Consider the following 57,057-nt stretch of genomic DNA (forward strand, 5'->3'; position numbering starts at 1 on the left):
TCGGTGATCTTGTCCGCGTACATGTGCACCTCGCCCGACACGTTCCGGGCCGCGCGACCGATCGTCTGGATCAGCGACGTGCCACTGCGGAGGAAGCCCTCCTTGTCCGCGTCGAGGATCGCGACCAGCGACACCTCGGGCAGGTCGAGACCCTCACGGAGCAGGTTGATGCCGACCAGCACGTCGTAATCGCCCGCGCGCAGCTGCCGCAGCAACTCGACCCGGCGCAGCGTGTCCACCTCGGAATGCAGGTAGCGCACCCGGATGCCCAGCTCCAGCAGGTAGTCGGTGAGATCCTCGGCCATCTTCTTCGTGAGCGTGGTGACCAGGACACGCTCGTCCTTCTCGGCCCGCTCGCGGATCTCGTGCACCAAGTCGTCGATCTGACCCTCGGTGGGCTTCACGACCACCTTCGGGTCAACCAGGCCGGTCGGGCGGATGACCTGCTCGACGAACTCGCCGCCCGCCTGCCCCATCTCGTACGGCCCCGGCGTCGCCGAGAGGTAGACCGTCTGGCCGATCCTGTCGGTGAACTCCTCCCAGGTCAGCGGCCGGTTGTCGACCGCGCTGGGCAGCCGGAACCCGAAGTCGACCAGGTTCCGCTTCCGCGACATGTCGCCTTCGAACATGCCGCCGATCTGCGGGACAGTCTGGTGCGACTCGTCGATGACCAGCAGGAAGTCTTCCGGGAAGTAGTCGATGAGGGTCGCGGGCGCGGTGCCTGCGCCGCGGCCGTCGATATGCCGCGAGTAGTTCTCGATGCCGGAGCAGAACCCGACCTGGCGCATCATCTCGATGTCGTACGCGGTGCGCATCCGCAGTCGCTGGGCCTCGAGCAGTTTGCCCTGCTTTTCCAGCTCGGCCAGCCGCTCCTCGAGCTCGGCCTCGATGCCGCCGATGGCCTTCTCCATCCGCTCCGGGCCCGCCACGTAGTGCGTGGCCGGGAAGATGCGGACCTCGTCGACCTCTTTGACGATGTCTCCGGTGAGCGGGTGCAGGTAGTACAGCTTCTCGATCTCGTCGCCGAAGAACTCGACGCGGACAGCCAGCTCCTCGTACGCCGGGATGATCTCGACCGTGTCGCCACGGGCGCGGAAAGTGCCGCGCGCGAAGGCGATGTCGTTGCGGGTGTACTGCACGTCCACCAGGGCGCGGAGGAAGACGTCCCGGTCGAGCTGCTCGCCGACCTTCAGCTTCGTCGACCGGTCGAGGTACGACTGCGGCGTGCCGAGACCGTAGATGCACGAGACACTCGCGACCACGATGACGTCACGCCGGGACAGCAGGTTCATCGTCGCCGAGTGCCGCAGCCGCTCGACGTCGTCGTTGATCGACGAGTCCTTCTCGATGTAGGTGTCCGTCTGCGCGATGTACGCCTCGGGCTGGTAGTAGTCGTAGTAACTGACGAAGTATTCGACCGCGTTGTGCGGGAACAGCTCCCTCAGCTCGTTCGCCAGCTGCGCGGCGAGCGTCTTGTTCGGCGCCATCACCAGCGTCGGACGCTGGACGCGCTCGATCAGCCAGGCCGTCGTCGCCGACTTACCGGTACCCGTGGCGCCGAGCAGGACGACGTCCTTCTCGCCCGCCTTGATCCTGCGTTCGAGCTCGTCGATGGCCGCCGGCTGGTCACCGGCGGGTTTGTACTCGCTGACCACCTCGAACCGGCCGCCGGTCCGGGGGATGTCCGTGACGGGGCGGAAGTCCGACTGGGCGAGCACGGGATGTTCGGTTGCGAAAGCCACGGGAACCAGAGTAGGCGCTGGGTCCGACAGTTTCCGTTTCGCCTGGTCGGATCAGCAGGAACAGTCACAACAGTTACAGCAGTCACAACCGTCACAGTTGTTGCACCATGCCTCGTGCGGCTTCCCGCTCCACGCCCCGGGGAACGGGTCCCGGCAGCAGAACTGGCACGAACAGCACATGTAGGTGGCCACCGCGCAACCGAGGAAGAACCCCCTCGGCTGGGCGGGCACCCGGAACTTCGGCGTCCAGCAGCACCCACCCTGACCGTCGGTCGGCGGGCCGCCGTGCTTCCGCTTCTTCTTCGGCGGCTCCTGCGGCGGACCCCCGCCACCGGGAGCGCCCGGCGGAGGAGGCGGCGCCTGGTAGCCGCCCTGCGGGTACTGCTGGGGCGGATAAGGCTGGTGGGGATGCTGCGGTGGCTGGAGGCCGGGCCCGATCCAGCCCGGCGGCGGCTGCGGGCCATGGCCGTGCCCGGTGAGGTTGTGCCCGAAAGCGCGCCGCACCGCCTGCCGCAGTTCGTGGACCAGGAGGGCGTGCACCAGCTTGGGCTGATCGAACTTCACCTCGCGAAGGGCGAGTTCGACGCCGAGCACGGCGTCGTCGCACAGCCGCCGAGCCTCGGCGAGCCCGGTCCCGGTGGCCGTCAGCGGGTTCCACGCACCGGCGGCCTCGTCCTCCGCGAGGTCCTCGACGGCGTCGAGCAGATGCGCGGCCCTGCCGAACAGGCGGCCGGCCTCGGCCAGCGGCGCCGCGTTCCCGGGGCGGCCGGCCAGGACCGCGGTGTGCGCGAACGCGGCCGCCGTCGCCAGTTCCGCGGGTTCGGTGGCGAGTACGGCCGAATCACCGAGGCGGACGGCGTTTTCGATCTCGGCCTGCCGGTCGACGGCCTCGGTCAGGACCGCGGTGTCGAAGCCGACCCGGATCCCCGTGCGGCTTCCCTGATCCGCCCAGCGCGTCGCCACCCGCCTCGCGGCGAGAGCGACAGAACGCCGCGCGAAGGCACCATCACGGTCTTCGACGTGGTCGCTGATCTTGGCCGACGCCAGCACGAGGGAGACCGCCGCCGCGAGCTGGGCGCCGCCGCCCTTCGCGACCGAAGTCCCCTTCATCGCCCGAAGCGGGCAAGGGCCGGCGTCGCGACGTCCTTCCGCACGTGATGACTGGGCTTCGACGAGCGCCGAGATGATCAGCCCGTCATAGTTCGTCACCATTCGGGCGAGATGTCCGTGTTCGTCCCGCAACGCCAGGCAAAGACCGCAGAGATGGGCGAGCCAGTCCGCGTGCAGACCCGCGGAAAGCCGGTGGCGGCACGGCCTGATGATCCCGAACATGCGTCGACTCCCCACTCACCCCTCTGGCGGAACCAGCGCACCTTATCCGGCCAGACGGCGCTACTCTCCCGGAACCCGCAAACCGTGATCGTCCACCCGGTTGGGCGGTGTTCGCGGGCGGCGCCGCCTTCCAAGATGGGCGGATGACCGCGCTGCATCCGCCCAAGGTCGAGTACTTCGACCCGGCCGCGAAGACCAACACGGACCCCAAGGGCATCGTGAGGGACGTCGAGGAATACCGCGAAGAACCCTTCGGCCTCTACATGGCGCGGCCGACGCCGGGGCGGGCCCAGTTCCACTACATCGAGTCCTGGCTGCTGCCGGATCTCGGCCTGCGGATCACCGACTTCTGGTTCACCCCCGGCCACGAACGCGATCAGGACTTCTACCTCGACGTCGTCGACATCCGCCGTGAGGACGGCGTCTGGGTGGCCACCGATCTCTATCTCGACCTCGTTCTGCGGGACAAGAAATCCGTCCAGGTGATCGACACCGACGAACTCCTCGCCGCGGTCACCGCCGGGTTGCTCTCCCCCGCCGACGGCGAACGCGCGCTCGGCGTCAGCCACGCGACGGTGGACGGGTTGGCCTCTCACGGCCACGACCTGCGCGGCTGGCTGTCCACAAAGGACATCACACTCGACTGGCGACGGCACTGACCTCTCGGCATCCATCGATCGGTTGATCCTGGCTCATCCCTTGGGTGAGCCGATCCTGACCGGCCGATGGATCCCCGGCGGGGCGGCGGTGCGGGACTCTCGATCAAGGGCGTAACCGATCGAGAGGGGGCGGATACCCGTGGTCATGGAGGCCGAGGGACTCCGGGAACGGTCCGATGGGCGAGAACCCGCGGGGGTCGCGTCGTTCGCCAGGGCACCGGTGCTGATGATCGCCGGGGCGATGGGGGCGGTCCTCGCGGCGACGGCCGATCGCTACGGCTACTTCGGCGACGAGTTGTACTTCCTGGCGGCCGGTCGGCATCTGGACTGGGGGTATGCCGACCAGCCGCCGCTGTTGCCACTGCTGGCCCGCCTGATGGACGCGTTCGGCGCCGATTCGCCGTTCGTCCTGCGCATCCCGGCGATGCTGGCGATGGTGGCCGGCGTGGTGCTGACGGCGCTCATCGCCAGGGAGCTGGGCGGCGGCCGCAAAGCGCAGACGATCGCGGCGGCGACGTTCGCGGTGTCCATCCAGATGCTCGGCGGCGGGCACTACCTGGCGACCAGCACGATCGACCCGTTCCTGTGGGCGCTGCTGATCTGGCTGCTCGTCCGCTGGGTGCGGACCCGGACGGACAGACTCCTGGTCTGGGCCGGTGTGGTGACCGGGTTCGCCCTGAACACGAAGTTCCTCGTCGGAGGCTTCTGGGTCGTCGTACTCGCCGCCACGGTGGCGTTCGGACCCCGTGACCTCGTCCGCCGCCCGGCGCTGTGGATCGGCGCGCTGATCGCCGCCGCGATGATCGCGCCCACCCTCGTCTGGCAGGCGGCGAACGGATGGCCGCAGCTGACCATGGGCGCGGCGATCTCCCAAGAGGTCTCGGCAGGCTGGGGCGGGCGGGTCACCTTCGTCCCGACGCTGGTGCTGAGCGCCGGACTACCGGTGGGGGCGATCCTGGTCTGCTATGGACTGTGGCGCCTGCTGCGGTCCGAACGCCTGCGGCCGTACCGGTTCCTCGGCTGGACCGCGCTCGGCGTCCTCGCCGTGTTCCTGCTGGCGAACGGGCGCTACTACTACGCGGCCGGGATGTTCGCCCCCCTGTTCGCCGCGGCGGCGGTGGAGATCGAGGCGGGCCAGGCGTCGAAGTACTGGCGCTGGATCGCCACCTGGCCGGTGTACCTCGTGGCCATGGTGATCGCGATCCCGCAGGCACTTCCGGTCCTCCCGCGTGCGCAGCTGGCGAGCGCTCCGGTGTGGGCGCGGCCGGTCTTCGCCGTCGAAGAGGTCGGCTGGCGGGAGATCACGGAGTCGGTGGGGCGGGTGTACCGGACCGTTCCCGATCCGTCCCGGACCGGTGTCGTCACGGCGAAGTACTGGCAGGCCGGCGCCATCGACCACTATGGACCGGAGTTCGGGCTTCCGTCGCCGTCGAGCCCCAACCGCGGCTACGTGACGCTGCCGAGGCCGCCGGAATCGGCACAGGACATCCTGTTCGTCGGGAACGACCCTTCGGGACTTGTGCCGTACTTCACGCAGGTGCGTGAGGTCGGCGCGCTCGACAACGGGGCCGGAATCCAGAACGTGAGTCAGGGCATGAAGATCTGGCTGGCCACCGGCCGGAACGGGAGTTGGGACACGGTGTGGCCGAAACTCACGGACTGGGGCTTCTGAGCCCTCACCGGCCCTCTCACGACCGACGCGCCACGCCGGTGGCACGTAAGGTGCGAGAGGACCGGCACCCGAGGGATCTGCGAGGAATGGATGGAAGCCGCCCGCGCGGCCGAAACACCGACGGTGTCCAGTGCGGCGTTCGCCCGGCTCCAGGTGGGGCTCCTCGCCGCCGCGGCCGCGGCGGTCCTGATGGCGACGGCGTGGCGGTACGGCTACTTCGGCGACGAACTGTACTTCCTCTCCGCGGGCAAGCGGCTCGCCTGGGGTTACGCGGACCAGCCGCCGGTGCTCCCGGTCCTGGCGCTGGCGATGGACACGCTCGCGCCCGGCAACGTCTTCGTCTTCCGCTTCCCCGCCGTCCTCGCGACGGCCGCCGGTGTCGTGTTCACCGGACTCATCGCCTACGAGATGGGCGGTGACCGCCGGGCGCAGACCCGCGCCGCCGCCGCGTACGCGATCTGCGGGCAGTTCCTCGGCAGCGGGCACTACCTGGCCACCTCGACGATCGACCCGGCGCTGTGGACGCTCATCGCGTGGCTGGTCGTGCGCTGGATGCGGACCCGCGACGACAATCTGCTGCTGTGGCTGGGCGTGGCGACCGCCGTCGCGCTGAACGTCAAGCTCCTGATCGCGACGTTCTGGGTCGCCGCCGGGGTCGCGATCCTGGTCTTCGGGCCCCGGGATCTCTTGCGCAGGCCCAAACTCTGGCTCGGCGCGGGGATCGCCGCGCTGTCGCTCGTCCCCACCCTCTGGTGGCAGGCCGCGAACGGCTGGCCGCAACTGGAGATGGGCGACGTCATCGCGCACGAGACCACCGGCGGCTGGAGCGGCCGCACCGGATTCCTGCCCGCCCTGCTGACCGGCGCCGGGCTCGGCATCGGTGTAGTCGGTGTCCTTTATGGACTCGTGGTCCTGCTGTTCTCGGCCAAACTGCGCGAATACCGTTTCCTCGGCTGGACCGCGGTCGGCGTGATCACCCTGTTCATCCTGTCGAACGGCCGGTACTACTACGCGGCGGGCATGTTCGGCGTGCTGTGGGCGGGCGCCGCCGTCCACTTCGGACAGTTGAGGCCGTCCTGGTGGTTCCGCTGGATCCCGACCTGGCCGGTGTTCCTGCTTTCCGCGCTGTACACGCTCCCGTACGCGCTGCCGGTGTGGCCGTCCGCCTGGCTCGCGGAAGGCCGGGACGTCCCCCGCCCGGCGTACACGCTGGAGGAGATCGGCTGGCCGGATCTCGCGCGTTCCGTAGCGGACGCCTATCACCGGCTCCCGCCGGACCAACGGGCGCGCACCACGCTCGTCACGGCCGGGTACTGGCAGGCCGGAGCGTTGGACCGGTACGGCGCCGACTACGGGCTTCCCGCCGTGTACAGCCCCAGCCGGGGCTTCTGGTACTTCGGGCATCCGCCCGAGACCGCGGACAGCGTCCTGTTCGTCGGGCCGGATCCGGCACGGCTGTTGCGGTCGTTCACCGACGCCCGGATCGTCTCCCGCGTGGGCAACGCGGCCGGCGTCCGCAACGTGAGCCGGGGAATGCCGATCTGGCTGGTCACCGGCCACACCGAAACCTGGGCCACGGCATGGCCCGGCCTGCGAGAATTCCGGGTATGACCAGCTGGATCCGGTGGCAGGACTCGCTGTGGCCGTCTCCTGACGACGGCGGGTCGCTGTGGCGCCCTGGGGGCGGCCGGATCGAAAATTGTCTGCCGTACGCTCTGCTGACGCTCAGTACGGTGCTCAGTCTCGTGATCTCCGAGCACGACCCGCCGCGCACACTGGGACTGGCCGGGATCGCGGCCGTCTGGCTCCTGCACGCTGCTTTCGAAGCGCTGGGAAGGTCATCCGGTCGTGATCGCCGTGTCCTTCACCGGGCTGGTACCGATCGCGGCGGTGCTCGAAGCGCACGACACGATCTTCCTCATCTTCATGATCACCGGTGTTCTTCGACGCGATGCGCCTGCGGCCCGCCCCACTGGCGCTCGCCGGGATCTTCGCGGTCTCCGCGCTGATCAACACGGTCCCCAACGGCGGCCCGCTGCGGGCGTTCGCCGATCAGCCCGCGCTGTGGATCGTGGTCACGCTCGTGCAGACGGCCGCCGTCGCCATCGCTTTCGCGCGGGGACCGCCCGGCGGCTGAGGCCTACGGGGTCCAGCCGGTCGAGTCCGCCCAAGCGTCGGCACGGGTGAAGGCCGCGTCGACCCAGCCCTGTTTCTCGTCGGTGTACCGCTCGACCGTCCCGTCGCCTGCGTGCTTCGCGGCCATGGCGTTCTTGACCGCGGCGTAGGCGTCGCGCTCGCCCGGATTCCGCCGCAGCCATTCCGGGAACAGCAGCGCGAGCCGCCAGGCCGGCGTCTCCCGCGAGCGGACGTGCAGGTTGATCGGACGGCGAGGATCGCCACCGAAGTGGAACCGCTTGGGCCAAGTGCCCTCTTCACCGTGCGCGTCGTCGAACCACTCCCCTTCCGCTCGCGGGAACCCCGCGTCGGAGAGCGCGTCGGCCAGCTCGTCCGCCTTGTCCAAAGTGGACACGGTCAGCTGGAGGTCGAGGATGTCCTTGGCGGGCAGCCCCGGCACGGACGTCGAACCGATGTGATCGACCCGCACGGCGTTGTCACCGGCCACCACGCGGATCCGCGCGAGCGCCCGCTCGGCCTGCACGGGCCATGTCTCGTCGTACGGCGCGATCTTCGGCGACATCGGCGCGCGCGGCTTGCGGAGCCGCACGTTCGCCTCGAACGGGGTCAGCCTGTCCGCCCACAGCGCGTCGACCTCGGCGAGCACGATGTCGGGAGCTCCGCTGTTGTCGAACCAGACGTCGGCCACGGCCCGGCGCTGATCGGTCGTGGCCTGCGCCTTGATCCTGGCACGCGCGTCGTTCTCGGCCATCCCCCGCGCTTCGACCAGGCGGCGGACCCGGACCTCCTCCGGCGCGTCGACCATGACGACGAGGTGGTACATCGGCGCGAGCCCGCCTTCGACGAGCAGCGGGATGTCGTGGACGACGATCGCGTCCGGCGCCGCGGCCGCCATCAGCTCGGCCGTCCTGGCGCCGACCCTCGGATGGACGATCGAGTTCAGCCGTTTGCGGGATTCTTCGCCGGCGAACGCCTTGGCGGCGAGCGCGGCCCGGTCCAGCGCGCCGTCTGCGGCGAGGATGTCTTCCCCGAACGCCTCGACGAGTTCGGCGAGCCCCGGTGTCCCCGGCTCGACGACCTCCCTGGCGATCTTGTCGGAGTCGATGAGGACGGCGCCGTGCTCGGAAAGCCGGTTCGCCACCGTCGATTTTCCGGCGCCGATCCCGCCGGTCAGGCCCACACGCAGCATGACGATCAGCCTAGTGGCGTGACCTGGGCCGACCGCGCAGGGTCACAAGATGTGCACTTCCGGCACAGAAGGGTGCAAAAGGCAAGTTCATAGTGACGCGTTACACGACCTTTATGGGTGACACGCCGGGCGGTTACCGGGCTTCGGCGGCTTGATTGCGTACCGTGCGCGGCGAAGGTAGCCCACACGGAGGAAAGATGGCAGACGGTAAGCACGTCGGAAGGCACCGGCTCGGAACGCCGGGCCTGGTGCACTGTGTCCTCCATCGTCCCGTGGCCGACGCCCTCGCCGAATACCGGCGCACGTGGCTGAGCGCGCTCCTCGTTCCCGCCAAGCACAGCTTCGCCGGACTCCGCCGCAAGGCCCGCGCCGCGGCACTCGAACGTGTCTGGGTGCCGTCCGTCCCGTCCGTCCGGACCGCCACCTCCTGATTTCCTCTCCCCACTACCGCATTCAGTCCTCTGAATGCGGTAGTTGCGCGTGCAAGGAACGCATCCAGAGGACTGAACGCGGACAAGAAAGCGGCCCCGGTCCGTAGTGGACCGGGGCCGCTGTCAGTCAGCTACTGGCTGAGCGCCTGGATCACGCGCCGCCCGACAGCTTCTCGCGGAGAGCCGCGAGCTGCTCGTCGCTGGCGAGCGTGCCACCGCTCTTGGCCTCGGCCGGAGCGGAGGTGTAGCTCTGCTCGCCCGAGTCGCCCGAGGTGACACCGGTCGCGGCGTCCGCGGCGGCTTCGGCGTCGGCCTCGGCTGCCTTCTGGACCTGCTTCATGTGAGCCTCGTAGCGCGTGTGAGCCTCGGCGTACTGACGCTCCCACTCCTCACGCTGCTTGTCGAAGCCTTCCTGCCACTCCTGGGTGTCCGGGTCGAAGCCTTCGGGGTAGATGTAGTTGCCCTCGGCGTCGTACTCGGCGGCCATGCCGTACTGGGTGGGGTCGAACTCGGTCTCCGGCGTGACGCCCTCGTTCGCCTGCTTCAGCGACAGCGAGATGCGACGACGCTCGAGGTCGATGTCGATGACCTTGACCATCACGTCGCCGTTGACCTGGACGACCTGCTCCGGGATCTCCACGTGGCGCTCGGCCAGCTCGGAGATGTGCACCAGGCCCTCGATGCCCTCCTCGACGCGCACGAACGCACCGAACGGGACGAGCTTGGTGACCTTGCCCGGCACGATCTGGCCGATCGCGTGGGTGCGGGCGAACTGACGCCACGGGTCTTCCTGGGTCGCCTTCAGCGACAGCGAGACGCGCTCGCGGTCCATGTCGACGTCCAGAACCTCGACCGTGACCTCCTGGCCGACCTCGACGACCTCGGACGGGTGGTCGATGTGCTTCCAGGACAGCTCGGAGACGTGCACCAGGCCGTCGACGCCACCCAGGTCCACGAAGGCACCGAAGTTGACGATGGACGACACGACACCCTTGCGGACCTGGCCCTTGGCGAGCGCGTTGAGGAACTCGCTGCGCACCTCGGACTGGGTCTGCTCCAGGTAGGCGCGGCGGGACAGGACCACGTTGTTGCGGTTCTTGTCCAGCTCGATGATCTTCGCCTCGAGCTCGCGGCCGACGTACGGCTGCAGGTCGCGCACGCGGCGCATCTCGACCAGCGACGCCGGCAGGAAGCCGCGCAGGCCGATGTCCAGGATGAGGCCGCCCTTGACGACCTCGATGACGGTGCCCTTGACGGGCTCGTCCTTCTCCTTGAGCTCCTCGATCGTGCCCCAGGCGCGCTCGTACTGCGCACGCTTCTTGGACAGGATCAGACGGCCTTCCTTGTCCTCCTTCTGGAGGACCAGGGCTTCGACCTCATCGCCGACGGTGACAACCTCAGCCGGGTCGACATCGTGCTTGATGGAGAGCTCGCGCGAGGGGATGACACCCTCGGTCTTGTAGCCGATGTCGAGCAGGACCTCGTCACGGTCGACCTTGACGATGGTTCCTTCGACGATGTCGCCATCGTTGAAGTACTTGATCGTCTTGTCGATCGCAGCGAGGAAGTCTTCCTCCGACCCGATGTCGTTGATAGCGACTTGCTGGGGCCCGGCGGGGGCGGTCGGGGCGGTGGCGGTGTCGGTCGTCATTAGGCGGGTTGCTCCGGTGGATGGGAAGTAGTGGGTTTGCAGTTAGGGCACCATGGGCTCTTCCGACATGAGGCGACCACATAAGCAAACGTCCACAGGGAACGACCGCGAGCATCACCGCATCCGGTACGCGACCCCCTGACCCGGACGCTGAGCGAACCGGGGGAAAGAGTAGCGCGAACCCACTGCGCTAACAGATATCCTACGCGGCCCCCTGTACACGGCACAATCAGGGTCGCCCCCACGATCGCGGCGGGCGGATAGACTGTCCCGCGAAGCCCTGACCTGGGGAAAGGATATCGGTTTGAGCCAGCAGTCCGTCACCGAGCCCGAACGGCACGCAGAGGCCGAGGAGCGGCTCGGCACCGCGGGGGTCGCCTACCGGGCGGTCTCGGCGCCGGAGGCCACCGCCGCGAACCTGGCGTGGTGGGACGCCGACGCCGACGACTACCAGGCGACCCACGGCGGCTTCCTCGGCGACGCGGACTTCGTCTGGTGCCCCGAGGGCGTCCGCGAGGCCGACGTCGCGCTTCTGGGTGAAGTCGGCGGCAAGCGGATCCTCGAGGTCGGCTCCGGACAGGCGGCCTGCTCGCGCTGGCTCGCCGCGCAGGGTGCCGACGCGGTGGCGACCGATCTGTCGGCAGGCATGCTCCGGCACGCGAAAGAGGGCAACGAGCGCACCGGCACCCTCGTCCCGCTCGTGCAGGCGACGGCGGAGTCGCTGCCGTTCGCCGACGCGAGCTTCGACGCGGCCTGCTCGGCCTTCGGCGCGATCCCGTTCGTGGCCTCGGTGGACGTCGTGTTCGCCGAAGTGCACCGGGTGCTCCGGCCGGGGGCCCGCTGGGTGTTCTCGGTGACCCATCCGATGCGCTGGATCTTCCCCGACGACCCCGGCCCGCAGGGCCTCACCGTCACCCAGCCGTATTTCGACCGCACACCCTATGTCGAGGTCGACGAAGAGGGCGTCGCGACGTACGTCGAGTATCACCGGACCCTCGGCGACTACGTCCGCGCGCTCGCCGACGCCGGGTTCGCGCTGACCGACCTCATCGAGCCCGCCTGGCCGGAGGGCCACTCCCGCACGTGGGGGCAGTGGAGCCCGTTGCGCGGCAAGCTCTTCCCCGGCACGGCGATCTTCTGCACCCAGCGGGGATGATCCCGGCGGCGGAGCGGCAGCGGGCGCGGTTCGCCGCGCTCGACCCGTTGCTCCCGCCGCCGCCTCCGCTCCCGGCCGGAGAACCGGTCGAGGCGGACGGCGCCTTCGGGACGATCGCGCACGTCCGGTTCGCGGCGGGTTCCTGGCAACGACTCTGGAGCCCGGCTCAACTGCAGATCCTCTCCGCGATCCTCCCGCTCGACGCCGGCGCGGGGATGAGCGCGCTGCTCTCCGCCTGGCGCGAGCGAATCGCCCTAGCCGACGCCGAACCCGACTCGTCGTGCACGGTCACCTGGCCCAGCCGGGACGTCGCGGTGTCGCGGGCCCTGCTCGACCACGGGCTCGCGCCGCAACTGGCGCTGGCCGTCCGCGCGCCCGTGGCGGGCGAGGCGTATTCCGTACCCGGCGTGACCATCCGCGCGTCGACCCACGGCGACTTGGAAGAGATCGTCGGCCTGCGCTTCGAAGAACTTCACTACACCTCACTGGTCGGCCACGGTGTCGTCCGGCCGGGGGCCAAGGCCCTGCTCGCCGAAGAGGTCCGGCGTGGCCTGCAGTTCGGGGGCCGCGTCTGGATCGCCGAAGAGGAAGGCGTCACGGTGGGGATGGTGACCTCCGGAAAGCGCTCCCCGATCCCCGGTGACGCGCTCGCCGGGCGGCTGCCGCCGGGCGAGTGGGGCTATGTAGGAACGCTCGCGGTGACCGCGGCCGCGCGGGGGCGAGGGATCGGGCGCGCGCTGACCGCCGTCGCGCACGACGAGCTGTTCTCGCCGTCGCTGCGCGGTACCTTCGTCTCGTACAATCCGGCCAATCCGCTTTCCCCGGTGTTCTGGCACCGGCAGGGTTATCGTCCACTGTGGACGACGTGGGCCGTCTGCCCCGCCGCGGCCCTGCGGTAGCGGAGCCCGGCGCGGCCGACCCTGAGAGCCTGGTGGCGGAGCTGAGGATTTGTCCGGAAAGTGACTATACGCGTGAACCCGCCCGGCCGAAGGCCCCGCTATCGCGGTGGCAGGGCGCCTTCACCACCGTCGCGACCCGAAAGACCAACGCGCGCCCTGTCGACGTCGATCGCGGACGCGGGTTCACCTACAGACACTGGGGACGGGATGGAAATCGAGAAGACGTTGTTCGACGCGCACCGCGCCCGGTTCGCGGCGATCGACCGGCTCCTGCCCGAAGCCGCGCGGCCCCCGGCCCGCGGCGAGCGCGTGGACGCCGCCACGGCGGCGGGTGTCCAGGTCACCGGCGTGGTGCAACGTCAGCTGCACGGTCCGGACGACGTCACCCTGCTCTGGTCGGCCGCCGACGCGCGGCAGCTGTTCCCGTTCATCGGGACCACCGGCACCGAAGGCATGGACGTCCTGCTGCGCGCGTGGCGGACGCGGATGGACGCCGAAGCACCCGGCGAGGATTCGTCCTGCGTGATCAACTGGCCGAGCCGGGACGCCGAGGCGATCCGTGCCTTCCTCGACCACGGGCTGGTGCCGATGTCCGCGCTCGCCGTGCGCACCGGGAGCCGTCACGACGATCCGGGTGCCGACGGCGTGACCGTCCGCCGGGCCCGGCACGAAGACTTCGACACCCTGCTCGAGCTGGCCGTGTCGACGCACGACTACATCGGCCAGGTCGCCACCCGGTACCGCCCGAACGCGGCCGAACTGCTCGCCCCGGCGCTGGAACTCGCCCTCGAAAAGGATCGCCCGCTGCTGTGGCTGGCCGAACGGGACGCCCGCATCGCCGCGTTCGCGCACGGCGCCTGGATCACGTCATCGCCGGGGTCGGCCGAGGCCGAGCTGCTCCCCCATGGCCACTGGGGATACGTCAACAACGTCGTCACCGTGCCCGCCCTGCGCGGGAGCGGCCTCGGCCGCACACTGATGGCGGCGGTGCACGAGGAGTTCGCCGCGGGCGATGCGGACGGCACGTACCTCTACTACAACCCGACCAACCCGCTTTCCTCGGTGTTCTGGCACCGCCAGGGTTATCGTCCACTGTGGACCTCCTGGGAGATCCATCCGGCTTCGGCCCTGCGCTAACCGTCCGGTTTGCGGGGGTTTCGTCACTCTTGCGTGTGACGTAAGCCCCCCACGGTTGTATACCTCCCAGGTCAGGGCTAACTTTTGAACTGACCAGTCAGTTCAAGTTCCGCGAGTCACCGACCTGGGAGTTCTTCGTGCGGGTTCAAGCCGACAGGGTGTCCGTGACCGGACCCCACGGCACGTTGCTGTCGCCTACTTCGCTCACCGTTTCGGGCGGTGAGCTGGCGATCGTGCACGGCGAGCCGGGGGTCGGTGTCACCGCCTTCGGGCTGGCGCTGGCAGGCAGGCTGAAGCCCGCCACCGGGACGGTGACCGTCGAGGGCGGCGACCCGCACCAGGTCGTGGCGATCGTCGACTCCCCCGGCGTGAGCGAGCCGGACGGCGCGTTGTCGCTGCAGGTCGTCGTCGGGGAGGAACTCGAACTGGCGAAGCGACCGGCGAACAAGGCCGCCGTCGCGAGCTGGCTGGCCGAGCACGACGCCGCCGCCTTCGCCACCACACGCTTCGAGAATCTCGAACCGGTGATGCGCACTCGGCTGCTCACCGCGCTCGCCGCGGACCGCAAGGGGGTCGGCGTCCTCGTGCTCGACACCCCGGACCGGCACACCAGCGACGTCGGCAGCTGGGCGAAGCTCGCCCGCGAGCACGCCGAGCGCGGCCTCGCCGTCATCGTGCTGACCGCCACCACCCCGGTTTCGGCCCTGCCGGAGAAACCCGCCCTCTGCGGCGCCCTCGACCAGCCCGACCCCGTGCGCTGCGCGCCCGTCGAGCCCGAGCCCGCCGAAACCGCGGAGATCGAAAAGACTTCAGGAGACCAGGAATGAATCCCGTCCGGATCGCCGCCAACGAGCTGCGCCGGCTGAGCAGCGGCACCCTGCCGAAGCTCGCCATGGCCGCGCTCGTCCTGGTGCCGCTGCTCTACGCGTCCTTCTACCTCTACGCGAACTACGACCCGTACTCGCGTCTGGACAAGCTGCCCGCCGCCGTCTTCACCGCCGACACCGGCGCGAAGGACTCGGCCGGCGCGGAACGCAACGTCGGCCGCGAGGTCACCGACGAACTGGTCAAGTCCGGCACGTTCCAGTGGCACGAGGTGTCCCCGGAGGAGGCGGCGAAGGGCGTCCGCGACGACAAGTACTCGTTCGCCATCGGCATTCCGCGCGACTTCTCCGCCGCGCTGCTGTCCTCCGGCAACTTCCAGCCCCAGCAGGCGACGATCACGCTGACCACCAACGACGCGAACAACTATCTGTCCGGGACCATCGCGAAACAGGTGGCCGAACAGGTCCGCAAGACGATCGCGGAGAAGGTCGGCAGCGAGGCCGCGGACAAGTTCCTGGTCGGGTTCTCCACGATCTACGGCAAGATCCAGGAAGCCTCGACGGGCGCTTCCCAGCTCGCCGACGGTGCGGGCAAACTCAAGACGGGACAGCAGCAACTGGCGGACGGCGCCTCCCAGCTCGCCTCCGGCAGCTCCCAGCTGGCGACCGGGCTCGGCACCCTGAAATCCAGTACCGCCCAGCTCCCCGCGCAGACGCAGAAACTCGCCGACGGCGCCGGTCAGGTCGCCGACGGGAACCAGAAGGTCGCCGACGCCGCCTCGCTCGCGGCGACGGCCTCCGGCGACATCCAGGCCAAACTCGACGGTTACCGCACCCAGCTCGCGCAGGACCTGCGCGACGCCGGCGTCCCCGAGACGAAGGTCCAGGAGATCCTGAGCCGCCTCGACACCCTCCGTTCGCCGGTCGACCAGGCGAACACGAAGATCCAGGGCGCGAACAGCCAGCTGATCCAGCTCGCGTCCGGCGCCCGGCAGGTGTCCGACGGCGCGCACCAGCTGGCGTCCGCCACACCGCAGCTCACCGGCGGCATCGCGCAGGCGGCCGACGCCTCCGCGCAGATCCGTGACGGCGCCGCGAAACTGAACGACGGCGAGAAGTCCGCGGTCACCGGCACGAACCAGCTCGCCGACGGCGCGGTGCAGCTGCGCGACGGGCTCGCCGCCGGGCTCAAGGAGATCCCGAACCCGGACGACCCCACCCGCGCGGCGACCGCCAACACCATCGCGGACCCGGTGGCGGTCAACTCCTCCGGTGTCGCCTCGGCCGGGACCTACGGCGCGGGTCTCGCCCCGTTCTTCATCTCGCTCGCGACCTGGATCGGCGCGTTCGTGCTGTTCCTGTTGCTGCGCCCGCTCTCGACCCGCGCGCTGACCGCCGGCGCGTCGCCGTTCAAGGTCGCGCTCGGCGGCTGGCTGTCCTCCGCGCTGCTCGGGATCGCGCAGGTGATCGTGCTGTTCGGCGCGGTGACCTGGCTGGTCGGCATCGACGTCGCGCATCCGCTCGGCGCGATCGGGTTCGCGGTGCTGGTGTCGCTGACCTTCACGTCGGTGGTGCACGCGCTCAACGCGTTCTTCGGCGCCGTCGGGAAGTTCCTCGGCCTGGTCCTGCTGGTGCTCCAGCTGGTGAGCGCCGGTGGCACGTTCCCGTGGCAGACCATCCCGGACGCGTTGTACCCGTTGCACATCGTGCTGCCGATGGGTTACGCGATCGACGGGTTCCGGCACCTGCTCTACAGTGGCGCCTCGATGGAGATCCTCGGTGACATCGGTGTCCTTCTCGCCTATCTCGTCGGCGGGATCCTGGTCTCGACGCTGGCTGCGCGGAAACGGCGCACCTGGACGGTTTCGGCGCTGAAACCCGAGCTGGCGTTGTGAGTCCCCGGGGTGAGGCGACGAAGCAGAAGCTGTTCGAGGCGACGCTGCGGCTGTCGGCCAGCCGCGGCCTCGTCGGGCTGACAGTGGACGACATCGCGGCCGAGGCGAAGGTCGCGAAGGGCACCGTCTACTACAACTTCGGCAGCAAGGACGGCCTTGTCGACGCACTGCTGCGCTACGGCGTCGGCGTGCTCGCGGACCGGCTGCGCGCGGCGACCGGCGACGGCGACCCGATGGACGTGATCGAGTCGCAAGTGGACGGTGCGCTGGAGTTCATCGCCGAATACCCCGGTTTCTCGCAGATCCTGGTGAGCGAGATGTGGCGTACGCCCGGCACCTGGCACGAGACGCTGACGTTGCTGCGCGAGGAGATCATCTCGATCGTGCGCGAACAGCTCCACCGGCTGGACGCCGCCGGGCGGCTGCCCGACGGCGTCCAGATCCAGACGGCCGCGGCCGGGTTGTTCGGCACGATGCTGGTGGTCGCCCTCGACTGGCAGGTGTTCCAGCCGAAGCGGACGCGGGACGACGTGCGGGAATCAGTGATGGTGCTGATCCGGGGCCTCGGCCGCTAGACCGGATCTCGCGTGCTTGAAGCCGGATCTCGCGTGCGTTAACCCGGATCTCGCGTGCTTGAAGCCGGATCTCTCGGTGCGGAGCGTGTTCCGGCTTCAAGCACGTGTGTTCCGGCTTCAAGCACGCGAGTGCGGGCTCCGATCACGCGTCTTCGGTCTCCCGGGCCCACTTCAGCTTGACCTCGAAGTTTCCCTCCAGTCCCGTTTTCGCGATGACCGCGCCCGCCTGCGCGGTCAGCTTGACGCCGAACTTGAGCTCGACCTCGTCCGGCCCCCTGGTCATCGACCGGAAGGTGTCCAGTGCCGCCACGGCCGCGTCCTTGACGTTCGCGAGCGCCGCTTCGAAGGACCCCTTGGCGTCCTCGACCAGGTCGTCACGCCGGGAGACCCGGGAGGTGCCGGGGACCGGGTCGATCTCGACGACCACCGAACCGCCGCCTTCGAGGGGGAACCGCGCCAGGTCGTTCACCGATGCTCCTCACTGTCCACAATGGATTTTCAACCATTCGCCGGGCTGGATGCTCTCCCGGACGTCGTCGAGTTGCCTCAGCAGGATGTCCAGGCGGTCCCGGTTGCTCAGGTACTCCAGGACGGCACGGTGGAACGCGCCGGTCATCGTCGCGGGCATCAGGTCCGACGCGTCGAAGCACAGCGCGGACGCCGTGGTGATCGTGTCCGCGACCTTCCGGCTCACCTGGTCCGGATAGACGTCGAGGCCGAGCTTCCGGTTGGCGGAGAAGGCGTTCGCGCGGGGAATCGAAGGCCAGATCCGCTGCGCCTTCTCCGAAGCGAGGAATTCCATCAGCTTCCGCGCCTGGGGCGTGTCCTGGAACATCCCGGCGAGGTCGGCGGCGACCTCGGAGACGTCCCGCCCCGGAAAGGTGAGGAAGTCGAAATCGGTACCCGGCTTGGGAAACGTCCCGCCGGGCCGCGGGAAGTTCTGGTGCCGGCTCATGATGAACGACGCCTGGTGTTCGAGCGCGCAGCCCGGCGGGTCGGTGAACATCGGCTTGCCCGCGTCGCCGAAATCGGTCAGCAGCGCGGCCGCGGTACCGCCGCGGATCGCGCTGGGCTCGATCAGGGAACCCCAGTCCAGCCAGGCCTGTTTGACCTCCGGCGACCTCCATTCGAGGCCGCCGGACGCCCACTGCCGATACTTGCCGGGGCCCGCCGAGTGCAGCAGGATGTCCTCGATCCAGTCGGTTCCCGGCCAGCCCGAGGCGGGCGGGGCGCCCATCCCGACGCACCAGGGCGTACCGCCGGCGGCCGCCAGCCCGGCGGAGTACTCGCGGAGCCCGGCGAACGTCGTGGGACGGATCCCGGTCATCCGCGCGGGGTTGTACCAGATCAGGCTCTTGAGGTCGGCCTTCACGGCGACCGCGTACAACTTCTCGGTGCCGATCTGCTGCAGCGTGACCCATTGCGGGCTGAAGGATCGTGTCACGGCGGCGGAGAGGTCTTCTTCGAGCGGCAGCAGGTCACCCGACTTCTGGTACTTCGCGAGCACCCCGGCGTTGGGCAGGACGGCCACGTCCGGCGGCGTGCCACGCTGGACGTCCGAAGCGAGCACCTGGTCGACGGCCCGCGTGCCCTCGTAGAGGTAGTCGATCCCGGTGTCGGCCTTGAAAGCGTCCAGCACCTGACGGAACGCCTTCTCCTCCTCCCCGGTCCAGGACGCGAGGACGACGACCGGCCCGTCCTCCGCCGACGCCGTACAGCCGCCCGCGACGAGCGTCAGCGCCATCACCACGGCCAGCAGGCGTTTCACGGGCGGTACCGGTATTCGTCGATCCTGGCGTGCAGGCCGAGAAGGACGAGCCCGCCCGCGAGCAGGGTGCCGGCCGGGATCAGGAATTCCCGCCCGCCGGATTCGGCCGCGGCGGAGGCGTCGGCCGCCACCGCCCTCGCGCCCGCCGTGGCCACCCGCGTGTTGTCGGTCGCCGGCGCGGTGGCCTGCCGTACCCGCTCCCGGAACCCGTCGACGGTCACACCGCATCCCTGCTCCTCGTCGCAGTACCCGGCCAGCAGCTCGGCGAGCCGTCGCTGGCCGTCGTCGTCGGCCGCCTGGAGCTGCGCGGCCCGCGCGGCGGCGACGCCGTCGAGCCGCTCTCCGACCGAGTCCAGCCTGCCCCGGCTGATCAAGGTGAACACCAGGGCCACCCCGATGGCGGCGATCAGCACGGTCGCCGCGAGCAGCGGGACGTTCGCCACGCGGCGAAACCGTTTCCTCAGGTACAGCTGGGTGAAGACCAGCAGCACCAGGAGGGCGAGCACTGGCAGAAGCCACAGCGGGAGCATCGCGAGACTCATCCCGGTGGCCGCCAGTTGCCGGTTCAGCGCCTCGCGTTGCCTGCCCTGCAACGCTTCCAGCTCCTCCAGGACACCGCCGGGAGCGTGCAGCAGCCGTGAGGCGTGCCAGAGGTCGACCGCGCCCAGTACGGCGGCGTCCGGCTGGCGGAAGTGCACGTCGGCTTGTCCGATGGAGCCCGAGTAGGCCGCGACCTGGCTTTCGATCACCTGAAGCGCGTTACCGCCTTCCTCACCCGCCTGGTTGAACTCCGCGACCCTAGCGAGACTTTGGCTCGCCAGCGCCAGCTGATTCGAGTACTCCTGCCCCGGTCCGGCGAGTCTCGCCTCGCCGGAGGCGAAACTCGCGATCGCCGCGGCGTCGGCGGCCACCAGCGCGGCCCGGGCGGCGGTCACTTCGAGTACCGCGTGCGCGGTGCGGTCGCGGACGGTCTCCGCCGTGTTCTGGACGTTCTGGAACGCCCACAGCGACACCACCAGTACCGCGAGGGTGAGCGCCAGCAGGGCGGTCCGGAGCCGGACCAGCCGCACCCGGGTGGCCGTCACGAAACCGCCTCGCCGAACGGTCTTCCGCAGCCGACGCAGAAGTTCGCCCCGGCGGGCGAAAGCGCGGGGCAGGCGGCACAGGTGAGCGGTGCTCCTTCGGGCATCGGCCGATCTTCCTGTGGAAGAGCGATTTCCGAAACCCTCGACGGGATGACGGCGTGCAACGCGTGACTGCGTGTCGCGTCCGGCCGCAGGCGCACGAGCCCTTTCTCGGCGTCGACGATCTCCACGACTCCCGAGAGACGGCTCAGCGTCTCTTCGTCGCCCGCGGCGGTGGCCAAGGCGACCGCCCGGCCCCAAGCCTGCTCGGCCCCGGCGCGGTCTCCTGCCGCGTAGGCGTCGCCGCCGGAGATCAGCGCCTCACCGAGATCGGCCTGGGCGGCGTATTTCGAAACCATCGGGTGAATCAGCGTCGGCGGGATCGGATCGTGGGTCCACCTCCCCGCGATGGCCAGCGCGTCCTCCTCGACCGTGGCTCCCGGCACGGGGACGAGTTCCGTCCACGCCAGCTGACGATCCTGCCCATGGCTGGGTTCGAGGTCCGGATCGAGATCCAGGATCAGCTGGTAGTCCCGCGTCTCGTCGCTCGCGAACGAACCGAGCGACAGCTCCTGCTCGCGGACGGCGGCCTCCTGGCACCGGTCGGTGAGGTCGTATTCGTCGGGGAACACCTGCTTGACCGACCGCAGCCTGCTGAACGGCATGGTGCCGATGCGCAGCCGGACCTCGGGCAACACCTTCGTCATCGCGCTCTCGACCAGCTGCCGGAAATCTTCGGCGAGCTTGTCGTCCTCGACGACCGAGTCGACGTTCCCGCGCAACACCCGGCCGATCTGGGTGAGTTCGGCGGGCTCCCAGCCGTCGCCGATCCCCCTGGCGTCGCAGACGAACCGGCCCTCGCAGCTGTTCAGCACGCTCATCAGGTCGGCCCTGGTCTGCGAATCGTTGCGGCCGTCGGTGAGCAGGATCGCGTGGCGGACGGCGCCGGGCACGAGGTCGAAGAGGTCGCGTGCCTTGGCGAGCCAGGCGCCCATCGCGGTGCCGCCGACGGCCGCAAGGTGCTCGACGGCGGCGCGTGCCTCCGCGCGGGTCGCCGCGGACGCGGTCACCAGGCCGTCCTCGGCCGGGTAGATCATCTTCGCGCGGTCGGTGCCCTGGATGACGGCGAACCGCACGCCGTCGGGCAGGACGTCGATGGCCGCCGCTGCCGCCCGCCGGGCTTCGCCGATCTTGGTGCTGGGGAAGCGCATCGAACTGGAGCAGTCGATCATCAGGACTTCGGCGGCCGTCGTGGTCACGGCCGCCTCACCGCCGCGGGAGACGACCCGGACGATCGCGGTCATCGCCCGGTCCCCCTCGGCCAGGAACTTGTTCTGATGCACCTCGAGACCCAGACTCGGCTCCCCGCTCATCAGTCCCCTTTCACACCAGCGTCACCGGTCTCACGGAATTGGCGAGATCGATCAGCACGTCGTGCGCTTCCGGCGTCGGCGCGTGGTGGGCGAGCCGCCGGTACGCCTTGTCCAGCACCGTGCGAGCGCCCATTTCGCCTGCGCGCAGGATCTCGCCGTCGGTGATCCCGTCCTGCCCGAGGAGCACGGCGGCCAGTCCCGTCTCACGCACGGCCGTCACCAGCCTGTCGAGGGAGTCGCCGTCGAGATCCAGAGCGGTCAGGCGGACCACCGCGTCGTCGAGTTCGGCCGACGCCGGAAGGTCACCCGTGCCCGGCATCGGCGCGGACAGCACCCGCACCCCGGCGATCCGCGCCGCCTCGTCGTAACGCGAGAATTCCGGGACCTGGTCGAGGATCTCGACGGCGGCGGCGCGGTTGCCGCGCAGCAGCCGGACCCGCGCGAGCCCGAACGCCGCGCTGACCTGCGACCGGTCCCGCACCCACAGCGCGTCGTAGTACCGCTCGGCGGCGACCGCGCCGTTGAGATGCTCCTCGCAGAGCCCCAGCGCGAGTTTCGGCGGCTCCTCGCCGGGGATGTCGCGGTACACGGCGGTGAACTTCTCCTTCGCCGCGGCGAAGTCGCCCGCGCCGAGCGCGAGCAGGCCCCGATGCCACGCCACACGCCAGTCATGGGCGGCGCGTTCGCCGAGCAGCCGTTCGGCCTCCGCCACCGCCAGCACGGCTTCGACGGTCGCCCCGAGTTCCAGCCGTGCCCGGCACCGGCGGAACTCGACCTCGACCGAACCCGGCACCTTGTCGAGCTTCTTCAGCAGCCGCGCGGCGTCGGGCGCGCGGACGGCGCGGAGGAAGTTCGCCTGTGGGTCGTCCGGATCCTCGCGCGGCACCGGGAGACCGACGGCGATCTCCGCGGCGGACGGGCGTGCGCCGAGCGAGACGGGTGTCCCCCGCGTCCAGTGCTCCAGCGGCGGCGCCTGGCCGAGTCCCGCGTCGAGCAGGATCGCCCCTTCGGTGAACAACGTCGAGGCGGCGGGCCTGGATTGCTTGTCCCGCAAGGAAAGGATCTCACCGAGCACACCGTCGAGCTGGACCAGCATCTCGCGCGCGGTCGCGAACCGTTGTTCGAACGGGGCGGTCGCCCGGTCGAGGACTCGGAGGAACGATTCGATGCCGAACCGGACACCGCGCGCGTCGGTGGTGACCGACCAGCCGTCGCTGGCCTGGAAGAGCTCCCGCAGCGTCACGCCGACGGTGTGGATGTCGGACCGGACGGTGAGCCCGTGTTCCGCCCGTTCCCGCGGCGAGACCTGATAGTGCTCGGTGCCGACGATCGGGCTTTCGTCGTCGGTGATCTTGCGGATGGCGCCGAAATCGATGAGCTTGATCCGCTTCTCGCCGTGGATCACGTTGTCCGGCTTCATGTCGCAGTACAGCAGGCCCTCGCCGTGCAGGTAGTCGAGCGCGGTCAGGATCTCGCGCCCGTACGCCACGACGTGCTCGACGAGCAGCCGCCCTTCACTGGAGTCCAGCCCGGCCCGGCCGCGGTTCTTGACCTCCCGCAGGGAAAGCCCGTCGACGAACTCCATGACGATGTAGCGGAGGTCCTCGTGTTCGACCACGTCGAGGATCCGGACTACGTTCGGATGGTCCAGCGCGGTGAGCACCTGGCTTTCGGTCTCCGCGATCCGGACGGCGGCGGTGTTGTTCGTGTTGATCAGGCCCTTGAGCGCGACGTACCGGTCGCCGAGACCGGAATCCGTCGCCAGGTAGACGAATCCGAGCCCACCGCGCGCGACGCAGCCCAGCACGTGGTACCGGCCGTCGACCACGTCGCCGGCCGCGAGCTTGGGCGCGAAGGAGAACGACGTCCGGCAGACCGGGCAGAACCCTTCGGCAGGCGCGGGTCCGCCGCCGACCGAGCGGCCGACCGGAGTGGCCGTGCATCCGTGCTTGCCGCAGAACCGTTCCTCTTCCGGGACATGCGGTTCGGTGAGCAGGCGGCCCGCGACGTCCGGGAGTTCGACGACCGGCAGCGGGACCCGGTCGTCCGCGCTCGCGTGGCCCGCGATCTGCTGGGAACGGGTGACCACCGTGCTGGTGATCCTGGTCGGCGCCTCGCCGGGGCCGGGGATCACCAGGGTCGGTTTCTCCCGCGGCGCGGGCTCTTCCGGTGTCCCGGGCGGCAATCCGCAGATCTTGCAGAACCCGGTCTTGCCGAGCACACCCGGGCAGCCGTCGTGTCCGCAGGCCGTCATCCGTCGATCCGTTTCCGTACGGTGTCCGCGTACCGCTCGACGGCCGCCGCCGCGGCCGCGAGGTCGCACGGTCCTTCGAAGAGCATCCGCCAGGCGGGTGCGTAGGCGGCATCCAGTTCGACGTCTTCGACGAGGCCGCTGTTACGAGCCATCTCCCCGTACGCGTCCAGCCGGGCGCGCAGTTCCGCGCGCCGCGCGAGGTTCTCGTCGAGGAGACGACGAAGGTCGCGGGCGCGCTCGACCGTCTTGGCCACGGCTCGCTCGCAGACCGGAAGCTGCCGTTTCACCCACTCGGTTTCGCCGTCCTTCTCCGCCGAACGCAGTTGTGTCAACGCGCCTCTCAGCCGTCGCGTCTTGGGATGGACGTGTGGGGCGTCGGAGAAGCGGGGCGCGTCGCTCAGATTCTCCTTCTCCAGGCTGTCGAGTTCACCCAACCGGGTTTCCAGCAGGGCGAGGCGGCCCTCGGTGTCGTCCTCGCCGGCGGGCAGGACGTCCGTGCTCGACCGGACCACGTTCACCCCCGGCGACGTCTCCTCGCGGAACGCCAGCGCGAGCCGCAGCCCGAGTTCGTGCGCGCGCTGGGCCAGCGGCACGAGCACCTCGCCGACGAGCGCGTCGGGCTCGGCCGCTTCGTCGATTCCGGAGACGACGACGGTGCGGGCGGACCCGTGACGGCCGGCGGGCGAATCCGCGGCGACGTCGAGCCGGTCGGAGATCCGGCGGCGGACCTCGTCGGCGGTTTTGCCGACGGCTCGACGGCGAGCACGACACTGCCCAGCGGCGGCACCGTCGGCCCGGTCACGCTCCGGCCCGCGCCGCGTTCGCGGTCGGCGAGGACGACGGCGCGCCGCAGCGAGGCGGCCACGGCGGAATCGTGCTCGCCCATGATGATCACCCGGACGTCCGCCCGGCCGTGCCCGCCGAGCCACCGGGCGAATTCGCGGGCGAACAGCGGATCGATCGCGGGCGGTTCCGGGTTCTGCACGAAGCTGGGGTCGATCGCGGGGCTGCCTTCGGCCCAGCGGCGCAGGGCAGGCAGGTACCCGAGCATGGTCTCGACCGGGATCATCCACGAGACCCGGGCGGCCTCGGTCGCGTATCGGGTGGCGACCATGCCGACGACGTGGCCGGTCTTCTCGGCGATCACCGCGGAACCGCTGAAGCCGTGGGTGATCGGCTCGGCGTCCGGAGTGCGGTGCAACTGGACGCGCTCAAGCCCGTGACCGCCGTCGCCGACGACGGTCGCCAACGACCACATGCCGTCCGAACCGCGCGGGAAGCCGTACGCGCGGACTCGCTGGCCGTCTTCGAGAGCCGTCCGGTGGAGCGGGGCGCCGGAGATCTGTTCCTCGGGGTCGCGCAACCGGAGCAACGCGATGTCCCCGCCGTCGTCACCGATGGGCGCCGCCTGCGCGAGGATCGTGGCGATTCCTGGCTCCACGCCGGGAAGCGCCACGAAATCCACGGCGACGTCGTCGTGGCCTTCGATCACATGAGCGCAGGTGAGGAGGTGTTCGCCGTCGAGCATGGTCCCGGCGCCCAGGATCCGCCCACGGTGATCGCGCAGCCGCACCCGCCAGCGTCTGCGCTCGGAAGTCACGCGAAAGACCCTACCGATCGTGAGTGGTAATGACGGTTCTAACCGTCATTACCACTCACGAGGCCTAATGCGCGGCGTCGTTCCAGGACCGGCCGTATCCGACCGAGACCTCCAGCGGGACCGCCAGTTCGTAGGCGGAGCCCATTCCCTGGCGCACCAACGATTCGAGCTGCTCGCGCTCGCCACCGGCGACCTCGAGGACGAGTTCGTCGTGGACCTGCAGCAGCACGCGGCTCTTCAGCTTCGCCTCGGTCAGCGCCTTGTGCACGTTGAGCATGGCGACCTTGATGATGTCCGCCGCGCTGCCCTGGATGGGGGCGTTGAGCGCCATCCGCTCGGCCATTTCGCGGCGTTGCCGGTTGTCGCTGTTGAGGTCCGGCAGATAACGGCGGCGGCCGAAGATGGTCTCGGTGTAACCGACCTTCGCCGCGTCGCCCACGACCGAATGGAGGTAGTCGCGCACGCCGCCGAAACGGGAGAAGTACGCCTCCATCTGTTCCTTGGCCTCTTCGGTCGAGATCCGCAGCTGCTGCGAAAGCCCGTACGCCGAAAGCCCGTACGCCAGGCCGTACGACATCGCCTTCACCCGGAAGCGCAGTTCCGGCGTGATCTCCTCCGGCGGCAGCGAGAACGCGCGCGACGCCACGAAAGTGTGCAGATCCTCGCCGCTGTTGAAGGCCTGGATCAGCCCTTCGTCCTGCGAGAGGTGCGCCATGATCCGCATTTCGATCTGGCTGTAGTCCGCCGTCATCAGCTCGGCGTACCCGTCGCCGACGACGAAGGCGTCGCGGATGCGGCGGCCTTCCTCGGTGCGGATCGGGATGTTCTGCAGGTTCGGGTCGACCGACGAGAGCCGTCCGGTGGCGGCGATCGTCTGCAGCAGCGTGGTGTGGATGCGGCCGTCGTCGGCGACCGACTTGATCAGGCCCTCGACCGTGGTGCGCAGCCTGGTCGCGTCCCGGTGCTCCAGCAGATGCTGCAGGAACGGGTGCTCGGTCTTCTCGAACAGGCTCTGCAGCGCCTCGGCGTCGGTGGTGTAGCCGGTCTTCGTGCGTTTGGTCTTCGGCATGCCGAGTTCGTCGAACAGGATGACCTGCAGCTGCTTCGGCGAACCGAGGTTGACCTGCTTGCCGATTACCGCGTACGCCTCCTCCGCGGCCTGTGTCACCCGGCCGAGGTAGTGCGCTTCCAGATCGGTCAGATGCTCGATGTCGACCGCGATACCCGCCGCTTCGAGGCCGGTGATCACCTGCAGCAGCGGCAGTTCGAGCTCGGCGAGCAGCTGCGCGCCGCCCAGTTCTTCGAGCTCCTTGGTCAGCGCGCCCGCGAGCTCCGCGACCGCGCGGGCCTTGACCAGCTCGGCCTGGATCTCCTTCTGCTCCATGTCCTCGGCGCCACCGTCGAGCAGCGAAAGCTGCCCGTCCCCGGTGTCGGCCTCGGACCGCAGCTCACGGTGCAGGTACCGCAGGGCCAGGTCGTCGAGCTCGAAGGTGCGCTGGCCAGGGCGGACCAGGTACGCCGCGAGCGCGGTGTCCATGACGAGCCCGGCGAACGTCCAGCCGCGCGCGCGGACGGCGTGCAGCGGGACCTTGAGCTCGTGGCCGATCTTCTTGATCTTCTCATCGGCGAGCCAGGCCGTGAGCGCCTTGTCGTCCTCGGCGTCCATCGCGGTGACGTCGACATACGCGCCCTCACCGTCCGCGGCCGCGAACGTGATGGCCTTCAGGTCGGAGCGGACCGAGGCCCCGGTGGTGCGGAACGCCAGGCCGACCGGCTGGTCCTGGCCGGTGTGCGTGGAGAGCCATTCCGTGAGCGCGCCCGGCGCGAGCTTCGAACCGCTGACCTCGAAACCCTCTTCGGCCTCGGGCTCGGCACTCTGCAGAGTGGCGAAGAGCCGGTCCCGCAGGACGCGGAACTCGAGCTCGTCGAACAGCGCGTGGACGGCCTCGCGGTCCCACGGGCGCAGCTCGAGCATGGTCGGGCCGAGCTCCAGCTCGACGTCGCGGATCAGCTCGGTGAGCTGGCGGTTCAGCATGACCGCGCCGAGGTGCTCGCGCAGCGCGTCGCCGACCTTGCCCTTGACCTCGTCGACCCGGTCGACCAGCTCGTTGAACGACCCGAACTGCCTGATCCACTTCGCGGCCGTCTTCTCACCGACGCCAGGGATGCTGGGCAGGTTGTCCGAGGGGTCGCCACGCAGCGCGGCGAAGTCCGGGTACTGCGCCGGGGTGAGGCCGTACTTCTCCTCGACCGCCTCCGGGGTGAACCGGGTCATCTCCGACACGCCGCGCTTCGGGTACAGCACGGTGACCTGGTCGGTCACCAACTGGAGCGCGTCACGGTCGCCCGTACAGATGAGGACGTCGAAACCTTCGGCGGTCGCCTGTGTCGTGAGCGTGGCGATGATGTCGTCGGCTTCGTAGTTCTCCTTGGTCAGCGCCGGGATGCCGAGGACCTTCAGCACGTCCTCGACCAGCCCGACCTGCCCCTTGAACTCGTCCGGGGTGGTGCTGCGGTTGGCCTTGTACTCCGCGTACGTCTCCGACCGGAACGTCTTGCGGGACAGGTCGAACGCCACCGCGAGGTGGGTCGGCGCCTCGTCGCGCAGCAGGTTGATGAGCATCGAGGTGAACCCGAATACCGCGTTCGTCGTCTGCCCGGTCTTCGTCTTGAAGTTCTCCGCGGGCAGCGCGAAGAACGCGCGATACGCCATCGAATGGCCGTCGATCAGCAGCAGTTTGGGCCGCTCGGCCTGTGCGGTGGCGGGTGTGGCGTTGGCAACGGTCGTGTTCTCACTCGGGCTCACGAGAGCGAGTCTAGGGTGAGGGTCCGACAGTCCTACCTGTCGTGTCTGTTGCGGGCTGTCGGCGGCGCTGATCGGCCCCCTCGACACAGGAACCCGCCAGGCCGGAGGCCCCGCGATCGGGGCGGCAGGGCGTCCGTGGGGCAGGACGTGAGAATAATTCGATAACGTGCGCCCTGGCGACGCGATCGTGGTCGCGGGTTCACGAATGTTAAGGAGCTCTGCGTGACCGAACAAGCCCTCGAATCCTTCGCCGGGATCGACCCGGCCTTCGCCGGACAGCAGCTCAACGACAAGCTCGGGCTCGAGATCAGCGAATTCGGTCCCGAACGCGTCGTGGGCAGCATCCCGGTAGAGGGCAACCTCCAGCCCTACGGCCTCCTCCACGGCGGCGCGAACGCCGTCGTCGCCGAGGCGCTCGGTTCGATGGTCTGCGCGCTCAACGCCGGCACCGACAAGGCGACGATGGGGCTCGAACTTTCGTGCACGCACCACCGGGCGGTCCGGTCCGGGCGGGTGACCGGTGTCGCGACCCCGGTGCACGTCGGGCGCGGGACCGTGACCGCCGAGATCGTGCTGACCGACGACCAGGGGCGCCGATCGTGCACGGCGCGGCTGACGTGCGTGGTGCGGGAGCGGCCGCCGGGCATGTGAGCTCGTCCGGCTCTCGAGGTGTCATGAAAGGGTCGTTCAGGACGTCATTCGTCCTGAACGACCCTTTCATGACATAGGCGACTGCCACGGATGCGCTCACTCCGGAAATCCGTGAAGGCCTCCTTCACTACCTTGAGGGTAGGCAAGGAGGCCCTCACTACTGCCCGAGACTTCGGGGTACGCGCCTGAAGTACGCGAAGGGGGCATTCACGTACCTTCAGGGACGTGGATCTCGACACAGCCCAGGTGCGCGCGTTCGTCGCCACCGCCGACCACGGCCATTTCGGTCGCGCGGCAGAATCCCTGTTCCTCACCCAGCAGGCGCTGTCGAAGCGCGTCCGGAAGCTCGAGGACGCCCTTTCGGTCCAGCTCTTCCGGCGCACCAACCGATCCGTCGAGCTGACCGCCGACGGCGACCGGTTCCTCCCGCACGCGCGCGAGCTGATCCGCGCGGCCGACGCCGCCGTCGCGGCGATGGGCCTGCAGGACCGCCCGCCCCGCCTCGACGTCATCGATCCACGTCTCTCCCCCATGTACATGCTGCGCCGTATCGCTCAGCGAGACCCGGCACTGGCGGTCGAGCGCGTCGCCGGACGTGGACTGGCCAACGCCCTCGACCCGCTGGTCCGCAGCGAGATCGATCTCGCGTTCGGCCGCGTCGCGGACCTCGGCCGCGAAGTGCCCGCGGAACTCGAGCACCGGCTTGTCCGGCTGGAGCCGTTGGTCGCCCTTCTCGCACCGGAACACCCACTCGCGGGCAACGATGTCCTGAAACTGTCCGATCTCCGGAGTGAAGGCATCTGGATTCCGCAATTGGGCGGCCCGGTCGAATGGCTTTCTTATTTGCAACGCCTATGCAAAGAATTCGACGTCCCGATCGACGACTCCGGCGTCAGTTACGACCTCAGACACACACTGGAACAGACTCGCTACGGGAAGCAGCGGGTCACGCTCGCCGGCGCCGACATGGACCTCGCCTCCGACCTCAATCTGCGCGTTCTGCCGTTCGAGCCCTCGCCGCTGTTCCCGTGGTCGGTGGTGTGGCGGCGCGGCGAAGGCCCGGCCCTGCGGCGCCTGCTGGCGCTCGCCGGCCGGACCAGCCACGAAGAAGGTTGGTGCACCTACGATCCCGCGCGGTCTTGGCTGCCGGACGACGATCTCAGACAGTTAGGCGCTGCCCGGTGAGTCCGGTCGCGGGCTTCGCGCCCAGGCGGCCCCTGACGGCACGGGCGGATGCGCCGAGTACAACCCGGTACGAGGCCGATCCGCCCCCACCGCCAGGAACCACCTGGATCACGAAGCCCATCGAACAGACTCACCGGACAACGCCTAGGTGCCGGGCGAACCAGCGCGTGAGCTCGGCGTCGACCAGCTTCGCGTGGTCCGTCTGCGGAGCGGGCTCGAGCCCGGGCGCCTCGGCGAATTCGTGCGCCATCCCCGGGATGGTGACGAGCTCGGATCGCCGCTCCCCCAACGCCTTGTGCAGGGCCTCGGCCGGTTCGGTGATCGAAACGTCGTCCTCCTCGCCGATGACGAGCAGGACCGGCGCGGTCAGTTCGTCGGCCCGCCGCACGTAGTCGTACTCGTTCGCGACCGCGCGGGACCGGTCCGACCAGTGATAGGTGACGTCGTAGACCCGTTCGTTCGCCGCGATCACCGGCGCCAGCTGAGTCACCGGGTTCACCAGCGCGGCAGCCGCCACCGGGATCTCCGGGTGGGTCAGCATCTGCAACGCGACCGCGCCGCCCTGCGAACCGCCGACCAGCCCGACCGGTCCGTCCTCAATGGACAGGCGGGAGCGCAGTTCCGCCACCGCGGCCGGGAACTCCGCCTCGACCTGCCTGGTGAGCGGTTCGACGACATTGAGCACGTTGTCCTCGCTCGCGAGCCGGAAGAAGCCCTCGAAACCGCCATCGGGGAACCGTTTACCGGTCAGCGGCAACCCGAGGTGCACCCGCCACGCGTGCAGGTCCCGCATCGGCAGCGCCGCCGCCATGGCCGTCTCGCTGAACGGCGCGCCCAGCAGATGCCACGTCAGCACCAGCGGCGCCGGACGTTTCCCGTCCGACGGCGGCACCGCCACGAACGGAACTCCCGCGGCAACGCCTTCGATCGTTTCGACACTCATCGTCATGTTCTCCCAGGTCCTCGTTTCCGGCTCTGGAGACAGCTAATCGCGAGGTCAGGGCCGAGATCCAACAGCCGTTCGGACCGCGACGACAACCATCGGTTGTCACGGCACAAGGGAAGAGCGGGCACCGTTGACGCCCTTTGGGGCAGCATTGCTACGACGAACGGCCGCCCACGAAGGAGCCGAAAAAGCGCAAGATACGCGGCCGAAACATGATCATTACCCACGAGCATGATCGACGTGGTAGCGGTGAATCCCCAGCGTGACCAGCGAAGACCCGTCAACCGGCAACATTCGCCTTTTCGTGCAATTCGTTCTGGTTTCGACCGTCACGATGTGGACACAGAGTGATGGGCGTCTGGGCAGATCATGGCGTAGGGGGATATCTTCCTGCCCTAACCTAGCCCCTGTGTCGGGGGCAACGCCTACCGGCGGCTGGTTGGTCATGGGAGGTAGTCGGTGTCAGGAGTGCGTTTTGGACGGGTTTTCGCCGTCGCGGCGGCTGCGTCGCTGGCGCTGGCGGGCTGTGCCGGCGGCAGCAGCTCGTCCGGCAGCGGTGACAGCAGCACGCTGAAGATCGGGTTCATGGGTGACCTCACCGGTGAGAACTCCGGGATCGTGATCCCGCCCCGCAACGGCGCCAAGCTCGCTATCGACGAGTACAACAAGACGAACCCGGCGATCAAGCTGGAGCTCAAGGAATACGACAGCCAGGGCAAGCCCGAGCAGGCGACGTCGCTGATCGCGACCGCCGTCGGCCAGGACAAGATCACCGCGCTGATCGGCCCGGCCTTCTCCGGTGAGTCGAAGGCCATCGGCGGTCAGCTGGAACAGAACAAGATCCCGAGTGTCTCGCCCTCGGCCACCAACGCGGGCCTCTCCTCGAACGGATGGAAGTACTGGCACCGCGTCGTCGCGAGCGACGCCAGCCAGGGACCGGCGATCGCCAACTTCCTCATCACGGCGAAGTCGCCCAAGAAGGCCTACATCATCTCGGACGACCAGGAATACAGCGTCGGCCTGGCCGACAACTTCGAGAAGACCTTGAAGGAGAAGAACGTCCCGTCCGATCGCGACAAGTTCGCCAAGGACGCGTCGGACTACTCCTCGACCGTGCAGAAGGTCAAGGCCGCGAACCCGGACATCATCCTCTTCGGTGGCTACTACGCCCAGGGTGGCCGTCTGCTCAAGCAGCTGCGTGACGGCGGCGTGACCGCCACCTTCGCGACCGGTGACGGTTCGCTCGACGCCCAGCTGGTCAGCGGTGCCGGTGCCGCGGCCGCCGAGAAGGCCGTCGTCGGCTGCCCGTGCAACATCCCGGACGCCGGCTCCACCGACGAGTTCAGCACCAAGTACAAGGCCGCGTTCAACGTCGACCCGGCGATCTACTCGAGCGAGGGTTACGACGCCGCGACCGCCATCATCAACGCGGTCAAGACCGGCGCCAACACCCCGGAGAAGATCAACGAGGCCCTCAAGACGATCGACTTCAAGGGTGCCTCGAAGCAGATCAAGTTCAAGGAGAACGGCGAACCGTCGACGGACGCGATCAACATCTACCAGGTCACCGGTGGTGTCCTGAAGAACCTCGGCGTCTCGACCGAAGCCAAGCTCAACGGCTGACGGAGCAGATAGGAACACCTAACGGAAGCGGGGGCGCTGTGCGGGCACAGCACCCCCGCTTCCCGCAAATGTGGCGAAAGAAATCCTCGCCCCGTCCCGTAAGGCATCCACGTCATGCTTCAAGATCTGCAAGCCCAGTTCCTCGGTAGCACCATCGGCGGACTGGTCGCCGGAAGCATCTACGCCCTCATCGCCCTCGGCTACACAATGGTCTACGGCGTGCTCCGGCTCATCAACTTCGCGCATTCCGAGATCTTCATGATCGGGACGGTCACGTCCCTGTTCGTCCTGATCACCATCGCGGGCGGCACCGCCCCGATCACGCTCGGCGTGTTCGGGATGATCGCCGTACTGCTGCTGATCATCATCGCTTCGGCCGCCGTGTCCGGCGGTGCGGCGGTCCTGCTGGAGCAAGTGGCCTACCGGCCGCTCCGCAAGAAGGGCGCGACCCGGCTCGCCGCCCTGATCTCCGCCATCGGCGCCTCGCTGTTCCTCCAGGAACTGTTCGGCCTCGAGATCATCGAATGGATCACCGACAAATCCGGCCGCGTGCAACAGAACGCGCCGCGCTTCATCCCGCACGAGGAGCTGTTCCACATCGGCAACGGTGTGGTCCGCACGGACCACGTGTTCGTCGTCGTCGGTGCCGTGATCATGATGATCGGGCTCGACCAGCTGGTCAGCCGCACCCGCATCGGCCGAGGTATCCGCGCCACGGCGCAGGATCCCGAAGCCGCCGTGCTGATGGGCGTCAGCATCGACAAGATCGTGCGCCTCACCTTCCTGCTCGGCGGCGCGATGGCCGGTGTCGCCGCCGCGCTGTACGTGATGGAGTACGAGAACACCGACTACCGCATCGGGTTCCTCCTCGGCATCAAGGCGTTCACCGCGGCCGTGCTGGGAGGTATCGGCAACCTGCGCGGCGCCCTGCTGGGTGGCATCGTGCTCGGCTTGGTGGAGAACTGGAGTTCCATCTTCTTCGGTTCGGCTTGGAAGGACGTCACCGCCTTCGTGGTACTGGTGCTCGTCCTGATGTTCCGTCCCACCGGCATCCTCGGTGAATCGCTGCAGCGGGCACGCGCATGAAGGGCAACGAAGAAGTGGCTGAAAAGTCCCCAGAGAACGGAAAGCCGACGCGCGCCGGCTTTCACCCCGTGGACGGTATGCGGGATTGGTGGGCACGCGCTCCGCATTGGCAACGTTATGGCGTGTACATCGCCCTGATCATCGGCGCGCTGATCCTGCCCGCGCCCGCGATCGGTTCGTTCATGTCCCCGGAATCGGACTGGACCACGGTCCTGATCTTCCCGGTCGGGGTGTACATCCTGCTGGCGATCGGCCTGAACATCGTGGTCGGCCACGCGGGCATGCTGGACCTCGGGTTCGTCGCGTTCTTCGCGATCGGCGCGTACACGCTCGCCGTGATGGGCACCCTGCACGGCTGGGGATTCTGGGGCACGCTCGTGCTCGGTATCTTCCTGGCGGCGATGTCAGGGGTGATCCTCGGTGCTCCGACGCTCCGGTTGCGCGGTGACTATCTGGCCATCGTGACCCTCGGCTTCGGTGAGATCGTCCGGATCACCGCGACGAACACCGACGCCATCGGCGGCGCCCGCGGTATCACCAACATCCCGCACCCGGAGCCCATGTTCGGGACCGAGTTCCTGCTCGACCCGGCGCCGTACTACTACCTGATCCTCGCGGCGATCGTGATCGCGATCATCTTCTCGGTGCGGCTGCACAAGAGCCGTGTCGGGCGGGCGTGGGCGGCCATCCGTGAGGACGAGGACGCCGCCGAGCTGATGGGTGTCCCGACGTTCAAGTTCAAGCTGCTGGCGTTCGCCATCGGCGCCATGCTCGGCGGTATGGCCGGTGTGGTCTACGCCAGCAAGGCCGTCTTCATCGAGCCGAACAACTTCCCGTTCATCCTGTCCGCGACCATCCTCGCGGCCGTGGTGCTCGGTGGTGCGGGCAATCTGCCCGGTGTCATGCTCGGTGCCTTCCTGGTCGCCTGGCTTCCGGAGCGGTTCCGGTTCCTGTCCGAGTACCGCATCCTGATCTTCGGTGGTGTGCTGGTGCTGATGATGGCGCTGCGGCCGGAGGGTCTGCTGCCGTCGCGGCAGCGCAAGGCGGAACTACACGAAGGAACGGGCGGGATGGGTGCCATGGGCGCCGAAGTCGCGGGTCCGGATTCCGAGGCTTCGGCGGAGGTGACGAAATGAGCGCGCTGCTCGAATTCGACAACGTGACGATGCGCTTCGGCGGTGTCACGGCCTTGAAGGAAGTCAACCTCACCATCAACCAGGGTGAGATCTTCGCCCTGATCGGCCCGAACGGCGCGGGGAAGACCACGGTCTTCAACGTGATCACCGGCGTCTACCGGCCGACCGAGGGCCAGGTGCGCTTCGGCGACACCCGGGTCGACGGGATGAAGCGGTTCAAGATCAACCAGGCCGGGATCGCCCGCACGTTCCAGAACATCCGGCTGTTCCACAACATGTCGGCGTTGGAGAACGTGATGGTCGGTGCGGACTCGCACCACAAGACCGGCGCGATTTCGGCGACGCTGGGCCTGCCCGTGCACCGCAAGGAAGAGAAGCGGGGCCGCGAGCTGGCGAGGGACCTGCTGGACTTCGTCGGCATCGGCCGGGTCGAGCACAACACCGCGAAGAACCTCTCCTACGGCGACCAGCGCCGTCTGGAGATCGCGCGTGCGCTCGCGACCGACCCGAAGCTGCTGCTGCTCGACGAGCCCGCCGCCGGGATGAACCCGGCGGAGAAGAACTCGCTGCAGCAACTGATCCGCAAGATCCGTGACGACGGCCGGACCGTGCTGCTCATCGAGCACGACATGGGGTTGGTCATGCAGATCGCCGACCGGCTGGCCGTGCTCGACTTCGGCCAGAAGATCGCAGAAGGGCTCCCCCACGAGGTGCAGAACAACCAGAAGGTGATCGAGGCTTACCTGGGGGTGGCGGAAGATGCTTCTTGAGGTTCAGGACATCAACGTCCACTACGGGAAGATCGCCGCGCTCAAGGGAATGAGCATCGAGGTCGGCGAGGGCGAGATCGTTTCGCTCATCGGGGCCAACGGCGCCGGCAAGACCACGACACTGAAGACGATCTCGGGCCTGCGTCCGCTGACCAGCGGCCGGATCCTCTTCGACGGCAAGGACATCTCGAAGACGCCCGGCCACAAGCGGGTCGAGCTCGGGATCGGCCAGTCACCGGAAGGCCGGGGCGTGTTCCCCGGGATGACGGTGCAGGAGAACCTCCTGATGGGTGCCTACACCCGCAAGGACGACCTGAAGGCCGACCTCGACGAGGTCTACGAGCTGTTCCCGCGGCTGAACGAACGCAAGACCCAGTTCGGCGGCACGATGTCCGGTGGCGAGCAGCAGATGATCGCCATCGGCCGCGCGCTGATGACCAAGCCCAAGGTGCTGCTGCTCGACGAGCCGTCCATGGGCCTGGCGCCGATGCTGATCGCGCAGATCTTCGACATCATCCGCGAGATCAACAAGCGCGGGACCACGGTCCTGCTGGTGGAGCAGAACGCGCAGCAGGCGCTGAAGCTCTCCGACCGCGCGTACGTGCTGGAGACCGGTGAAGTGGTCAAGAGCGCCCGCGGTGCCGAGCTGCTGGACGACCCGCAGGTGCGGGCCGCCTACCTCGGTGGTGACCTGGGCGTCTGACGCCTTCGAGAAGGGCCCCGTCGCGTTTCGCGGCGGGGCCCTTCTCATGTCAGCTTGATGTCGGTGCCGGTGAGGTTCTTCATGTCGGTCAGCGTCGGACCGCCGAAAGCCCGCAACACCAAGGGTTTCGCCTCCTTGGGCAGGTCGAAGTAGAGATCGAACTCGACCCGCACACCGCGCCCCAGTTCGAACTTGTCCGGTTGCCGCTTGATCGTCATCGCCTGATTGTCGACCGCGATCACCTCGCCGGCATCGGTGACCAGCTGCTGGCGCCTTGTGTCGAAGAGGATTCCGGACAGACCCTTGCCCGTGACCACCAGCCGGAGCCGCACGAACTGTCCCTTGGCCTCGAACTCGGCGTGGCTGCCGGTGAGGCTGGGGAGCCCCGCGGCCAGCCCGATGAGGGAGAACTCGGTCTCCCCGTTGAGCGCGGGCGGCAGGTGCAGCGCGGTCTCGTCCGGGCGGACCTCCCGTGCGGGGAGGTCGTAGACGGGTTTGGCGGGCGGCTGTTCTTGCTCGGCGGAACATCCGGCGAGCAGGAACAGGACCGAGGCCGCCGCCGTCAGGCGCTTTCTCATCGGACGACCTCCACGCTCAGGTGCGGCCACCCGTCGATCTCCGGCAGCCGTATCGCGCCGATCTCCTCCCCTGGCAGGAAACGCACCGTCGTGCCGGTCGTGCCGTCGTCGTCGATCGGCGACAGGTCGGTGGCCGGGACACCGCGTTCGTAACGCTGGGTCCAGGAACCGTTGCGACGCCGGTTGGTGTGCACGAGCCAGTCGCTCAGCGCGGCCACGACCGACACACCGCGGCGCGGATGACCGTCCGGGAGCCGTTGCGCCTCAGGGGAATCGAAGAAACGCAGATCCTTGGTCGACATGACCGGCTTCTTCACGAAGCCGCCGTGCCCGTCGGCGCGGGTGTCGGTGCCCCGGCCGTCGTCCGCCACGGAGATCGAGCCGTCGGGATGGGCCGTGACGACGGCATGCCCGCCGCCGGTGCTTTCGGCTTCCTCCGCCGCGTAGGCGAGCACTTCGAGGACGAGGTGCGCGACCCCGCCGGGGGCGAACTCCCCAGGGTTCCGGCGGATGCGCGCCAGATGGTCGAGGTCCACCGAACCGGCCCAGTCGTGCGTGGTGTTGCGCCATTCACTCACCCCGTCGATTCTGCCTGGTCCGGGGCTACTGTGCGGCTGTGGAATTACGTCGTCTTCGATATCTGTGTGCCGTGGCGGAGGAAGGGCATCTCACTCGCGCCGCGGAGCGCCTCGGCATCCGATCGTCGTCGCTCAGCCAGCAGATCATCGCGCTGGAACGGGAACTGGACGCGACGTTGTTCGTCCGCACCCAGGCGGGGATGACGCCCACCGCCGCCGCGCTGGCGCTGCTCCCCCACGCCCGCCGGATGCTGGAGGAGGCCGACCTCGGCGCACGGGCCGTACGCGACACCGTGGGCCGGCCGCTCCGCGTCGGCGTGACGCCGGGCGCGCCGCCGACCGTCCTAGCGACCCTGTACGCGGAAGCGGTGGAGATCGACGACCTCTCCGCGGCACGGCAGCTCGAACTCCTCCGCCGCGGCGCGCTCGACGCCGGTCTGCTCGCCCTTCCGGAGGACGTGGACGGCCTGCGGGTGGTCGTCGTGAGCGAGCGGCCGCTGGGCGTGCTCGTCGTGGACACCCACCCGTTGGCTCGGCTGGACACCGTGGGCTGGGAGGACCTCGCCGGGCTGGACCTCCTTCTGTACGAACGGAAGCTGGCCCCTGGGTATCACGACGCGCTGCTCGCGGACTGCGCGGCGGCGGGCTGGCGGCCGGCTCACGTCCGCCCCGGGCCGCCTCGGCGGTCGCTGTTCGTCGCCGAGTTGCGGCACGGCGGCGACGTCGTCGCGTTGCGTCCCAGGGACGAGCAGGCCGAAGGTCTGCGTTGGTCGCCGCTGCGGGAGCCGCCGGTCGTTCGGCACGCGCTCGTGTGGGATGCGGCGCACGAGTCTTCGGAGCGGATCGCGGCGCTGGTATGACAGCGACCACATCGGATCTCCGCGCCACCCGCCCGGCCTCCCCTCTTCGGTGATCCCGAACGGCCGTACGGATTCGCCTCGTGGACGGCCCCCGCGTTTCGCGATTACCTCACGGTATTCGAGAACGAAGGAGAATCGTCATGCGACAGTGGGGTTTCGTGTACTTGGCCGATGGCTGCGACCCGGCAAGGGATGTGTCCCGTGTAGACAGTGGGGAATGCCTGACGGTGCTGATCGGCGTCGGCCGCGTGGACCAGGTCGTCGCCGCGGCCCGGCGGCTGGTCGGCGAAGGGGCGCAGCTGATCGAACTGTGCGGCGCGTTCGGTCCCGTGTGGACGGCACGGGTGATCGACGCGGTGGGAAGCGAGGTCCCGGTCGGAAGCGTCATGTATGGCGCCGAAGCCACCAAACAGCTTCACGACCTGTTCGGTCTCGGGGCCTAGCAGGTTTCGCTGTGCGCGGCCTCGACACAGGCTGCGGGCTCGGCGTGCCCCGCAGCCTGGTACAGCAGGGTGTACAGCGTCTCGCGCTGATCCTTGTCGAGCGCGCCGAGCACCTCGTCCTCGACCGCGGCGAGGGCGAACTCGGCTTTGACGAGTTGCTTCACGCCGACGTCGGTGAGTTCGACGATGTGACGGCGCCGGTCCTCAGGTGACCGCCTGCGTTCGATCAGGTTCGCGGACTCGAGGTCGTTCAACAGCCCGACGACGTTCGTACCGTCCATCTCCAGCGTCTTCGCGAGGTCCTGTTGCGAACAGCCGCCGAGGTCACGCAGCACGGTCAGCGCGACGAGATGCCGGGGCCGCAGGCCGAGCGGGGCCAGGACGGACTCGCTGCGCAGCCGGATCCGGCGGGTGACGTGGTCGAGCAGCGCGCCGCAGCGGTGCGGGGGCTGGTTCACGACCGGGAGTTCGGGCACTCGTCAAGTGTACGTTCCCTCCATGATGACCGACACGTCATCAATGGTTTGCGTTACACAAACTATCTATGCAAGATAGTAGGCATGACGAACCTGCTGCACATCGACTCGAGCATCACGGGCGAGCACTCGACCAGCCGCCGCCTCACCGCGCGGGCGTCCGCCGCCTGGCGCGCCGCGCATCCGGAGGGCACCGTCACCTACCGCGACCTGGGTGCCGACCCGCTGCCGCATTTCGACGCGGTGAGCAATGTGGCCAGGACGACTCCGCCGGAGCAGCACACCCCGGAACAGGCCGCGGCCTGGCGGCTCATCACGGAACTGGTCGACGAGGTCAAGGCGGCCGACACGATCCTGCTGGGCCTGCCGCTGTACAACTTCGGCCCGCCGAGCACGGTCAAGGCCTGGGTCGACCACCTGATCGTGCCCGGGCTGACGCTCGACGCCGAGACCAGGGAAGGCCTGCTCGGCGACCGCGACTTCATCGTCGTGGTCTCACGCGGTGGCGGTTACGGCGAAGGCACCCCGCGCGAAGGCTGGGACCACGCCCAGTCGTGGATCCCGCACGGCGTCTCGCTGACCGGCCTCGAACCGCGGTTCGTCACCGCCGAGCTGACCCTGGCGAAGACCAACCCGGCGATGGCGGACCTCATCCCGCTGGCCGAAGCCAGCCAGGCCGAGGCCGAGCGCGCCATCGACGCGCTGTGGACGCCGGTGGCGGCCTGACTCGTGAGTGGTAAGGACGGTTCTAACCGTCCTTACCACTCACGAGAACTCAGCCGATGCCCGCGGCGAAGACGTGCATCGCGCTGTTCGACGGAAGCGTCACCGCGACGACCTCCTTCCCCGCGGTCAACGGGATCGAGTTCGCGAACACCCGGTACGGCGTGGTCGGATACGCCGCCCCCGTACGGGTGTTCTTGCCCATCACGGTCGCCACCGTGGTCGCGCCGTACTGGGCGGGATCCGCGCAACACCAGTTGGGGAAGCCGAGTTCGGCCTGGCTCGTGCTGCCATCGGCGTAGCGGACGACAACGGTGCCCTTCGCCGTGCCAGTACCGGTTCCGGCCAGCACGAGCTTCGCCCCGGTACCGCGCACCGCGATGGTCTGTCCGGACGCGAGGACGTTGTCCTTCTGCCCGGTACCGGTTTGCGGCCAGGTCAGCTGAGCACCGAGCGCGGAGAAGCCCGCGCCGGACTTGAGACCGGCTTCGGCGAGGCCTTCCGCCCGGAAACTGCTGCCGCCGCCGTCGATGTCCCCCACCGCGACGTGGGCCGCGTCGGTAACGCCGACGTTGCCGTAGGCCGCGGCCAGCGAAGCGTGCGGGACGGTGACCGTCACCGAGTCGGTGACCCGGTTCTCCCCGAGCCGCGCCTGGTACGACGCCGACGCGGTGAGCTGGTAGTCGTCCGGTTTGATCCCCGCGTCCGGCGTCACCTTCACCGGCACCCGTACGGTCTCGCCGGGCATCACCAGTCGCGGCCCGGCAGGCACCTCGGCGCGGAAGCCGTTGGCCGGCAGGGAGAACTTGACGTTCCGGACCGGTAGAGGAGTGCCGTTGGTGAAGCTCAACGTGCCGGTCGCGGTCTGCCCAGGACCGGCGACCGCCGGGACGGACAGGGTGACCGAGCCGTTGCGATCCTCCGGGAAGATCCCGCCGACCGCGCTCGTGCCGAACAGGCGGACGTCCTGGCGGTCACCGGCGCCGATCTTGCCGGTCTTGACCCGCACGACCCCGCCGGCGGCCGGGTCGAACCACCAGCCCGACGCCGCCGCGTCCAGTTCGGCCCTGCTGCCGTACTGCCGCAGGATCGAGGTCCCGGCCAGAACCGTCGCGGGCTTGCTTCCCGTGTGGACTGTCAGCTGGTAGTTCCGCGACGCGGGCTTCCCGGCGTAGGAACCGGAACTGGCGCCGATCCCGACCGTGACCGTGCCCAGGCCGGACGTCGGCGCGTCGACGGTGAACGTCTGCTTCGCCTGGTCGCCGTTCTTGTACGCCCTGGTCACGCCGTCGTCCTCGGTGAGCGTGAACGAACCCTTGCCCTGCGGGTAGACGTCGAGGTCGAGCACGCCCTTGTCCCTGGTCTGCCACGACTTCGTGCCCTCGGCCCACATCGGCACCACGGCCCCGGCGCGGACGAACAGCGGCAGCGTGTCGAGCGGCGCGTCGTAACCGTCCACAGTGGTCGGACCGGTGTAGGTCTTGCCGCTCCAGTAGTCGACCCAGGTGCCCTTCGGCAGGTAGATGCCGTTGCGCACGGTCGAGTTCTCGTACACCGGCGCGACCAGGAAATCCTTGCCGGACAGGAACTCGTACTTCGCCTTGTCGCCCCAGACGTTCGGGTCGTCCGGGTACTCGAGCGCCAGCGGGCGGACCTGGCCGACGCCGGTCTTGTGCGCCTCCACCGAATGGCTGTAGGTGTAGGGCAGCAGCCGCTCCTTGAGCAGCAGGTACTTGCGGTTGATCGAGGTGTACGGCTCGCCGTAGCGCCACGGCTGCTTGTCCGACGCGGCCCAGCCGTCCATCGTCATCGAGACCGGCAGGAACGCCTTCCACTGCAGGTCGCGGACGTAGGTCTGCGGGCTGCCGCCGAAGATGCCGTCGATGTCGCCGGTGTTGTACGCGATCCCCGACGTCGTGGCGCCGGCGTAAGTCGGGATCTGCCACTTGATGTAGTCGTAGGAACCGGCCTGGTCGCCGCTCCACAGCACGCCGCAGCGCTGGGCGCCCGCCCAGCTGACCGGTGTCCAGACGAAACCGCGCGCGTCGCTGTTGTCCTCGATGCCCTTGTGCGCGGTGTCGCACGCGTCCAGCGCGAACTGGTATCCCGGGCCGACCCACGCGACGTCCAGTTTGCGGACCCGGACCCCGGCCTTGACCTCCTCGACCTGGTTCGGCACGCCGTCCTCGGTCCACAGTCCGAGTTGCATGTTGTTCTTGCGGAGGCCTTCGCCGGTCTGCTGGAGGTTTTCGTATCCGCAGCCGTAGCCGTCGTTGACCAGCATCCAGCCGTTCGGCATCCCGTGCTCGGTGTACCCCTCCGCGACCTTCACCGCGTCCAGGGTGTGCCGCTCACCGCGGTTGGCGTTGTGCAGGTAGCAGTCGGCGTCACCGTGTTCGAGACCGTAGAGCGGTGGCAGGAAAGGCTTCCCGACCAGATCGGTGTAGCCGGAGATGACGTCCTTGAGCCCGTCGCCGACGACGTACGTCGCGTCGAAGCGGCGCTCGTCGTGCGTGGTGCGCACCGGCTCGGTGAAGGCGTAGGTGCCTTGCGCGAAGGTGTTGCGCAGCACGCCGTATCCCGCCGTGGAGGCGTAGAACGGCTGCGAATTCGGGGCCCCGCCGTCGTTCCAGTTGTAGTCGGCGAAGATCCGGATCGTCTGGTCGCGGTGGCTGAAGCGGCCGTTCTGCTCGCCGCCGCCGACGAACTGCTCGGTCGCGGTTCGCGCCAGGGTCTGCGTGGTCTGTTTGCCGGTCCAGGACAGCGGTGCCGACTCCTCCCAAAGCCGCTTGCGGTCCGCGCCGTCGTACAACGCGAGCCGCAACGGGTGCTTGTACGCCCGCAGCGTGGCCTTGGCCGTGGAAACCGCCCAGTAGTCCCCCTTGTCGGCCCTCTTCGGCGTGACCGGGTCACCCGTGCGCGGCAGCACGATCTTGCTCCCGGCCGGATCGGTGAACGTGCCGTCCGGCGCCAGCCAGACCCGGACAGCGCCTTCGGCCGGGAAGCTGACGCGCACCGCGGCGCTTCCCGAATTCAGGGTGACCGTGGCGCCGTCGCCGGAGATCCCGGTCAGATCGCCCAGCTTGCCGGATGCCGCCGCGGCCGGATCGGCGTGCGCGGCGACCGGGGAAAGCCCGAGTAAGGCCACTGCGGCCAAACAACTCAGGGATTGCGCAACTCTGCTCATTCGAGACACCTTTCGCGCATGAATACGCAAGATGGTCTCTGTATAGCGCACGGTTCGCGCAAAGTCATCCGCCGAAGCGGTGCTGCCGACTTTCGTCGGGTCGCCGAAGATCCTTATGTCACAAGGAGTGCGCAAAAGACGTGAAGGCCCCCTTCCCTACCCTCAAGGTAGGGAAGGGGGCCTTCACGGACTTGGTCAGACGGCTTGGACCTCGACGCCGGCGGCCTCGAACGCCCGCAGCACCTTCGGATCGGCGTTGGAGTCGGTCACCAGCGCGTGCACCTGGGGAGTCGCGCAGATCCGCGCGAACGCGCGGCGGCCCAGCTTCGATCCGTCGGCGACCGCGACGACGCGTTCCGCCCGCTCGACCATCAGCCGGTTGATACTCGCCTCGCCCTCGTGATGCGCGAAGGCGCCGGCGTCGGCATCGAACGCGTCGACGCCGAGGAACAGCAGGTCGATCGTGAGTTCGCTGAGCACGCGAGTCGCCAGCGGACCACTGAGCTCGAACGATTGCGGACGCGCGACCCCGCCGGTGACCACGATCTTCACATGCGGCCGGACCGCGAGTTCGTGCGCGATGTTCAGTGCGTTGGTGACCACCGTCAGCCCGGGCGAATCACGGAGACCGGCCAGATCGGACCGCGTGGCCAGCGACCGCGCGACGCCGGCCGTCGTCGTTCCGCCGTTGAGGCCGACCACCATGCCCTGCGCGACGAGCGCCGCCGCGGCGACGCTGATCCGCTGCTTCTCGGGCACGTGCCGCGCGGTCTTGTACCGCAGCGGCAGGTCGTAGGCGAGATCGTTGGCTACCGCACCACCTCGGGTGCGGGTGAGCAACTGCTGCTCCGCCAGGTGATCGAGGTCGCGCCGGATCGTGGCCGCGGAGACGTTCAGCTCCTCGGCCACGTCCTCGACGTCGATCTTTTCCCGCTGCCCCAGCAGGTCCAGCAGGGTGCTCAGCCGTTCGTGCCGGGCCATCGGCGCCACTCCTAGCTCGCTGCGGCCTATCGCGCATGACGTTGCGCTGTTGGCCACTGTTTCGAGCAGTATGCTGCATCGCGGTTGTCCGCCGCGAGCGGCATACCGGTCGAGCGGCCCAGCCGGTCACTTCATCCGGAAGTCGTGCTCTTCCGGCAGCGGTTCCTCGGAAACCGCTGCCCAGGTGTCGGACAAGGACGTTTCCCCTTCCCTGATGTTCGCGACCTCGAAACCGGTGTCGTACACGGCCTTGGCGCCGGCGACGTCGCCGAGGGCGAGCCGGGTACGGGCGGTCAGCAGGGCGATCCGCCCCTCCACGGGCAGCCCGTCCAGCAGCTCGCTCGCTTCGTCCGGGAGCCCCGCGGCGAGTTGCGCCGCGATGGCCTCGACGACCAGAGGACGCAGTGACGGCGCGAGGGCGACCGCGCGCCGGTACAGCCAGGCGGCTTCGTGCCCGGCCGTGACGACCGCGAGATTCCGCAGCGCCCAAGGGTTCTCGGCCGCCGAGACGGACTCGCGCCAGGCGCCGACCGCGTCCGAATGCCGTCCGGCCGCCCAGTGCGCGACACCGCGGTGGTACCAGGTCAGCCAGTTCTTCGGCGCGTACTCCATGAGATCCGCCCAGTACCGGTTCACCAGCGTCGGCGGCGGCACCGCGAGCGGATCACCGTCCGGCGGCGTCCCGTCGAGCAACGCGAGCCACGGCTCCTGCTCCGGCCCGAGCGACTCGTCCGGGAACGGCGTGCCGGGCAGGCACATCGGCGCGCGCCGGTTCTCCAGCGCGCCCCAGCCGGAACCGGTGGCCAGGAAGGATTCCGGGGTGACGTCGGCGATCTTCCGCCAGTCGCCGTGGTACTCGTCCAGGGCTTCCGCCGACGGCAGACCGGCGGCCACGGCCTCGCGCGCCGTCGCCCAGTCTTCCCCGTGCACCGCGGCCGGATCGGCGACTATCGGCCCGTAGGCCTCCAGCCAGTCCCAGCTCTCCCCCGGCGGCAAGCGCAAGTGCTCCAACTGGGTGCGAGCCAGCCCGGCCTGGATCTCCAGGTAGCCGCCGGCGCCGGGAGCCAGCCACTCCTGCCAGCGGCGTCCACCGGTGGACTCGCCCCACAGGAACAGCTTTCGACCGCGCAACCGACCAGTGGAGGACTGCGCCAGCCCCGTACCGTCAGCCTCGACAGCAGCGACCCACGGCCTTCCGGCCACCTCGAAGAAGTAGTCCGCCGCGGCCTCGGCACGAGCCGGATACGTGAGCTCGCCGGGCACGTCGACCAGGTCGAGCCGCCCCGAATAGCCGTAGTGCCAAGCCTGGGTCGCGGGCGCCAGCACTCGGGTGCCTTCGTTCTGTGGCACCGCGATGTTCGACCACCAGTACACCGGGACGTCGTAGGGATGCGGGTTCCGCACCCGCACGGCCACGAGCAGGTGATCCGAGCCGTCGGGCAGCCAGAAGTCGATCTGGTACGGCAGGTCGCGGGTGCGTTCCCACTCCCACAGCCGCAGCACCGGCGTGCCGTCCGGGCCCTCGATCTCCGCGGCGAACATCGGTTCGCAGGTCAGCGTCGTATGCCCGGTGCTCCCGAGGTTCCACTCGACACCACCCGCGAACCACGCGTCCCGTAAAGCGAGGTTCGCGGGCTGGAACACCGGATTGCGGTAGAGCAGTTCGCGGCCGGACGGCTTGTGGACCAGCGAGTACAGCCGCCCGCCCAACGAAGGCAGCACCGTGGCGCGCAGCTTGTCGTTCTCCAGCACCAACGCCGGGAGCTCGCGTTCCGTGCGCTCGCGGGTGTAGGCGTCCTGCAGCAGGCACGGCAACGGCGTGTCCAGGCGGCCGTAGCCGATGTTCTCCGCCAGATCCGGCGGCAGCTCGTCCACATTGGACACCTTCGCCACCGCTTCGGGCTTCCGGAGCGGCGGCAACGGGTTCTCCGGCCCCAGCTCGGCGGCCGGGAGCACCAGCCCGGCGCGGTACAGGCGGGTCATGCGTCCGGGAGCCGATCGCCGGTGGCGGCGTCGAACAGGTGCACCGCACCCGGTTGCGGCGTCAGGAAGATCGGTTCGCCGCGCTGCCACGGGGCCATGCCCGGCGTGCGGACTGTCAGCACGCGGTCGCCGTCCCGGCAGTACAGGTACTGGTCGCTGCCCAGTTCCTCGACGACCTCGACGACGGCCTCGAAACCGCCATCCCCGATCGTCCAGCCCTCGGGCCGGACACCGACGACGATGCCGGGGCCGGTCAGCGCCGAACGCTGGGCCGGGGTCAGCGGCAGCCGCGTACCTCCGGCGACGGCGCCGTCGCTGTCCACAGTGGTCTCCAGCAGGTTCATCGCGGGCGAGCCGATGAACCCGGCGACGAACACGTTGACCGGCTTGGCGAACAGCCCGACGGGGGTGTCGCACTGCTGCAGGATCCCGTCCTTCAGCACGGCGACCCGATCCCCCATGGTCATCGCCTCGACCTGGTCGTGCGTGACGTACAGCGTCGTGATGCCCAGCCGCCGCTGCAGGGAGGCGATCTGGGTCCGGGTCTGCACCCGGAGCTTGGCGTCCAGATTGGACAGTGGCTCGTCCATCAAGAACACACTGGGCTCGCGCACGATCGCCCGGCCCATCGCGACGCGCTGCCGCTGCCCGCCGGACAGCTTCGCGGGTTTGCGGTCCAGGTACTCGGTCAGGTCGAGCACGGCCGCGGCCTCGCGTACCTTGCGTTCGCGTTCGGCCTTGGCCATCTTCGCCAGCTTCAAATGGAAGCCGATGTTCTCCCCCACCGTCATATGCGGGTAGAGCGCGTAGTTCTGGAACACCATCGCGATGTCCCGCTCCTTCGGCGGCAGTTCGGTGACGTCGCGGTCGCCGATGTGGATGGAGCCGTCGTCGACGCCCTCCAGCCCGGCGAGCATCCGCAAGGTGGTCGACTTCCCGCAGCCGGACGGGCCGACCAGCACCAGGAACTCGCCGTCGGCGACCTCGAGGTCGAGTCCGTCGACCGCGGGGCGTTCGACTCCGGCGTAGAACCGGGTGGTGTCGGAGAAGGTCACGGTGGCCATCAGGTCCTACTTTCCGGCGCCGAGGGTCAGGCCGGTGATGATCCGGCGGGCGAGCACGAGGTAGAGCACGAGCATCGGGAGCACGACGATCGCCACCCCGGCGATCAGGCCGCCGTACTCCGACTGGTAGCTCGCGGCCCCGTAGAAGGTGAAGAGCGCGCGGGAGAGCGTGAAATGCGCTTGGTCCTTGAGGAACACGATCGCCAGCAGCGTCTCGTTCCACAGGCCGATGGCGTTCAGCGTCAGCGCGGTGATCATGCCGCCGCGGGTCAGCGGCAGCATGACCGAGAAGAACGTGCGCGTCGGCGACGCACCGTCGAGCGCGGCCGCCTCCTCCAGCTCGTCCGGCAGCGACCGGAAGAACCCCGTCATGAGGAACACCGTGAACGGGATCGACAGCGCCACGTACAGCACGAACAGGCCGTACTCGTTGTCCAGGTGCACTTTGCTGAGCACCACGAACAGCGGGATGATGACCGTCTGGAACGGCACGCCCATCCCGATCGCGACGACGTTCGTCATCGGGCCGGCACCGCGGACACCGAGCCTGGTCAGGGCGTACGCGCAGGGCGCCGAGACGGCGACGGTCACGACCGTCGCCAGCCCGACCAGGAGCACGGTGGTCAGCACGGCTTGCCCGAAGCCGGCGTTGTTCCAGGCGTAGATGAAGTTCCGGAACGGCTTGCCGACATGGAACCACTGGTACGGCAGGGCGAACGGCTTGGTGAAGATCTCCACCGGTGTCTTGAACGACGCCGTGAGCAGCCAGTACAGCACCAGGATGTTGCCCGCGGTGAACAGCCACACGATCGTGGAACCCAGTACCCGCAACGGGCTGAACCGCTTGGAGCCGGGCGCCGGACGCGGTTTGCGTGGCGGCTTGCGCACCGGTTTCGGCGACGGGCGCGCAGGCGCCTCGACGTCGGTGACGGACATGTGATCTCCCTCAGAACTGGATCGCGTCACGGCGCATCAACCGGCGGAGCAGGACGACGAGCACGGACACCAGTGCGATCATCGCCACCGCGCAGGCACACGCGGCACCGAAGTCCGGTGTGCCGTTCGAGCCGAAGGTCCGGTCGAACACGTAGATCCCCAGCGTCCACGCCTCGTTGGGCGGGGCGTAGGTGCCCGGACCGGCGAGTACGAACACCAGCTCGAAGATCTTGAGCGCGTTGATCGTCCACAGCACCCCGGCGACACCGACGACGTCCCAGGTCATCGGCAGCGTGATGTTCTTGAACTTCTGCCACGGCGAAGCGCCGCCCAGCTCTGCGTCCTCGTAGAGATACGGCGGGATGCGGTCGACCGCGGCCATCAGGATGGTGATGTAGAAACCCGAGCTGGCCCAGATCAGCGAAGCCGTCACCACACCGGTCACATTGGACGGTGCGAGGAACTTCGCCGCGTCCGCGCCGAGGCTTTCCAGCACGTAGTTCGCCAGGCCCTGCTTCCCCGGCTGGTACTTGAAGACGAAGCCGAGGAACATGCCGAGCGCGACCGGCGCCACGATGTTCGGGAAGAACAGGATCGCGCGGACGATCTTGCCGCCCTTCATGTCCCGCAACACCATGGTGAACAGGAACGCCAGCGCGAACGTGCCGATCCCGCCGAGGAACACGTAGATCAGCGTGTTGCGGAAGGCGTACTGGAACGAGTCGCTCGCCCACATCTGCGTGTAGTTGGTGACGCCGTTGGGTTCCGGCGTGTCCCCCGCGCCGGCCCAGCTGGTGAAGCTCAGCACGACGGTCGCGATCGTCGGCAGGACCAGGAAGGCCAGGTACAACACCAGCGCCGGCGCGGCGAACGGCCAGAACAGCCGTTTCTTGCGACTCAGGTGCGCCCCGGCCTTCACGGCCCGCGCCGGCGGTGTCGCCGGAGTCGTGACTGTCGCCATCAGCCCTGGTTCTTCCAGAATTCGGCGCCCTTGGTGGCGAGCTGGTCCACGAACTGCTGCGGGGTGATCTGGCCCTTCAGCAGCGCGATGTCGGCGGGGTCGAAGACGTCGGTCTGCCATTTGCCGCCGGCGATGCCGTCGATCCCGTCGTACTGCAGGACGTGCTCCTTCTTCGGGTCGTCCAGCGCGGCCTTGACCTGCTTGAGGTCGTCCGGCACGGCGAGGTCGGCGCGCGGCACGAGGTTGTCGGCCACGATCGGGATGCCGGCGAGCAGGTCCTTGTTGAGGAAGTAGGCGATGAACGCCTTGGCCGCCTCGGCGTGCTTGGCCTTCTTGGTCACCGAGAAGCCGATCGACATCTGCTCGACGGTGTCGTGCGTGGCGCCTTCGGGCATCGGGAACTGGAAGGAGCCGTAGTTGATCTTCGTCCCGGCTCCCTGCTTGTCCAGGTATTCACGGGTCTCGCTCGGCGCCCAGCTGCCGACGTAGAGGAACCGGGAATCGCCGTCGGCCCAGCGCTGCTGCACCTGCGGGAACTTCGCCGCGTCCCAGCCGTCGATGAAGTACTTGGGCAGCTTCGCGGTTTCGGTGGCCGCCTTGAGGAAACCGGGCTCGGTCTTCCACGCCTGGCCGGTCTTGTCGGTGGCGGCCTTGTAGAGCCCGCCCGCGCCGACGTACCGCTCGGCGAGCTGGGTGTAGAAGTACATGTTGTAGAACGGGATGTCGCCGTCGAGGCTGATGGCGGCCTTGCCGTCGGCCTTGGCCTTGTCGAACAGGCCGATCAGCTCGTCCATCGTCTTCGGCTGCTGGATGTCGCCGGCGGTGTCCTTGTTGAACCACCACGCGCTCGACTGGATCGTGTACGGGACCATGAAGTTGTGGCCCTCGCGGTCCTTGTTCTGCGGGAAGTCGTACGAGCTTGGCGAAAGTACGTCCTTGACGGTCTTGTCGCCCTCGCCGACCTTCATCGCGAACACGTCGTCGACGCTCTGCGTGCCGCCCGGCGTCATCACCGCCGCGCCGACCTTGCTGACGTCCTGGTCGAACAGGTCCGGCACGGCGTCGGTGTTCAGCGCGGGCACCAGGTTCTGGGTGTAGGCCTTGCGGCCCAGCCACTGCACGTCGACCTTGACGCCGGTCTTCTCCTGGAAGCATTTGAAGGCCTTCTGGAGGACCTTGCCCTGCGGCTCGTCGGCCGTCCACATCGACCAGTACGTGAACTCCTTGTCCGTCACGGGTTTCACCCCCGCCTCCGGACAGGGCGCGTTGAGGAACTGGTCGACGCCCGGGAGCGCGTTCTCGCCGGTGCCACCGGCCACGTCCCCGCCGCCGCATCCCGCGAGCAGGAGCGCCGCCCCTGCCGTCAATGCCGTGAGCCTGCCTACCCGCATCCGCCACCACCTGGATCGAAGATCACACAAGTTCTGCTTGTTGTTGCGCAGTTTTGTGAGGTTTCGCGCACATGTCAACAGTCAATCGCGCAAAGTCTGCTCAATCGTCACCTTGACCGGTTCAACCTGATCAAGCTTGAGCACTCCCAGCAGTCGCCGCACCTCGACGGCGACCGCGGCGCGCCCGGCACCGAGGTATTTCCGGGGGTCGACGCGCTCCGGATGCGCACGCCAATCCTCCGCCGCGGCCGCGGTGAACACCTTGTTGAGCTGGGTGGCGATATTGATTTTCGTCATCCCCGCTCGCACGGCTTCGGCCAGCCCGTCGTCGGGCACGCCGGACGAACCATGCAGTACCAGCGGTACCGGCACCCGCTCCCGCAGCCTTGCGATCAGCTCGAAGTCCAATGCGGCGTCACGGGTGAGCATGGCGTGCGAACTGCCCACCGCCACCGCGAGCGCGTCGACCCCGGTGGACGCGACGAACTCCGCCGCCTCGTCCGGATCCGTGCGCGCGCCGGGTGCGTGGACGCCGTCCTTGCCCCCGACCTCCCCGAGTTCGGCCTCCACCCACACGCCGTGGTCGTGGCAGTACGCGGCGACTTCGCGGGTCGCACGCACATTGTCGGCGTAGTCCAGTTTGGACGCGTCGAACATGACGGAGCCGAAGCCGAGCGCGACCGCCTCGCGGACGAGGTCGGCCGATTCGGCGTGGTCGAGATGCACCGCGACCGGCGTGTCCGCACTCCTGGCCATGGCCAGCGCCGCCGCGCCGACCGGCGCCAGCGAGCCGTGGTACTTCACGGCGTTCTGGCTCAGCTGCACGATCACCGGCGCTTCCGCCGCGGCCGCGCCGTCGACGATGGCGGTGAGGTGTTCGAGCTGGATCGCGTTGAACGCGCCGCAGCCGCGCCTGGCCACCGCGGCGGCTCCGACGATTTCCCCGGTTCCCACCAGAGGCATGGCAGTTCTCCTAGTCCGGGCGGGCGCGCACGGCGACCAGCCCCTGTTCGGCTTGGTAGTGCGCCAGGTCGACGTCGCCGGCGAGCGGGCCGAGCACGGCCGCCCCGGACAACGCGACGGCACGGCGCAGGATGTCCGGCCACGGTTCGACGCGGCTGAGCCCCAGCGCCAGTGCCGCGACGACGGCGTCACCCGCGCCAGTGGTGTTGCCGCGGAGCACAGTGGACGGCGCCGCGTGCCAGGTGCCGGATCCGGTCACCGCCAGCAGTCCCTCGGGCCCCAGCGAGACGACGACGGCGCCCGCCCCTGCCTTGCGGAGTTCGGCCGCGGCGGCCACCGGGTCACGCAGGCCGGTGACCTCGCGCAGCTCGTCCGTGTTCGGTTTGACCACGGTCGGCTTCCCGGCCAGTCCGGCGAGCAGCGCATCGCCGGAAGTGTCCAAGATGGACGGTGCGTCACCGAAGAGCCCGGCGTATCCCCCGGCTCCCGGCGGCAGGCTGCCCGAGCAGACGAGCACGTCCGGCTTCCGAGCCCGGACGGCCGCCGCAAGCGCTTGCCATTCGTCCCCGGTGAGCCGTGGCCCTGGCTCGTTGAGCAGCGTGACCGATCCGTCGGCCGCGAGAACCGTGGTGGTGCGCCGGGTTTCGCCGCCGATCGGAACGACGCCCGCCGCGATGCCCGCCGCCGCGAGATCACCCACGACGGCGGCTCCCGTCGAGCCGCCGGCCGTGAAGATCGCGCGGACGTCGGCACCGAGCGTGTGCAGCACGCGGGCGACGTTGACGCCCTTGCCACCCGCCCGGTGCCGCACTTCCCGCACCCGGTGCACGTCACCGGGCCGCAGACCGTCCACTGTGTACGTGACGTCCAGCGCGGTGTTCGGCGTGACGGTGACTATCACGGCGACCTCATTGTCTGTCGGTGAACCCGCGACCGCGATAGCGGGGCCTTCGGCCGGGGCGGGTTCACGCGTCCGGTCACTTTTCCGAATACCTCACAGCTCCGCCAACGGGCTTTCAGGTCAGGACGACGGAACGGGTGAGGCTGCGGGGGTTGTCCGGGTCGAGTCCCTTGCGGGCGGCGATGGCCCCGGCGACACGCTGCGCGCGGACCAGATCCGCCAGCGGGTCCAGGCCGCTCTCGACGAACAGGCCGCCCGCGCGGGCGACGTCGCCGGCCAGCCCTTCCGGCGCCTGCCCGAACATCCAGGTCACCCGGCCGGGTTCGCTGATGCTGATCGGCCCGTGCCGGTAGTCCCAGGCCGGGTACGACTCGGTCCACAGCAGGCAGGCCTCGCGGAACTTGAGCGCGGCCTCGTTCGCGATGCCCACGGACCAGCCGGTGCCGAGGAAGCTGAACTGCTCCGCGGCGACGAGTTCGTCGGGCAGCGGTTCGGCGAGTACGCGTTCGGCCTGGTCGGCGACCACGGTCAGGTCCTCGCCGAGATGGGCGCGCAGCATCGCCAGCGCCGTCGTGGCGAACCGGGTCTGCACGACCGAGCGCTCGTCCACCACGGAGAGGTCGACGATCGTGTCCGCGGCGGTCTCGACCTCGCGCGGCACGCCGGTGATCGCGATGGTCGGCGTCTTGCCCCGGAGCTTCGCCAGCAAGGCGTGGACCTCGGTCGTCGTACCCGACCTGGTCAGCGCCACGACGTGGTCGTAAGTCCGGACGGACGGGAACTCGGACGCGGCGAAGGCGTCGGTCTCGCCGAGCCCGGCGGACTCCCGGAGGACGGCGTACGCCTGGCCGATGAACCACGACGTGCCGCAGCCGACGATCGCGACCCGCGCGCCCGGTGGCGGCAGCAGGTCACTGTTCGCCGAGGCCAGCGCCGCCGCTCCCCGCCAGCAGCCGGGCTGGCTCGCGATCTCCGCCGCCATGAAGGTCCCGCTCATGAACTCCCCATCCGTGCCAGTTGTGCGCAATAGCTGTCACGTTAGGTGCAGTTTTGTGCAACGTCAATGCTCTATTAGCGCACTTTCACGCATTTGCCCCGCGCGGATGTGCAGGATGGACGGGTCGCCTACCGTGGGCGGATGCGGATCGTCTCGCTGCTCCCCGCCGCGACCGACTTCGTCGCGACCCTCGGGCTCCTGCCGTCTCTGGCCGGCCGGACCCACGAATGCGACTGGCCACCCGGCGCGCTGGACGACGTCCCGGTGGTCACGAGCAGCACGATCGACCACGACGTGCTGTCGAGCCGGGAGATTTCGGCGGCCGTCGGCGGCGAGCATCGCGGTTCGGCCCTGTACTCCCTCGACGCCGCGCTGCTCGCGGAGGCCGAACCCGACGTCGTGCTCACACAGGACCTCTGCGACGTCTGCGCGGTCTCCTACCGGCAGGTCTCGGAGACCGTGCGCACGCTGGACGGCGACACGCGGGTGGTCAGCCTCGAACCGCGAACGCTCGACGGCGTCTTCAGCTGTTTGGCCACGCTCGGTGAGGTACTGGGTGTTCCCGAACGTGCGGCTTCCGAGGCTCGTCTTCTCCGGGAACGCTGGGAGGCCGTCCGGGGCCGCGTCGCGGGACGACCGCGGCCGAAGGTGGCGGCCATCGAATGGCTCGACCCGCTCTGGCCGGCCGGGCACTGGGTCCCGGAGCAGATCGAGGCCGCCGGTGGCGTCCCTCTGCTCGCCGCCGCGGGCGAACACACTCGCCCCATCACCTGGGACGCTGTCGCCGAGGCGCGACCCGACGTGCTGCTGCTCATGCCCTGCGGCTTCCCGCCGGAGCGGACCGAGGCGGAATTACCGCTGCTGACCGGCTTGCCGGGCTGGGACGACATCCCGGCCGTGCACATCTTGGACGGACCGGCCTACTTCAACCGGCCAGGCCCGCGCGTCGTCGACGGCGCCGAGATCCTCGCCGATCTCCTTCACTCCCCTTCGCCGCCCACAGATTGAAGCCGACGGCCACGGCCAGCGCGGCGCACCAGATCGCCGGATATCCCGGCGACCAATGCCGGATCAGGGCGATCAGCCCCACGATCAAGCAGAGCCCGGTCCCGACCGCGGTGAACAGCGAGACGGCGCTGGCCAGACGGTTGCCCATGCCCGGCGGGTACCCCATCGCCGGGCGGCGAATCCCGCGTGACCGGCGTCACGCCGAAGGCTGTCACAACCTCTCCGGCCCGCTCGTCATGTGTGCAGGAACCGACGGAGAGGAAAGATCATGGAACCGCGCGTCAACCTGTTCGAGAACGAAGTCATCCTCAAGTACGTCAAGCGTCTCGGCGCCGCGAACCGTCCGATCGAGGAATCCTCGCTGCCGCACGCGACCCAGGAACTGGTGAAGCTGCGCGCCAGCCAGATCAACGGCTGCGGCTTCTGCACCGACATGCACAGCAAGGACGCCGCGCACGCCGGCGAGACCTCGGTGCGGCTCAACCTGGTCGCAGCCTGGCGGGAAGCGAACGTCTTCACCGAGGCGGAGCGGGCGGCCTTGGCGCTCACCGAGGAGGGCACCCGCATCGCCGACGCGCACCACGGTGTCAGCGACGAGACCTGGGCGCAGGTGCGCAAGCATTACGACGACGAGCAGATCGGTGCCCTGATCGCGCTGGTCGCCACGATCAACGCGTACAACCGGCTCAACGTCATCGCCCGGACGCCTGCGGGCGACTACCAGCCCGGCATGTTCGACTGATCCTCGCGTTCACCGACAACAGGATCGCTTCGCCGGACAACGATCGAGCTGCTTCGGGCTGCTAAACCTGCGGATACCAGCGATCCGGAGGTTTCAGCCCGTGCAACTCGACGTCCGCTTCTTCCCCGTGACCGGGACCCATCCGCTCACCACCGACCTCGTCGGGCTCCGCGCGAACTTCCACTACGGCTCCGGGAACGTGCTGGAGCAGCACTACGCGGACCGGACGACGATGATCTGGACCGGCGTTTCCGGTGATTTCGCCGGTGTCCGGCAGAAGGAGGCGACACTGCGCGTCTTCGAAACCGGCCCGGCGCAGTATTTCGTCACCTGGTACGAGACCGGGACCGTCGCGACGGCCGCGCACGGCGAAGTCTTCGACGGTGGCTATCCCATCGCGGTGATGGCCGACTTCGGCCGTCTGGTCGCGACCGCCGCCTACACGAATCCGCGCGAGGACGGCGGCCAGTATTTCCTGGTCGATCAGGCGACCATCGAAATCCTGGACAAGCCGCACGGATGGCCTTCCTTTCCCGAACCGCGGTCGTGAGTGATAGGGACGGTTCCAACCCAATGCCACGTAGCTCAAGTTGATCTTGGATGGGGTTCTTGATCGTAAGCGGGAGGATTGCCGCAGGTTACGCGCTCGGCTGCCCTGGCCGACAGGAGCCGACACTTTCGCTGACCCAATGTCTGATTGATGCCTGGATGGGCGATTTCACGAGGGGGTCGTGAGTGGCGTTTCGGGTTAGAACCCGAAACGCCACTCACGACCAACCCGACCCACCACCAGGGCCGAAGGGGTTCTAGAGACACGACGCCCCGCCACCGACAGCCGGCAGGCCAGGCGCTGACGAACAAGCGCCGCGCACGCAAAGGCAAAGCCCGGCGCCCCCACCGCTCCCATACTGGCCGTCCAGCCGAGACGAGGAGCACCGCATGAGCCGAGACGACACGTCGCTCGCCAAGAACGTACTGGGCGTGCCGGGCATCGTCTTCCTCGTGCTCGCCGCGGTCGCGCCCTTGACCGGGATGATCGTGATCGCGGCCATCGGCATCGCGGTCGGGAACGGCGGCGGCATGGTCGCGGCGTTCCTGCTGGCGACGGTCGTTCTGCTGCTGTTCGCCGTCGGTTACGCGCAGATGTCGCGGGTGCTCACCAGCGCGGGCGGCTTCTACGCCTTCGTGGTCAAGGGGCTGGGCAGGACGCCGGGTCTCGTCGCCGGGTTCGTCGCGATGCTCGGCTACAACTGTTTCGTCGCGGGCGCGATCGGCACGAGCGGGTTCTTCACCTCCACGGCGATCGACGACGTCTTCGGCCTGAAACTCGATTGGCTGTTCTGGAGCGCGCTTTCGGTCGTGCTGGTCCTCCTGCTCAGCCGCCGGGGAATCGCGGTCAGCGCGAAAGTGCTGGGTGTCTCGCTGATCCTCGAAGTGTCGATCCTGCTGATCATGGACTTCAGCGTGCTGTTCCGGCACGGCTTCTCGTTCGCCGCGTTCAGCCCGTCCGTGGTGTTCCAGGGGGCGGGCGGTCTGGCGTTGTTGTTCGCCGCCAACGCTTTCATCGGGTTCGAGGCGACGGCGCTGTTCGGCGAGGAGGCCAAGGATCCCCAGCGGACGATCCCCCGGGCGACCTACATCGCGATCGGGTTCATCGGGGTGTTCGCCGCGTTCACGACCTGGGCCGTGGTCAGCGCGATCGGCGCCGAGCAGGCGCAGGACGTGGCCGCCGCACACCTGTCGAGCGGGGACCTCGTGCTGTCGGTCGCGCAGGAGTATCTCGGCGGCCCGTTGACGAAGGTGATGTTGCTGCTTCTGGTGGTCAGCCTGTTCGCGGCGCTGCTGGCGCTGCACAATTCGGCCACCCGCTATCTGTACGCGCTGGGCCGGGTCGGCGTGCTGCCACGGCTGCTGGGCAAGACCAGCCCGCGCAACGGCGCGCCGCGCTACGCCTCGATCGCC

General features: G+C 68.8%; 51 protein-coding genes (1 of these 51 only partly in view). 25 read left to right on the plus strand and 26 right to left on the minus strand.

Translation table 11 applies throughout. The annotated features are described in order from the left end of the window. Together uvrB and AC069H_RS17050 are read right to left on the minus strand one after the other, a co-directional pair. Positions 1 to 1,742, minus strand: a 1,742-nt coding sequence (gene uvrB, locus AC069H_RS17045; RefSeq protein WP_478232940.1) for an excinuclease ABC subunit UvrB, incomplete at its 3' end; no start/stop codon positions are given. Between the two features lie 51 nt (positions 1,743 to 1,793). Further along, complete coding sequence (locus tag AC069H_RS17050) at positions 1,794 to 3,074, minus strand: DUF5685 family protein (protein ID WP_478232941.1); 1,281 nt, start codon at positions 3,072 to 3,074, stop codon at positions 1,794 to 1,796. Positions 3,075 to 3,217: 143 nt separating this feature from the next. Here AC069H_RS17050 and AC069H_RS17055 point away from each other — a divergent pair, with 143 nt between their 5' ends. The 4 genes from AC069H_RS17055 to AC069H_RS17070 all read left to right on the plus strand — a co-directional run bounded on the left by AC069H_RS17055 (position 3,218) and on the right by AC069H_RS17070 (position 7,542). After that, positions 3,218 to 3,733 carry a ribonuclease FAU-1 family protein gene (locus AC069H_RS17055; protein ID WP_478229549.1) on the plus strand — a complete coding sequence of 172 codons (516 nt, stop codon included), beginning with the start codon at positions 3,218 to 3,220 and terminating at the stop codon, positions 3,731 to 3,733. Positions 3,734 to 3,878: 145 nt separating this feature from the next. Further along, positions 3,879 to 5,405, plus strand: coding sequence for an ArnT family glycosyltransferase (locus tag AC069H_RS17060; RefSeq protein ID WP_478232942.1), 1,527 nt, complete (start codon positions 3,879 to 3,881; stop codon positions 5,403 to 5,405). A 90-nt stretch (positions 5,406 to 5,495) separates the two neighbouring features. Then, positions 5,496 to 7,016, plus strand: coding sequence for an ArnT family glycosyltransferase (locus AC069H_RS17065; RefSeq protein WP_478232943.1), 1,521 nt, complete (start codon positions 5,496 to 5,498; stop codon positions 7,014 to 7,016). A 325-nt stretch (positions 7,017 to 7,341) separates the two neighbouring features. Then, complete coding sequence (locus AC069H_RS17070; protein ID WP_478232944.1) at positions 7,342 to 7,542, plus strand: hypothetical protein; 201 nt, start codon at positions 7,342 to 7,344, stop codon at positions 7,540 to 7,542. A 3-nt stretch (positions 7,543 to 7,545) separates the two neighbouring features. Here the strand turns inward: AC069H_RS17070 and coaE are convergent, their stop codons facing one another. Next, positions 7,546 to 8,730, minus strand: a complete 1,185-nt coding sequence (gene coaE / locus AC069H_RS17075) for a dephospho-CoA kinase (RefSeq protein WP_478232945.1) — start codon at positions 8,728 to 8,730, stop codon at positions 7,546 to 7,548. Positions 8,731 to 8,927: 197 nt separating this feature from the next. Between coaE and AC069H_RS17080 the strand changes: the two genes are divergently transcribed. Continuing rightward, positions 8,928 to 9,161, plus strand: coding sequence for a hypothetical protein (locus AC069H_RS17080; protein ID WP_478229554.1), 234 nt, complete (start codon positions 8,928 to 8,930; stop codon positions 9,159 to 9,161). A 151-nt stretch (positions 9,162 to 9,312) separates the two neighbouring features. Here AC069H_RS17080 and rpsA read toward each other — a convergent pair whose 3' ends face one another. Beyond that, a complete protein-coding gene (rpsA, locus tag AC069H_RS17085; protein ID WP_007028125.1) occupies positions 9,313 to 10,812 on the minus strand; it encodes a 30S ribosomal protein S1 in 1,500 nt (499 codons plus the stop codon). A 304-nt stretch (positions 10,813 to 11,116) separates the two neighbouring features. Between rpsA and AC069H_RS17090 the strand changes: the two genes are divergently transcribed. The 6 genes from AC069H_RS17090 to AC069H_RS17115 all read left to right on the plus strand — a co-directional run bounded on the left by AC069H_RS17090 (position 11,117) and on the right by AC069H_RS17115 (position 17,298). Beyond that, positions 11,117 to 11,968 carry a class I SAM-dependent methyltransferase gene (locus tag AC069H_RS17090; protein WP_478229555.1) on the plus strand — a complete coding sequence of 284 codons (852 nt, stop codon included), beginning with the start codon at positions 11,117 to 11,119 and terminating at the stop codon, positions 11,966 to 11,968. After that, positions 11,965 to 12,867: a GNAT family N-acetyltransferase gene (locus AC069H_RS17095; protein WP_478229556.1), complete on the plus strand. Its 903-nt coding sequence runs from the start codon at positions 11,965 to 11,967 to the stop codon at positions 12,865 to 12,867. The genes AC069H_RS17090 and AC069H_RS17095 overlap by 4 nt, the downstream gene beginning before the upstream one ends. 207 nt (positions 12,868 to 13,074) lie before the next feature. Continuing rightward, entirely contained in the window at positions 13,075 to 14,004 is a 930-nt protein-coding gene (locus tag AC069H_RS17100; protein ID WP_478229557.1) for a GNAT family N-acetyltransferase, read from the plus strand. Between the two features lie 137 nt (positions 14,005 to 14,141). After that, positions 14,142 to 14,831: an ATP-binding cassette domain-containing protein gene (locus AC069H_RS17105; protein WP_478232946.1), complete on the plus strand. Its 690-nt coding sequence runs from the start codon at positions 14,142 to 14,144 to the stop codon at positions 14,829 to 14,831. Then, on the plus strand, positions 14,828 to 16,723 hold the full coding sequence (locus tag AC069H_RS17110) for a YhgE/Pip family protein (protein WP_478232947.1): 1,896 nt from the start codon (positions 14,828 to 14,830) through the stop codon (positions 16,721 to 16,723). Before AC069H_RS17105 ends, AC069H_RS17110 begins: the two co-directional genes overlap by 4 nt. Further along, the gene (locus AC069H_RS17115) at positions 16,720 to 17,298 is read left to right on the plus strand and encodes a TetR/AcrR family transcriptional regulator (protein ID WP_478229560.1); all 579 of its coding nucleotides are present in this window, start codon (positions 16,720 to 16,722) and stop codon (positions 17,296 to 17,298) included. The genes AC069H_RS17110 and AC069H_RS17115 overlap by 4 nt, the downstream gene beginning before the upstream one ends. 142 nt (positions 17,299 to 17,440) lie before the next feature. Here AC069H_RS17115 and AC069H_RS17120 read toward each other — a convergent pair whose 3' ends face one another. The 8 genes from AC069H_RS17120 to polA form a co-directional block, all read right to left on the minus strand. After that, positions 17,441 to 17,767, minus strand: coding sequence for a CU044_2847 family protein (locus tag AC069H_RS17120; RefSeq protein ID WP_478229561.1), 327 nt, complete (start codon positions 17,765 to 17,767; stop codon positions 17,441 to 17,443). A 9-nt stretch (positions 17,768 to 17,776) separates the two neighbouring features. After that, positions 17,777 to 19,066 (minus strand): ABC transporter substrate-binding protein, encoded by a 1,290-nt coding sequence (locus AC069H_RS17125; RefSeq protein ID WP_478232948.1) that lies wholly within the window; start codon positions 19,064 to 19,066, stop codon positions 17,777 to 17,779. Beyond that, a complete protein-coding gene (locus AC069H_RS17130) occupies positions 19,063 to 20,151 on the minus strand; it encodes a hypothetical protein (RefSeq protein WP_478232949.1) in 1,089 nt (362 codons plus the stop codon). The genes AC069H_RS17125 and AC069H_RS17130 overlap by 4 nt, the downstream gene beginning before the upstream one ends. Continuing rightward, positions 20,148 to 21,563, minus strand: coding sequence for a VWA domain-containing protein (locus AC069H_RS17135; RefSeq protein WP_478232950.1), 1,416 nt, complete (start codon positions 21,561 to 21,563; stop codon positions 20,148 to 20,150). The genes AC069H_RS17130 and AC069H_RS17135 overlap by 4 nt, the downstream gene beginning before the upstream one ends. 10 nt (positions 21,564 to 21,573) lie before the next feature. Beyond that, entirely contained in the window at positions 21,574 to 23,817 is a 2,244-nt protein-coding gene (locus AC069H_RS17140; RefSeq protein WP_478232951.1) for a serine/threonine-protein kinase, read from the minus strand. Continuing rightward, positions 23,814 to 24,410, minus strand: a complete 597-nt coding sequence (locus AC069H_RS17145; protein ID WP_478232952.1) for a hypothetical protein — start codon at positions 24,408 to 24,410, stop codon at positions 23,814 to 23,816. Before AC069H_RS17145 ends, AC069H_RS17140 begins: the two co-directional genes overlap by 4 nt. Then, a complete protein-coding gene (locus tag AC069H_RS17150; RefSeq protein WP_478232953.1) occupies positions 24,332 to 25,417 on the minus strand; it encodes a S1 family peptidase in 1,086 nt (361 codons plus the stop codon). Before AC069H_RS17150 ends, AC069H_RS17145 begins: the two co-directional genes overlap by 79 nt. 64 nt (positions 25,418 to 25,481) lie before the next feature. Beyond that, a complete protein-coding gene (polA, locus tag AC069H_RS17155) occupies positions 25,482 to 28,223 on the minus strand; it encodes a DNA polymerase I (protein ID WP_478232954.1) in 2,742 nt (913 codons plus the stop codon). 222 nt (positions 28,224 to 28,445) lie between these two features. Here polA and AC069H_RS17160 point away from each other — a divergent pair, with 222 nt between their 5' ends. Continuing rightward, a complete protein-coding gene (locus AC069H_RS17160; protein WP_125682237.1) occupies positions 28,446 to 28,874 on the plus strand; it encodes a PaaI family thioesterase in 429 nt (142 codons plus the stop codon). A 225-nt stretch (positions 28,875 to 29,099) separates the two neighbouring features. Then, on the plus strand, positions 29,100 to 30,059 hold the full coding sequence (locus tag AC069H_RS17165; RefSeq protein WP_478232955.1) for a LysR family transcriptional regulator: 960 nt from the start codon (positions 29,100 to 29,102) through the stop codon (positions 30,057 to 30,059). Between the two features lie 130 nt (positions 30,060 to 30,189). Here AC069H_RS17165 and AC069H_RS17170 read toward each other — a convergent pair whose 3' ends face one another. Further along, a complete protein-coding gene (locus AC069H_RS17170) occupies positions 30,190 to 31,008 on the minus strand; it encodes an alpha/beta hydrolase family protein (protein WP_478232956.1) in 819 nt (272 codons plus the stop codon). Between the two features lie 465 nt (positions 31,009 to 31,473). Between AC069H_RS17170 and AC069H_RS17175 the strand changes: the two genes are divergently transcribed. From AC069H_RS17175 to AC069H_RS17195, 5 genes are all read left to right on the plus strand, one after another. After that, complete coding sequence (locus AC069H_RS17175; protein ID WP_478229570.1) at positions 31,474 to 32,628, plus strand: branched-chain amino acid ABC transporter substrate-binding protein; 1,155 nt, start codon at positions 31,474 to 31,476, stop codon at positions 32,626 to 32,628. A 114-nt stretch (positions 32,629 to 32,742) separates the two neighbouring features. Next, positions 32,743 to 33,714 (plus strand): branched-chain amino acid ABC transporter permease, encoded by a 972-nt coding sequence (locus AC069H_RS17180; RefSeq protein WP_340688273.1) that lies wholly within the window; start codon positions 32,743 to 32,745, stop codon positions 33,712 to 33,714. Continuing rightward, positions 33,711 to 34,850, plus strand: coding sequence for a branched-chain amino acid ABC transporter permease (locus AC069H_RS17185; protein WP_016335495.1), 1,140 nt, complete (start codon positions 33,711 to 33,713; stop codon positions 34,848 to 34,850). Before AC069H_RS17180 ends, AC069H_RS17185 begins: the two co-directional genes overlap by 4 nt. Then, the gene (locus tag AC069H_RS17190; RefSeq protein ID WP_478229571.1) at positions 34,847 to 35,620 is read left to right on the plus strand and encodes an ABC transporter ATP-binding protein; all 774 of its coding nucleotides are present in this window, start codon (positions 34,847 to 34,849) and stop codon (positions 35,618 to 35,620) included. Before AC069H_RS17185 ends, AC069H_RS17190 begins: the two co-directional genes overlap by 4 nt. Next, the gene (locus AC069H_RS17195; protein ID WP_016335497.1) at positions 35,610 to 36,323 is read left to right on the plus strand and encodes an ABC transporter ATP-binding protein; all 714 of its coding nucleotides are present in this window, start codon (positions 35,610 to 35,612) and stop codon (positions 36,321 to 36,323) included. The genes AC069H_RS17190 and AC069H_RS17195 overlap by 11 nt, the downstream gene beginning before the upstream one ends. Positions 36,324 to 36,367: 44 nt before the next feature. Here AC069H_RS17195 and AC069H_RS17200 read toward each other — a convergent pair whose 3' ends face one another. Both AC069H_RS17200 and AC069H_RS17205 read right to left on the minus strand, forming a co-directional pair. Next, the gene (locus tag AC069H_RS17200; RefSeq protein WP_478232957.1) at positions 36,368 to 36,901 is read right to left on the minus strand and encodes a hypothetical protein; all 534 of its coding nucleotides are present in this window, start codon (positions 36,899 to 36,901) and stop codon (positions 36,368 to 36,370) included. After that, entirely contained in the window at positions 36,898 to 37,479 is a 582-nt protein-coding gene (locus AC069H_RS17205) for an ATP-binding protein (protein ID WP_478232958.1), read from the minus strand. Before AC069H_RS17205 ends, AC069H_RS17200 begins: the two co-directional genes overlap by 4 nt. 71 nt (positions 37,480 to 37,550) lie before the next feature. Between AC069H_RS17205 and AC069H_RS17210 the strand changes: the two genes are divergently transcribed. Both AC069H_RS17210 and AC069H_RS17215 read left to right on the plus strand, forming a co-directional pair. Then, positions 37,551 to 38,339 (plus strand): LysR family transcriptional regulator, encoded by a 789-nt coding sequence (locus AC069H_RS17210; protein WP_478232959.1) that lies wholly within the window; start codon positions 37,551 to 37,553, stop codon positions 38,337 to 38,339. Positions 38,340 to 38,479: 140 nt separating this feature from the next. Then, positions 38,480 to 38,782 carry a DUF6506 family protein gene (locus tag AC069H_RS17215; RefSeq protein ID WP_478232960.1) on the plus strand — a complete coding sequence of 101 codons (303 nt, stop codon included), beginning with the start codon at positions 38,480 to 38,482 and terminating at the stop codon, positions 38,780 to 38,782. On the opposite strand, the gene AC069H_RS17220 is transcribed toward AC069H_RS17215, so the two are convergent. Beyond that, complete coding sequence (locus AC069H_RS17220) at positions 38,779 to 39,258, minus strand: MarR family winged helix-turn-helix transcriptional regulator (RefSeq protein ID WP_478229576.1); 480 nt, start codon at positions 39,256 to 39,258, stop codon at positions 38,779 to 38,781. The two genes, AC069H_RS17215 and AC069H_RS17220, sit on opposite strands and share 4 nt — an antisense overlap. A gap of 84 nt (positions 39,259 to 39,342) precedes the next feature. Here AC069H_RS17220 and AC069H_RS17225 point away from each other — a divergent pair, with 84 nt between their 5' ends. After that, positions 39,343 to 39,984 carry an FMN-dependent NADH-azoreductase gene (locus AC069H_RS17225; RefSeq protein WP_478229577.1) on the plus strand — a complete coding sequence of 214 codons (642 nt, stop codon included), beginning with the start codon at positions 39,343 to 39,345 and terminating at the stop codon, positions 39,982 to 39,984. 49 nt (positions 39,985 to 40,033) lie between these two features. Here the strand turns inward: AC069H_RS17225 and AC069H_RS17230 are convergent, their stop codons facing one another. From AC069H_RS17230 to AC069H_RS17275, 10 genes are all read right to left on the minus strand, one after another. Continuing rightward, complete coding sequence (locus AC069H_RS17230) at positions 40,034 to 43,168, minus strand: TIM-barrel domain-containing protein (RefSeq protein ID WP_478232961.1); 3,135 nt, start codon at positions 43,166 to 43,168, stop codon at positions 40,034 to 40,036. A 195-nt stretch (positions 43,169 to 43,363) separates the two neighbouring features. After that, on the minus strand, positions 43,364 to 44,149 hold the full coding sequence (locus tag AC069H_RS17235; RefSeq protein WP_034316006.1) for a DeoR/GlpR family DNA-binding transcription regulator: 786 nt from the start codon (positions 44,147 to 44,149) through the stop codon (positions 43,364 to 43,366). A gap of 126 nt (positions 44,150 to 44,275) precedes the next feature. After that, positions 44,276 to 46,132, minus strand: coding sequence for a DUF5107 domain-containing protein (locus AC069H_RS17240; RefSeq protein WP_478232962.1), 1,857 nt, complete (start codon positions 46,130 to 46,132; stop codon positions 44,276 to 44,278). Continuing rightward, positions 46,129 to 47,196 carry an ABC transporter ATP-binding protein gene (locus tag AC069H_RS17245; protein ID WP_478232963.1) on the minus strand — a complete coding sequence of 356 codons (1,068 nt, stop codon included), beginning with the start codon at positions 47,194 to 47,196 and terminating at the stop codon, positions 46,129 to 46,131. The genes AC069H_RS17240 and AC069H_RS17245 overlap by 4 nt, the downstream gene beginning before the upstream one ends. Positions 47,197 to 47,202: 6 nt before the next feature. Then, positions 47,203 to 48,132, minus strand: coding sequence for a carbohydrate ABC transporter permease (locus AC069H_RS17250; RefSeq protein WP_125682212.1), 930 nt, complete (start codon positions 48,130 to 48,132; stop codon positions 47,203 to 47,205). Between the two features lie 10 nt (positions 48,133 to 48,142). Continuing rightward, positions 48,143 to 49,093: a carbohydrate ABC transporter permease gene (locus AC069H_RS17255; RefSeq protein WP_478229581.1), complete on the minus strand. Its 951-nt coding sequence runs from the start codon at positions 49,091 to 49,093 to the stop codon at positions 48,143 to 48,145. Beyond that, complete coding sequence (locus AC069H_RS17260) at positions 49,093 to 50,484, minus strand: ABC transporter substrate-binding protein (protein WP_478229582.1); 1,392 nt, start codon at positions 50,482 to 50,484, stop codon at positions 49,093 to 49,095. Before AC069H_RS17260 ends, AC069H_RS17255 begins: the two co-directional genes overlap by 1 nt. 81 nt (positions 50,485 to 50,565) lie before the next feature. Continuing rightward, positions 50,566 to 51,447 carry a class II fructose-bisphosphate aldolase gene (locus tag AC069H_RS17265; protein WP_478232964.1) on the minus strand — a complete coding sequence of 294 codons (882 nt, stop codon included), beginning with the start codon at positions 51,445 to 51,447 and terminating at the stop codon, positions 50,566 to 50,568. Between the two features lie 10 nt (positions 51,448 to 51,457). Then, complete coding sequence (locus tag AC069H_RS17270; protein WP_478232965.1) at positions 51,458 to 52,348, minus strand: 1-phosphofructokinase family hexose kinase; 891 nt, start codon at positions 52,346 to 52,348, stop codon at positions 51,458 to 51,460. Positions 52,349 to 52,463: 115 nt separating this feature from the next. Continuing rightward, positions 52,464 to 53,345 (minus strand): SIS domain-containing protein, encoded by an 882-nt coding sequence (locus AC069H_RS17275; RefSeq protein WP_478232966.1) that lies wholly within the window; start codon positions 53,343 to 53,345, stop codon positions 52,464 to 52,466. 141 nt (positions 53,346 to 53,486) lie between these two features. Between AC069H_RS17275 and AC069H_RS17280 the strand changes: the two genes are divergently transcribed. The 4 genes from AC069H_RS17280 to AC069H_RS17295 form a co-directional block, all read left to right on the plus strand. Next, the gene (locus AC069H_RS17280; protein WP_478232967.1) at positions 53,487 to 54,353 is read left to right on the plus strand and encodes a cobalamin-binding protein; all 867 of its coding nucleotides are present in this window, start codon (positions 53,487 to 53,489) and stop codon (positions 54,351 to 54,353) included. Between the two features lie 268 nt (positions 54,354 to 54,621). After that, positions 54,622 to 55,095: a carboxymuconolactone decarboxylase family protein gene (locus tag AC069H_RS17285; protein ID WP_340688253.1), complete on the plus strand. Its 474-nt coding sequence runs from the start codon at positions 54,622 to 54,624 to the stop codon at positions 55,093 to 55,095. A 100-nt stretch (positions 55,096 to 55,195) separates the two neighbouring features. Continuing rightward, positions 55,196 to 55,645 (plus strand): MoaF C-terminal domain-containing protein, encoded by a 450-nt coding sequence (locus AC069H_RS17290; RefSeq protein ID WP_478229587.1) that lies wholly within the window; start codon positions 55,196 to 55,198, stop codon positions 55,643 to 55,645. 389 nt (positions 55,646 to 56,034) lie between these two features. Next, positions 56,035 to 57,057, plus strand: partial view of an APC family permease gene (locus AC069H_RS17295; protein ID WP_478232968.1) — the 5' portion only. 423 nt of this gene lie beyond the right edge of the window; 1,023 of the gene's 1,446 nt are visible here — the first part of the coding sequence; the start codon lies at positions 56,035 to 56,037; the stop codon falls past the right edge of the window.

Source organism: Amycolatopsis sp. NPDC043887, from assembly GCF_056435665.1.

Excerpts from the sequence above, each read along its gene's own strand:
- AC069H_RS17050 (WP_478232941.1), bottom strand. The coding sequence starts at position 3,074 with ATGTTCGGGATCATCAGGCCGTGCCGCCACCGGCTTTCCGCGGGTCTG.
- AC069H_RS17055 (WP_478229549.1), top strand. The coding sequence starts at position 3,218 with ATGACCGCGCTGCATCCGCCCAAGGTCGAGTACTTCGACCCGGCCGCG.
- AC069H_RS17060 (WP_478232942.1), top strand. The coding sequence starts at position 3,879 with ATGGAGGCCGAGGGACTCCGGGAACGGTCCGATGGGCGAGAACCCGCG.
- AC069H_RS17065 (WP_478232943.1), top strand. The coding sequence starts at position 5,496 with ATGGAAGCCGCCCGCGCGGCCGAAACACCGACGGTGTCCAGTGCGGCG.
- coaE (WP_478232945.1), bottom strand. The coding sequence starts at position 8,730 with ATGCTGCGTGTGGGCCTGACCGGCGGGATCGGCGCCGGAAAATCGACG.
- AC069H_RS17080 (WP_478229554.1), top strand. The coding sequence starts at position 8,928 with ATGGCAGACGGTAAGCACGTCGGAAGGCACCGGCTCGGAACGCCGGGC.
- rpsA (WP_007028125.1), bottom strand. The coding sequence starts at position 10,812 with ATGACGACCGACACCGCCACCGCCCCGACCGCCCCCGCCGGGCCCCAG.
- AC069H_RS17095 (WP_478229556.1), top strand. The coding sequence starts at position 11,965 with ATGATCCCGGCGGCGGAGCGGCAGCGGGCGCGGTTCGCCGCGCTCGAC.
- AC069H_RS17100 (WP_478229557.1), top strand. The coding sequence starts at position 13,075 with ATGGAAATCGAGAAGACGTTGTTCGACGCGCACCGCGCCCGGTTCGCG.
- AC069H_RS17110 (WP_478232947.1), top strand. The coding sequence starts at position 14,828 with ATGAATCCCGTCCGGATCGCCGCCAACGAGCTGCGCCGGCTGAGCAGC.
- AC069H_RS17135 (WP_478232950.1), bottom strand. The coding sequence starts at position 21,563 with ATGAGCGGGGAGCCGAGTCTGGGTCTCGAGGTGCATCAGAACAAGTTC.
- AC069H_RS17140 (WP_478232951.1), bottom strand. The coding sequence starts at position 23,817 with ATGACGGCCTGCGGACACGACGGCTGCCCGGGTGTGCTCGGCAAGACC.
- AC069H_RS17170 (WP_478232956.1), bottom strand. The coding sequence starts at position 31,008 with ATGACGATGAGTGTCGAAACGATCGAAGGCGTTGCCGCGGGAGTTCCG.
- AC069H_RS17180 (WP_340688273.1), top strand. The coding sequence starts at position 32,743 with ATGCTTCAAGATCTGCAAGCCCAGTTCCTCGGTAGCACCATCGGCGGA.
- AC069H_RS17185 (WP_016335495.1), top strand. The coding sequence starts at position 33,711 with ATGAAGGGCAACGAAGAAGTGGCTGAAAAGTCCCCAGAGAACGGAAAG.
- AC069H_RS17190 (WP_478229571.1), top strand. The coding sequence starts at position 34,847 with ATGAGCGCGCTGCTCGAATTCGACAACGTGACGATGCGCTTCGGCGGT.
- AC069H_RS17195 (WP_016335497.1), top strand. The coding sequence starts at position 35,610 with ATGCTTCTTGAGGTTCAGGACATCAACGTCCACTACGGGAAGATCGCC.
- AC069H_RS17200 (WP_478232957.1), bottom strand. The coding sequence starts at position 36,901 with ATGAGAAAGCGCCTGACGGCGGCGGCCTCGGTCCTGTTCCTGCTCGCC.
- AC069H_RS17215 (WP_478232960.1), top strand. The coding sequence starts at position 38,480 with ATGCGACAGTGGGGTTTCGTGTACTTGGCCGATGGCTGCGACCCGGCA.
- AC069H_RS17225 (WP_478229577.1), top strand. The coding sequence starts at position 39,343 with ATGACGAACCTGCTGCACATCGACTCGAGCATCACGGGCGAGCACTCG.
- AC069H_RS17230 (WP_478232961.1), bottom strand. The coding sequence starts at position 43,168 with ATGAGCAGAGTTGCGCAATCCCTGAGTTGTTTGGCCGCAGTGGCCTTA.
- AC069H_RS17235 (WP_034316006.1), bottom strand. The coding sequence starts at position 44,149 with ATGGCCCGGCACGAACGGCTGAGCACCCTGCTGGACCTGCTGGGGCAG.
- AC069H_RS17240 (WP_478232962.1), bottom strand. The coding sequence starts at position 46,132 with ATGACCCGCCTGTACCGCGCCGGGCTGGTGCTCCCGGCCGCCGAGCTG.
- AC069H_RS17245 (WP_478232963.1), bottom strand. The coding sequence starts at position 47,196 with ATGGCCACCGTGACCTTCTCCGACACCACCCGGTTCTACGCCGGAGTC.
- AC069H_RS17250 (WP_125682212.1), bottom strand. The coding sequence starts at position 48,132 with ATGTCCGTCACCGACGTCGAGGCGCCTGCGCGCCCGTCGCCGAAACCG.
- AC069H_RS17255 (WP_478229581.1), bottom strand. The coding sequence starts at position 49,093 with ATGGCGACAGTCACGACTCCGGCGACACCGCCGGCGCGGGCCGTGAAG.
- AC069H_RS17260 (WP_478229582.1), bottom strand. The coding sequence starts at position 50,484 with ATGCGGGTAGGCAGGCTCACGGCATTGACGGCAGGGGCGGCGCTCCTG.
- AC069H_RS17265 (WP_478232964.1), bottom strand. The coding sequence starts at position 51,447 with ATGCCTCTGGTGGGAACCGGGGAAATCGTCGGAGCCGCCGCGGTGGCC.
- AC069H_RS17275 (WP_478232966.1), bottom strand. The coding sequence starts at position 53,345 with ATGAGCGGGACCTTCATGGCGGCGGAGATCGCGAGCCAGCCCGGCTGC.
- AC069H_RS17280 (WP_478232967.1), top strand. The coding sequence starts at position 53,487 with ATGCGGATCGTCTCGCTGCTCCCCGCCGCGACCGACTTCGTCGCGACC.
- AC069H_RS17285 (WP_340688253.1), top strand. The coding sequence starts at position 54,622 with ATGGAACCGCGCGTCAACCTGTTCGAGAACGAAGTCATCCTCAAGTAC.